Origin of the sequence: Streptomyces sp. NPDC058457, assembly GCF_042720695.1 — a bacterium.
In the GTDB taxonomy this organism is placed as follows: domain Bacteria; phylum Actinomycetota; class Actinomycetes; order Streptomycetales; family Streptomycetaceae; genus Streptomyces.
In genome coordinates this window covers 1-57,671 of record NZ_JBHXLU010000025.1, presented here as the reverse complement: position 1 = coordinate 57,671, position 57,671 = coordinate 1, and the positions used below count along the sequence as shown (strand labels likewise).

The 57,671-nt window shown below is 68.3% G+C and carries 46 protein-coding genes and 2 pseudogenes (1 of these 48 running past the window's edge); 28 read left to right on the top strand and 20 right to left on the bottom strand.

Features of this window, described 5'->3' with window-relative positions; genetic code table 11:
- Positions 1-231, top strand: partial view of a L,D-transpeptidase family protein gene (locus ACFWPS_RS21160; RefSeq protein WP_383707283.1) — the final stretch only. It extends 573 nt beyond the left edge of the window; 231 of the gene's 804 nt are visible here — the last part of the coding sequence; its start codon lies beyond the left edge, outside the window; its stop codon occupies positions 229-231.
- A gap of 23 nt (positions 232-254) precedes the next feature.
- Here ACFWPS_RS21160 and ACFWPS_RS21155 read toward each other — a convergent pair whose 3' ends face one another.
- Entirely contained in the window at positions 255-2,246 is a 1,992-nt protein-coding gene (locus ACFWPS_RS21155; protein ID WP_383707281.1) for an N-acetylmuramoyl-L-alanine amidase, read from the bottom strand.
- Between the two features lie 214 nt (positions 2,247-2,460).
- On the bottom strand, positions 2,461-3,978 hold the full coding sequence (locus ACFWPS_RS21150; protein ID WP_383707279.1) for a M1 family metallopeptidase: 1,518 nt from the start codon (positions 3,976-3,978) through the stop codon (positions 2,461-2,463).
- A gap of 141 nt (positions 3,979-4,119) precedes the next feature.
- On the opposite strand from ACFWPS_RS21150, the gene ACFWPS_RS21145 reads away from it, so the two are divergent.
- Positions 4,120-5,730: a peptide-N4-asparagine amidase gene (locus ACFWPS_RS21145; protein WP_383707277.1), complete on the top strand. Its 1,611-nt coding sequence runs from the start codon at positions 4,120-4,122 to the stop codon at positions 5,728-5,730.
- Positions 5,731-5,911: 181 nt separating this feature from the next.
- Positions 5,912-7,276, top strand: a complete 1,365-nt coding sequence (locus ACFWPS_RS21140; RefSeq protein WP_383707275.1) for a cation:dicarboxylate symporter family transporter — start codon at positions 5,912-5,914, stop codon at positions 7,274-7,276.
- Positions 7,277-7,337: 61 nt separating this feature from the next.
- Here ACFWPS_RS21140 and ACFWPS_RS21135 read toward each other — a convergent pair whose 3' ends face one another.
- Positions 7,338-7,790, bottom strand: coding sequence for a MarR family winged helix-turn-helix transcriptional regulator (locus ACFWPS_RS21135; RefSeq protein WP_383707273.1), 453 nt, complete (start codon positions 7,788-7,790; stop codon positions 7,338-7,340).
- Positions 7,791-7,885: 95 nt separating this feature from the next.
- Between ACFWPS_RS21135 and ACFWPS_RS21130 the strand changes: the two genes are divergently transcribed.
- Both ACFWPS_RS21130 and mltG read left to right on the top strand, forming a co-directional pair.
- A complete protein-coding gene (locus ACFWPS_RS21130) occupies positions 7,886-9,802 on the top strand; it encodes an ABC transporter ATP-binding protein (protein WP_383707271.1) in 1,917 nt (638 codons plus the stop codon).
- Between the two features lie 304 nt (positions 9,803-10,106).
- Entirely contained in the window at positions 10,107-11,030 is a 924-nt protein-coding gene (gene mltG / locus ACFWPS_RS21125; RefSeq protein ID WP_383707269.1) for an endolytic transglycosylase MltG, read from the top strand.
- Between the two features lie 12 nt (positions 11,031-11,042).
- Here mltG and ACFWPS_RS21120 read toward each other — a convergent pair whose 3' ends face one another.
- Positions 11,043-12,119 (bottom strand): NAD(P)-binding domain-containing protein, encoded by a 1,077-nt coding sequence (locus tag ACFWPS_RS21120; protein ID WP_383707267.1) that lies wholly within the window; start codon positions 12,117-12,119, stop codon positions 11,043-11,045.
- 85 nt (positions 12,120-12,204) lie between these two features.
- Here ACFWPS_RS21120 and ACFWPS_RS21115 point away from each other — a divergent pair, with 85 nt between their 5' ends.
- Positions 12,205-12,627 (top strand): secondary thiamine-phosphate synthase enzyme YjbQ, encoded by a 423-nt coding sequence (locus ACFWPS_RS21115; RefSeq protein ID WP_383707265.1) that lies wholly within the window; start codon positions 12,205-12,207, stop codon positions 12,625-12,627.
- Between the two features lie 147 nt (positions 12,628-12,774).
- Positions 12,775-13,005, top strand: coding sequence for a hypothetical protein (locus ACFWPS_RS21110; protein ID WP_383707263.1), 231 nt, complete (start codon positions 12,775-12,777; stop codon positions 13,003-13,005).
- 69 nt (positions 13,006-13,074) lie between these two features.
- On the opposite strand, the gene ACFWPS_RS21105 is transcribed toward ACFWPS_RS21110, so the two are convergent.
- Both ACFWPS_RS21105 and ACFWPS_RS21100 read right to left on the bottom strand, forming a co-directional pair.
- Positions 13,075-13,533 carry a DDE-type integrase/transposase/recombinase gene (locus ACFWPS_RS21105; RefSeq protein WP_383707261.1) on the bottom strand — a complete coding sequence of 153 codons (459 nt, stop codon included), beginning with the start codon at positions 13,531-13,533 and terminating at the stop codon, positions 13,075-13,077.
- 374 nt (positions 13,534-13,907) lie between these two features.
- Positions 13,908-14,621 carry a TetR/AcrR family transcriptional regulator gene (locus tag ACFWPS_RS21100; RefSeq protein ID WP_383707259.1) on the bottom strand — a complete coding sequence of 238 codons (714 nt, stop codon included), beginning with the start codon at positions 14,619-14,621 and terminating at the stop codon, positions 13,908-13,910.
- A 170-nt stretch (positions 14,622-14,791) separates the two neighbouring features.
- Between ACFWPS_RS21100 and ACFWPS_RS21095 the strand changes: the two genes are divergently transcribed.
- Entirely contained in the window at positions 14,792-16,279 is a 1,488-nt protein-coding gene (locus ACFWPS_RS21095) for an MFS transporter (protein ID WP_383707400.1), read from the top strand.
- Between the two features lie 298 nt (positions 16,280-16,577).
- Here the strand turns inward: ACFWPS_RS21095 and ACFWPS_RS21090 are convergent, their stop codons facing one another.
- Both ACFWPS_RS21090 and ACFWPS_RS21085 read right to left on the bottom strand, forming a co-directional pair.
- Positions 16,578-16,838 carry a hypothetical protein gene (locus tag ACFWPS_RS21090; RefSeq protein WP_383707398.1) on the bottom strand — a complete coding sequence of 87 codons (261 nt, stop codon included), beginning with the start codon at positions 16,836-16,838 and terminating at the stop codon, positions 16,578-16,580.
- A 6-nt stretch (positions 16,839-16,844) separates the two neighbouring features.
- Positions 16,845-17,237: pseudogene (locus tag ACFWPS_RS21085) on the bottom strand (transposase); the annotation flags it as partial.
- A gap of 292 nt (positions 17,238-17,529) precedes the next feature.
- Between ACFWPS_RS21085 and ACFWPS_RS21080 the strand changes: the two are divergent.
- Entirely contained in the window at positions 17,530-17,979 is a 450-nt protein-coding gene (locus ACFWPS_RS21080) for a MarR family transcriptional regulator (protein ID WP_383707257.1), read from the top strand.
- A gap of 59 nt (positions 17,980-18,038) precedes the next feature.
- On the opposite strand, the gene ACFWPS_RS21075 is transcribed toward ACFWPS_RS21080, so the two are convergent.
- From ACFWPS_RS21075 to ACFWPS_RS21055, 5 genes are all read right to left on the bottom strand, one after another.
- Complete coding sequence (locus ACFWPS_RS21075) at positions 18,039-18,686, bottom strand: TetR/AcrR family transcriptional regulator (protein ID WP_383707396.1); 648 nt, start codon at positions 18,684-18,686, stop codon at positions 18,039-18,041.
- A 224-nt stretch (positions 18,687-18,910) separates the two neighbouring features.
- Complete coding sequence (locus tag ACFWPS_RS21070) at positions 18,911-19,825, bottom strand: SDR family oxidoreductase (protein WP_383707255.1); 915 nt, start codon at positions 19,823-19,825, stop codon at positions 18,911-18,913.
- Between the two features lie 28 nt (positions 19,826-19,853).
- Positions 19,854-20,171, bottom strand: coding sequence for a cytochrome P450 (locus tag ACFWPS_RS21065; protein WP_383707394.1), 318 nt, complete (start codon positions 20,169-20,171; stop codon positions 19,854-19,856).
- Between the two features lie 275 nt (positions 20,172-20,446).
- Complete coding sequence (locus ACFWPS_RS21060; protein ID WP_383707253.1) at positions 20,447-21,910, bottom strand: MFS transporter; 1,464 nt, start codon at positions 21,908-21,910, stop codon at positions 20,447-20,449.
- Between the two features lie 1,103 nt (positions 21,911-23,013).
- A complete protein-coding gene (locus tag ACFWPS_RS21055) occupies positions 23,014-23,988 on the bottom strand; it encodes a LacI family DNA-binding transcriptional regulator (RefSeq protein ID WP_383707251.1) in 975 nt (324 codons plus the stop codon).
- A gap of 316 nt (positions 23,989-24,304) precedes the next feature.
- On the opposite strand from ACFWPS_RS21055, the gene ACFWPS_RS21050 reads away from it, so the two are divergent.
- Entirely contained in the window at positions 24,305-25,495 is a 1,191-nt protein-coding gene (locus ACFWPS_RS21050; protein WP_383707249.1) for a family 1 glycosylhydrolase, read from the top strand.
- Positions 25,496-25,579: 84 nt separating this feature from the next.
- The gene (locus ACFWPS_RS21045; RefSeq protein WP_383707247.1) at positions 25,580-27,850 is read left to right on the top strand and encodes a glycoside hydrolase family 3 C-terminal domain-containing protein; all 2,271 of its coding nucleotides are present in this window, start codon (positions 25,580-25,582) and stop codon (positions 27,848-27,850) included.
- A 137-nt stretch (positions 27,851-27,987) separates the two neighbouring features.
- On the opposite strand, the gene ACFWPS_RS21040 is transcribed toward ACFWPS_RS21045, so the two are convergent.
- Positions 27,988-28,629, bottom strand: a complete 642-nt coding sequence (locus tag ACFWPS_RS21040) for a TetR/AcrR family transcriptional regulator (RefSeq protein ID WP_383707246.1) — start codon at positions 28,627-28,629, stop codon at positions 27,988-27,990.
- 196 nt (positions 28,630-28,825) lie between these two features.
- On the opposite strand from ACFWPS_RS21040, the gene ACFWPS_RS21035 reads away from it, so the two are divergent.
- The 8 genes and pseudogenes from ACFWPS_RS21035 to ACFWPS_RS21000 all read left to right on the top strand — a co-directional run bounded on the left by ACFWPS_RS21035 (position 28,826) and on the right by ACFWPS_RS21000 (position 39,348).
- Entirely contained in the window at positions 28,826-30,319 is a 1,494-nt protein-coding gene (locus ACFWPS_RS21035) for an MFS transporter (RefSeq protein WP_383707244.1), read from the top strand.
- 125 nt (positions 30,320-30,444) lie between these two features.
- Positions 30,445-30,645: a ferredoxin gene (locus ACFWPS_RS21030; protein ID WP_383707242.1), complete on the top strand. Its 201-nt coding sequence runs from the start codon at positions 30,445-30,447 to the stop codon at positions 30,643-30,645.
- Positions 30,642-31,832 (top strand): NAD(P)/FAD-dependent oxidoreductase, encoded by a 1,191-nt coding sequence (locus ACFWPS_RS21025; protein ID WP_383707240.1) that lies wholly within the window; start codon positions 30,642-30,644, stop codon positions 31,830-31,832. The genes ACFWPS_RS21030 and ACFWPS_RS21025 overlap by 4 nt, the downstream gene beginning before the upstream one ends.
- A gap of 19 nt (positions 31,833-31,851) precedes the next feature.
- Positions 31,852-33,078: a cytochrome P450 gene (locus tag ACFWPS_RS21020; RefSeq protein WP_383707238.1), complete on the top strand. Its 1,227-nt coding sequence runs from the start codon at positions 31,852-31,854 to the stop codon at positions 33,076-33,078.
- Positions 33,079-33,192: 114 nt separating this feature from the next.
- Positions 33,193-33,963 (top strand): SDR family NAD(P)-dependent oxidoreductase, encoded by a 771-nt coding sequence (locus ACFWPS_RS21015; RefSeq protein ID WP_383707236.1) that lies wholly within the window; start codon positions 33,193-33,195, stop codon positions 33,961-33,963.
- A gap of 216 nt (positions 33,964-34,179) precedes the next feature.
- Entirely contained in the window at positions 34,180-36,621 is a 2,442-nt protein-coding gene (locus ACFWPS_RS21010) for a glycoside hydrolase family 2 TIM barrel-domain containing protein (RefSeq protein WP_383707234.1), read from the top strand.
- 672 nt (positions 36,622-37,293) lie between these two features.
- Positions 37,294-38,763: a group II intron reverse transcriptase/maturase gene (gene ltrA, locus ACFWPS_RS21005; protein WP_383707232.1), complete on the top strand. Its 1,470-nt coding sequence runs from the start codon at positions 37,294-37,296 to the stop codon at positions 38,761-38,763.
- 121 nt (positions 38,764-38,884) lie between these two features.
- A pseudogene (locus ACFWPS_RS21000) lies at positions 38,885-39,348 on the top strand (transposase).
- Positions 39,349-39,386: 38 nt separating this feature from the next.
- Here the strand turns inward: ACFWPS_RS21000 and ACFWPS_RS20995 are convergent.
- On the bottom strand, positions 39,387-39,980 hold the full coding sequence (locus ACFWPS_RS20995) for a TetR/AcrR family transcriptional regulator (protein WP_383707230.1): 594 nt from the start codon (positions 39,978-39,980) through the stop codon (positions 39,387-39,389).
- Between the two features lie 110 nt (positions 39,981-40,090).
- Between ACFWPS_RS20995 and ACFWPS_RS20990 the strand changes: the two genes are divergently transcribed.
- Positions 40,091-40,840: an NADPH-dependent F420 reductase gene (locus ACFWPS_RS20990; protein ID WP_383707229.1), complete on the top strand. Its 750-nt coding sequence runs from the start codon at positions 40,091-40,093 to the stop codon at positions 40,838-40,840.
- A 505-nt stretch (positions 40,841-41,345) separates the two neighbouring features.
- On the opposite strand, the gene ACFWPS_RS20985 is transcribed toward ACFWPS_RS20990, so the two are convergent.
- A complete protein-coding gene (locus ACFWPS_RS20985; RefSeq protein ID WP_383707227.1) occupies positions 41,346-41,714 on the bottom strand; it encodes a hypothetical protein in 369 nt (122 codons plus the stop codon).
- Between the two features lie 609 nt (positions 41,715-42,323).
- On the opposite strand from ACFWPS_RS20985, the gene ACFWPS_RS20980 reads away from it, so the two are divergent.
- Positions 42,324-42,740: a hypothetical protein gene (locus tag ACFWPS_RS20980; protein WP_383707225.1), complete on the top strand. Its 417-nt coding sequence runs from the start codon at positions 42,324-42,326 to the stop codon at positions 42,738-42,740.
- A 79-nt stretch (positions 42,741-42,819) separates the two neighbouring features.
- Here ACFWPS_RS20980 and ACFWPS_RS20975 read toward each other — a convergent pair whose 3' ends face one another.
- The 3 genes from ACFWPS_RS20975 to ACFWPS_RS20965 are packed head-to-tail and all read right to left on the bottom strand — an operon-like array spanning position 42,820 to position 48,088.
- On the bottom strand, positions 42,820-43,497 hold the full coding sequence (locus tag ACFWPS_RS20975) for an SDR family NAD(P)-dependent oxidoreductase (RefSeq protein WP_383707223.1): 678 nt from the start codon (positions 43,495-43,497) through the stop codon (positions 42,820-42,822).
- A 42-nt stretch (positions 43,498-43,539) separates the two neighbouring features.
- Positions 43,540-46,389 carry an FAD-binding and (Fe-S)-binding domain-containing protein gene (locus ACFWPS_RS20970; protein WP_383707221.1) on the bottom strand — a complete coding sequence of 950 codons (2,850 nt, stop codon included), beginning with the start codon at positions 46,387-46,389 and terminating at the stop codon, positions 43,540-43,542.
- On the bottom strand, positions 46,376-48,088 hold the full coding sequence (locus tag ACFWPS_RS20965) for an IlvD/Edd family dehydratase (RefSeq protein WP_383707219.1): 1,713 nt from the start codon (positions 48,086-48,088) through the stop codon (positions 46,376-46,378). Before ACFWPS_RS20965 ends, ACFWPS_RS20970 begins: the two co-directional genes overlap by 14 nt.
- A 49-nt stretch (positions 48,089-48,137) precedes the next feature.
- Here ACFWPS_RS20965 and ACFWPS_RS20960 point away from each other — a divergent pair, with 49 nt between their 5' ends.
- The 5 genes from ACFWPS_RS20960 to ACFWPS_RS20940 all read left to right on the top strand — a co-directional run bounded on the left by ACFWPS_RS20960 (position 48,138) and on the right by ACFWPS_RS20940 (position 52,622).
- Positions 48,138-48,962, top strand: coding sequence for an IclR family transcriptional regulator (locus ACFWPS_RS20960; RefSeq protein WP_383707217.1), 825 nt, complete (start codon positions 48,138-48,140; stop codon positions 48,960-48,962).
- The gene (locus ACFWPS_RS20955) at positions 48,959-49,840 is read left to right on the top strand and encodes an SMP-30/gluconolactonase/LRE family protein (protein ID WP_383707215.1); all 882 of its coding nucleotides are present in this window, start codon (positions 48,959-48,961) and stop codon (positions 49,838-49,840) included. The genes ACFWPS_RS20960 and ACFWPS_RS20955 overlap by 4 nt, the downstream gene beginning before the upstream one ends.
- Positions 49,841-49,871: 31 nt before the next feature.
- Positions 49,872-50,732: a fumarylacetoacetate hydrolase family protein gene (locus tag ACFWPS_RS20950; RefSeq protein ID WP_383707214.1), complete on the top strand. Its 861-nt coding sequence runs from the start codon at positions 49,872-49,874 to the stop codon at positions 50,730-50,732.
- Between the two features lie 11 nt (positions 50,733-50,743).
- On the top strand, positions 50,744-51,760 hold the full coding sequence (locus tag ACFWPS_RS20945) for a zinc-binding dehydrogenase (RefSeq protein WP_383707212.1): 1,017 nt from the start codon (positions 50,744-50,746) through the stop codon (positions 51,758-51,760).
- 121 nt (positions 51,761-51,881) lie between these two features.
- Complete coding sequence (locus ACFWPS_RS20940) at positions 51,882-52,622, top strand: SDR family NAD(P)-dependent oxidoreductase (RefSeq protein ID WP_383707210.1); 741 nt, start codon at positions 51,882-51,884, stop codon at positions 52,620-52,622.
- Between the two features lie 61 nt (positions 52,623-52,683).
- Here the strand turns inward: ACFWPS_RS20940 and ACFWPS_RS20935 are convergent, their stop codons facing one another.
- Positions 52,684-53,301, bottom strand: a complete 618-nt coding sequence (locus ACFWPS_RS20935) for a TetR/AcrR family transcriptional regulator (RefSeq protein WP_383707208.1) — start codon at positions 53,299-53,301, stop codon at positions 52,684-52,686.
- A gap of 155 nt (positions 53,302-53,456) precedes the next feature.
- Here ACFWPS_RS20935 and ACFWPS_RS20930 point away from each other — a divergent pair, with 155 nt between their 5' ends.
- The gene (locus ACFWPS_RS20930; RefSeq protein WP_383707206.1) at positions 53,457-54,443 is read left to right on the top strand and encodes a Gfo/Idh/MocA family protein; all 987 of its coding nucleotides are present in this window, start codon (positions 53,457-53,459) and stop codon (positions 54,441-54,443) included.
- A 972-nt stretch (positions 54,444-55,415) separates the two neighbouring features.
- On the top strand, positions 55,416-57,629 hold the full coding sequence (locus ACFWPS_RS20925; protein ID WP_383707204.1) for an MMPL family transporter: 2,214 nt from the start codon (positions 55,416-55,418) through the stop codon (positions 57,627-57,629).
- Positions 57,630-57,671: the final 42 nt, after the last annotated feature.

The following is a 57,671-nucleotide window of genomic DNA, read 5'->3' as shown; positions in this document are numbered from 1 at the left end:
TACGTCATCGCCATCGACTACAACCGCCTGCGGGGCACACCGCCGCACGACACGACCCACCCCTGGGGCGACGGCAGGGGTGGCGGCATCTGGTTGCACCTCGACCACGGCAGCGGCACCTCGGCGTGTATCGGCCTTCCCCGGGAGGCCATGGAGTACCTGCTCCGCACACTCGACCCGGCCCGCGAGCCCGTCGTGGTGATGGGGGACAGGCCGAGCCTGCGGTCCTAGCCGGCCCCGGTCGCGGTGCGGTGTCACTGTCCGCCCGGGCCCGCCTCCCCGCCGGACGGGCCCGCCGTGGCGCCGTCCGCGTCCACCAGGTCCACGTCGTCCGCCCGTACGTAGGCGAGCCGGTGGCCGAACTGGATCTCGTAGTACCGCTGCCGGCCCAGCACCACGGGCTGGGGCGTGTCGGAGAAGGTGGACCGGTCGACGTAGGAGCCGCCGACACCGGACTGCGTCACGTACCGCTGGCCGGCCCGCAGGCTGTACGGCAGCGGGGACTCCTCTTCCTCCTCCACTCCCTCCGGGTAGGCCTCCTCCTCCGGGAGGGCCCGCCCGAACACCGGGATCTCGTCCAGGCCTTCCTTGGGCGTCACCATGCGGCCGTGCGCACCGACGGCCGTCGGGTGCACCGTGGGGTTCTTGAACCACGCTTTGTTGCCCTGGTACCAGATCGCCGTCCACTCGCCGCTGCGGTCTGCCACGGCGAAGGTCTGGCCGGTGGAGACACGCGAACCCAGGTCGCTGACGTCCTCCGTGGAGTCCTCGCCGTCCGGCCTGCGGCCCGGGTCCTGGATCAGCGGAGCGCTCTCGTCCGGCCGGGTGTACAGGCGGACCGCGCTGGAGCCGTGCGGCCGGCACGGTACGCCGGCGCCGTCGCAGCCCGTGTACCGCGGCTTGTGGGTGGCGTAGTCCGGCAGGATCATCACCACGGGGCTGTCCGGTCCGGCCGTGGCCTTCAGCGGTGCGCCGAGCAGGTCGAAGTAGTGCCGCCAGTCCCAGAACGGACCGGGGTCCTCGTGCATCTCGGGGATGCTGTCGCCGGTCGGGGACGGCACGTTGTCATGGCCGAAGATGTGCTGCCGGTCCATCGGGACGCCGTACTTCTTCGCCAGGTAGCGCACCAGCCGGGCCGAGGACCGGTACATCTGCTCCGTGTACCAGGTTCCGGGGTGGGTGAGGAAACCCTCGTGCTCGATGCCGATCGAGCGGGCGTTCACGAACTTGCTGCCGGAGTGCCAGGCCTCGTCCTTCGTCCTGACGTGCTGGGTGATGTGTCCGTCGCTGGAGCGGACCGAGTAGTGCCAGGACGCCTCGGTCGGGTCCTGCACGGTCTTGAACATGTTCGGCAGTGTCGACTCGGTGTCGTGGATGACGATGTACTCGATCCGCTGGTCCCGGGGCCGGTCGGCGAGGTCGTGGTTGCCGTAGTCGCCGTCGTCGTCGATCTCCTCGTAGGGCGCGGCGAGCCAGTCGCAGGCCAGTTCGGGCGGGCACTCGACGTTCTTCGGCCGTTTGGGGGTCTGCGGGCCGGGGTGCGGCCTGACGCCGGGGGTGGCGGGGAGGGTGACCTCCTGTCCCTCCGCGGTGGTCCGGTGCGCGCCCCGGCGGATCAGGCCGAAGACGTCGTCGGCGTACGTCGCCGCCGAGGTGACGTCACGGGTGCCGGGGAAACGTTCCACCGCCTGCCACCAGGCCTCCGGGTCGGCGCTGAGCGGCTTGCCGAGATGCCGTTGGGTGGCGGCCAGCAGCGCCGCGCCGCCGCGTACGTTGGCGACGGCGTCCGTGCGCAGCTGTCCGGCGGGGACCTGGATCAGCCGTGCGGCGCGTTCCAGGTCCGCCGGCTGCACGGCATGACCGCCCGCCGCGAACGCCGTTCCCGTGAGCGGGTCGGCCTTGCCGCCGTCCGGCGCGGCCGGGCCGGGTGCGGGCGTCGGGGCGTGGGCACCCTTGGTGTCCACCAGGTGCATGGGACCGTAGCCCCCCGCGACGCTCGGGGTGCCCGGGTGGGTGTCCCAGCGCGACTGCATGTAGGACACGCTCATGAGCACGCTGCGCGGCACGTGGAACTCGCGCGCGGCGTCCGTGAAGGCGTTCTGCAGACGCTGGTCCTCGGCCTCGTCGGCGCCGGACGCCGGGAGGATCAGCAGCGGTGGCAGCAGCGCGGCCGTCGCGATCAGGCAGGCCGTCAGACGGCACGTCCGGAGGGCACTGGGCACACGTGGAGCGACAGTTCTTCTCATACCAGAGGGTCTCCAACCGCTTGCTGAGGGTCTCCAAGCACGCTCGTCGCAACCAGGGCAAGGAGGTTGTCCTTCACGTCACCCCTCGTACGTTTCCGTGCCCGGCGCGGCACGGCGCGCCGAGCGTCGACCGGGTGGCCCAGCGCTCCGGCAGAGGCCACCCGGTCGGCGGGCACCGGCTCGGCATCCGGCGGCGGCCGCACACCGTGCGGGCTCAGTCCTCGACCGGGTCCACGTGCCAGTCGGGACGGCCCGGCATCGGCGGCGTGTCGGGCCCGTACAGCCAAGGCGTCAGAAAGGGTGTCAGGTCCTCGCCCGCGACCTCGGAGGCGAGCGCGACGAAGTCCCGGGTACCGGCCGCGCGCCCCCGGTACCGGGTCACCCAGGCGCGTTCGATCCGGTCGAACGTGTCGTCACCGACCTTCTCCCGCAGGGCGTAGAGGACCAGCGCCGAGCCGTCGTACCGCATCACCTTGAACAGCGTCGGCTCCGTGGGCTCGGCCGGGGCCCCGTCGTCGTGGCGCCACTGGTCGTGCTGCTCGTACGCCGCCCGCATGGCGTCCTCCATGCTCACGCCGCCGTGCTCGGCGGAGTACAGCCGTTCGTAGTAACGGGCATGACCCTCGCTCAGCCACAGGTCGGACCAGCGTCTGATGGCGACGCTGTCGCCCGTCCAATGGTGGGTCAGCTCGTGCACGAGGTTGCGTTCGGCGTCGACCCGGTCGCCCAGCAGATCGTCCTTCGGTACGACGGACAGCGACTGCGTCTCCAGGGCCACCGGCAGGTCGGTGTCGCCGACGAGTACGCCGTAGCGTCGGAACGGGTACGGGCCGAGGCGCTGTTCCAGCCAGGCCAGGTGCTGCGGGGTGAGCGAGCGGCCGGTCTCGGTGTCCGTGACCAGGCCGTCGGGGACCACGTCGCGCAGGGGCAGGCCGTGCGGCCCCTTGCCGTCGACGAAGGCGAACTTCCCGATCGCCATCTGGACCAGTTGTGCCGCGATGGGCTCCTCGGAGTCGTACGTCCACCGGACCCGTCCGTCGGGCCGCCGGACGCGGTCGACGAGCCGGCCGTTGGCCACCGCGCGCAGACCCGGCGGGGTGGTGATGCGGAAGGCGACGGGGGCCCGCAGGCTGGGGTGGTCGTCCACCGGGAAGACCATCTTGGCGCCGTCGGGCTGAGCACAGATCAGCGTGCCGTCGGGGGTGGGCACCCAGCCGTACTCACGGATCGCGTCGCTGCGCTGCCGTCGCTGGGTGGGGTCGGCGGTGTAGGCGACGCGGACGGTGAACGCGCTGCCTCGCGGGATCGGCCGGGCGGGCGTGACGACGAGTTCGTCGCCGTCGCGTACGGCGGCGGCCGGCGCGCCGTCGACGGTGACCCGGTGCAGCGTGTTGCCGGCGAAGTCCAGGTCGAAGCGGGACAGGGCCTGGGTGGCGGTGGCGCTGATGGTGGTACCGGCCGGGAAGGGGGTCCCGGGGGCCCGCCAGTCGAGGTCGAGGGTGTAACGGCGGACCGTGTAGCCGCCGTTGCCGTCCAGCGGCATGAGCGGGTCGCCGATGCCGGGTGCGCCGGGGGACGGGGCGGGGCCGGACGCGGCCGCCGAGGCGCCGGGGGCGGCGGAGCCGTGGCCCCGGTGGGGAACACCGGCGGAACAGCCGGTGCCGGTGAGCGCGACGGCGCCCGTGAGCGCGACGGCGGCGCGGAGGGCGTGACGAGCGGTCATGATCTCCATGACAGCACTGTGACGGTTTGATCCGCTTATAGCACTATGTGTAGCTATGGTGTGCGGTCGCCTGGTCGGGTGGCCGACCGGGTGGCCGTCGACCGGTCCGGTCATTGCGGTCGGTGGTCAACTCCCCGTAGAACACCGGCCATGAGAAAACGGATCGTCATGTCCATGCTCGCCGGAGCGACCCTCCTGGCGAGCGCGCTCCTCGGTACGGGTGCCCCCGCAGCCCGTGCCGCCGACGTCCCGGCCGAGTTCGGCACCGACTGGCACGACCCGGTGACCGCGGCCCCGCCGGTATCCGTGCCCAAGGGCGCCAGGTCCTGCCAAGTCACCCTGGCCGAGGCCCAGTTCCGCGACTTCACCCCGTACCGGGGAACGTACACGCCCCCGCAGGGCTGCGGCGACCGCTGGAGCAAGGTCGTCCTCAGGCTGGACGGCAAGGTGAAGGGCCGTCAGTACGACCGACTGGGCTATCTGCACGTCGGCGGCGTCGAGGTGCTGCGCACCTCCACCCCCGAGCCCTCGCCGGACGGCATCGAGTGGCACGTGGAGAAGGACGTCACCCGCTACAGCGACACCTTCCGCTCCACGCAGGACGTCGAGATGCTCATCGGCAACGTTGTCGACGACACCTACACCGGCGTCATCGACGTCAAGGCCACCCTCACCTTCTTCGCGGGACGCCCCGAGGCCTCGGTCCCCGACAAGGTGCTCACCCTGGCCGGCGACGGCACCACCCTCACCACCCCGCGCAACAGCGAACGCATCGTCGCCGAGGTGTACGCCACCGGATCCGGCGGCGGCTGCGAGGAGTTCTGGTACCTGACCGTGGCCGACCCGGCGTCGTACTCCTGCAAGGCGGACAAGGGGCCCTACCGGGAGGTGCAGATCAAGGTCGACGGCCAACTGGCCGGAATCGCCGCACCGTTCCCGAACGTGTGGACCGGCGGCTGGTCCAACCCGTTCCTCTGGTACGTCGTTCCGGGCCCGCACGCCTTCGACGTCAAGCCGATCGAATACGACCTGACGCCGTTCGCCGGGCTCCTGAACGACGGCCGCCCGCACACCGTCGAGGTCTCGGTCGCCGGCGTGCCCGAGGGGCAGTCCGGCTGGAGCGCTCCCGTGAACGTCCTGGTGTGGCAGGACGCCCACCGGGCCCACGTGACCGGGAAGGTCACCGAGGTCAAGGCGTCCGAACCGGCCAACTCCTCCGTCTACACACCCGGTTCCGGCGAGTACCGGGTCGACACCGACGCCGGGCACCGGCTCACCGTCGCCGGATACGTCGATACCTCGCACGGCCGGGTGGCCACCACGGTCAGCCGGACGCTGGCCAACACCTCCGCCCACCGCTGGAACGACGGTGAGACGACCGACGCGCTCGACGCCACCTGGACTGACGACCAGACCGTTACGGTGCAGGCGGGCCGAGCACCCCGGACGACCCGCACCGACCGGACGTACACCATGAACGGCGCCATCACGGTCGGCACGGACGACCGGCTGCGCACCGTCCTCACGCTCGGGGACCGGGCGGCGGTGACCGAGGAGCGCGGCGGCCGGCACACCGGCTGGTCACGGCTCGACGACACCTACAGCGGCGACGCGACCTACACCCTGAACGTGCCGCGCGACCAGCGGCACGCGGTCGGCACGTCGAGCGAGCGCTACCGGCTGTACGGCTCGGACGGCTGCTACGACCGCTCGCTGGCCACCGAACAGGGGGTGCTGACGGTGGATCGCAGCGGCTGCTGAGCGGCGGCCGCGGAGCCGAGTCGTGTGCGATGTGTCACTGGGCCCGTGATTTACACGGCCGTGACACGGCGGTCTCAGACGGGATCAAGAACGCCTCCAGAGTGATCGGCACGGAAGACGCTTTCCGTATCGCAGAAGTCTCGCTCGGCTTCTGCGAGTCGAACCCCCACTAGGAGTGCCCGTGCCGCCGTCCGTCCCGTCCCTGCCGCGACGCGTCGCACGCATACTGCGTACCTCTCTCTTCGCGCAGGTCGCCTGCGCGCTCGTGCTCGGAATCGTCGTCGGGCGGCTGTGGCCCGGCTTCGCCTCGGACCTCCAGCCGCTCGGCGACGGTTTCACCCGGCTCATCAAGACGATCATCTCCCCGCTCGTCTTCTGCGTGGTCGTCGTCGGCATCGCCAAGGCCGGTGACCTGAAGGCCTTCGGGCGGATCGGGCTCAAGGCGCTGATCTGGTTCGAGGTGGCGAGCACGCTCGCGCTGGTCATCGGACTCGTCGCCGCCAACGTGGTCCAGCCCGGTTCCGGGATGCACGTCGATCCGGCCACGCTGAGCGCCAAGGCGGTCGACGCGAAGACGGGCGGCGGCTCGCTGCCCTCGACGACCGAGTTCGTGCTCAACGCCCTGCCCACCAGTTTCATAGGCGCCTTCGCCGAGAACTCCCTGCTCCAGGTGCTTGTCCTGGCCTGCCTGGTGGGGGCGGCGCTGCTCCAACTCGGGCACACCAGGGTGCCGCAGGTGCTGCCGGCCATCGAGCAGGCCCAGGAGATCATCTTCGCGATCGTCGGCTTCGTCATGCGCCTCGCCCCGATCGCCGTCTTCGGCGCGATGGCCGTCCTGATCGGCCAGTACGGGCTCGGCGTCATCGAGACCTACGCCAAGCTGATCGTCCTGTGCTACGCGGCCGCCGCGCTCTTCGTCGCCCTGCTGGCGGTCGCCCTCAGGGTGGTCACAGGCCTCAGCCTCTGGAAGTTCGTCCGCTACATCCGCGAGGAGCTGCTGCTCGCGCTGGGCACCGCCTCCACGGAGTCCGTGCTGCCGCGCGTGATGCAGAAGCTGCGCAAGGCGGGCGCGCGTGACGACGCCGTCGGCCTGGTGCTGCCCACCGGCTACTCCTTCAACCTGGACGGCGCCTCGCTGTACCTCTCCATCGGCACCCTGTTCATCGCCCAGGCCGTGGGTGTCGACCTGAGCCTCGGCCAGCAGATCACCGTCGTCCTGGTGCTGATGCTCACCAGCAAGGGCATGGCCGGCATCCCCGGTTCGGCGTTCCTCGCCCTGTCCGCGACCGCCTCCTCGCTCGGGGCCATTCCGGCCGGTGCCGTCGCCCTGCTGCTCGGCGTCGACCGCATCATGGACTCGATGCGCGTCGTCACCAACCTGCTCGGCAACTGCGTCGCCGTCTTCGCGGTCTCCCGCTGGGAGGGCGCGCTGGACGTGGAGCGGGCCAAGCAGGTGCTGGGCGGTGCGGCCGAGGCGGTGCAGGAGGAGGCGGTGCAGGAGGAGGCCGCCGAGGCGCCGGCCAAGGAGCCGGTGCCCGAAAGCTGAAGCCGGCCGTGAGGCGAGAGGCGGCTCCCCTGTTCGGCCGGGGGAGCCGCTTCGGCATGTCTCAGCAGTGCTTCGTCGGCACCGGCCCGTCGACCAGCGTGTCCAGCAGCCCGCCCAGCACCTCCCGCTGCTCCTCCGAGAGCGGGGCCAGGATCTCCTCGGCCGCCGACCTCCGTGCCGCCCGCAGCCCGCGCAGGGTCTCGCGCCCCTCGTCCGTGATCTCGATCCGGGTCACCCGGCGGTTCGTCGGATCCGGCACCCGGCACACCTTGCCGCTCGCCTCCAGGCCGTCGACCAGCGTCGTCACCGCGCGCGGCACCACTTCCAGCCGCTCGGCGAGGTCGGCCATGCGCGGGGGAGCGTCGTAGTGCGCGAGGGTGCGCAGCAGCCGAGACTGGGCCGGGGTGACGCCCAGATCGCGCGCTTCCAGATGGCGCTTCTGGATACGCCAGACCCGGCGCGTGAGGCGTAGCAACTGCTCGGCGAGCGGGCCGTCGGGGTCGGGGGAGCTCATACGGGAACAATATCAGGACTATGTTCATTGTGAGTATAGGTAACAGTGAGCTATCCTCCGTGAGTCCGTACACACCACACCCATCCGCAGGAGCCATGCCCCGAGACGAGATCAACTGGACCCCCGACGGCACCTCGGCAGACCAGCCCCGCCAGGTACGCCGCATCCTCAAGCTCTTCCGCCCCTACCGCGGCCGGCTCGCGATCGTCGGCCTGCTGGTCGGCGCCGCCTCGCTGGTCTCGGTCGCCACCCCGTTCCTTCTCAAGGCGACCCTCGACACCGCGATCCCACAGGGCCGCACCGGACTGCTCAGCCTGCTCGCGCTGGGCATGATCCTCAGTGCCGTCCTCACCAGCGTCTTCGGCGTCCTGCAGACGCTGATATCCACCACCGTCGGCCAGCGCGTCATGCACGACCTGCGCACCGCCGTCTACGGCCGGCTGCAGCGCATGTCGCTCGCCTTCTTCACCCGCACCCGCACCGGCGAGGTGCAGTCCCGCATCGCCAACGACATCGGCGGCATGCAGGCCACCGTCACCTCGACGGCCACCTCCCTGGTCTCCAACCTGACCAGCGTCGTCGCCACCATCGTCGCGATGATCGCCCTCGACTGGCGGCTCACCATCGTCTCCATGGTCCTGCTCCCGCTCTTCGTGTGGATCAGCCGCCGGGTCGGCAACGAGCGCAAGAAGATCACCACCCAGCGTCAGAAGCAGATGGCCGCGATGGCCGCCACGGTCACCGAGTCGCTCTCCGTCAGCGGCATCCTGCTCGGCCGCACCATGGGCCGCGCCGACTCGCTGACCGCCTCCTTCGCGGAGGAGTCCGAGCAACTGGTCGACCTGGAAGTGAAGTCGAACATGGCCGGCCGCTGGCGGATGGCCGTGATCACGATCGTGATGGCCGCGATGCCCGCCGTCATCTACTGGACCGCCGGCGTGGCCCTCCAGATGGGCGGCCCGCAGATCTCGCTGGGCACCATCGTCGCCTTCGTCTCCCTCCAGCAGGGCCTGTTCCGCCCCGCCGTGAGCCTGCTGGCGACCGGGGTCCAGATCCAGACCTCCCTCGCCCTCTTCCAGCGCATCTTCGAGTACCTCGACCTGCCCATCGACATCACCGAGCGCGACGAGCCGGTCCATCTCGACCGGGTGAAGGGCGAAGTCCGCTTCGAGAACGTCGAGTTCCGTTACGACGACAAGGGCGGGCCCGTCCTCGACGGCATCGACATCACCGTCCCGGCCGGCACCGGCCTGGCGGTCGTCGGCCCGACCGGCGCCGGCAAGTCCACGCTCGGCTACCTGGTCCCGCGGCTCTACGACGTCACCGGCGGCCGGGTCACCCTGGACGGCGTAGACGTCCGTGACCTCGACTTCGACACCCTCGCCCGCGCGGTCGGCGTCGTCTCCCAGGAGACGTACCTCTTCCACGCCTCGGTCGCCGACAACCTGCGCTTCGCCAAGCCGGACGCCACCGACGAGGAACTGCACGCGGCCGCCCGCGCGGCCCAGATCCACGACCACATCGCCTCGCTGCCCGACGGCTACGACACCGTCGTCGGCGAACGCGGTCACCGCTTCTCGGGCGGTGAGAAGCAGCGGCTCGCCATCGCGCGCACCATCCTGCGCGACCCGCCGGTCCTCATCCTCGACGAGGCGACCAGTGCTCTGGACACCCGCACCGAACATGCGGTCCAGGACGCGATCGACGCACTGTCGGCCAACCGGACGACCGTCACCATCGCCCACCGGTTGTCCACGATCCAGGGTGCCGACCAGATCGTCGTCCTCGACTCCGGACACGTGGCCGAACGGGGCACGCACGAGGAACTGCTGGGGCTCGACGGCCGGTACGCGGCGCTGGTGCGCCGGGACGCCCGGCTGGAGACGGCAGCGGAGCCGGCGGTCGAGCCGGCCGGATCCGGCGGCGAGGCAGCCCAGTGGGAGACGGCCCTGCGGCCGGTGCACAGGCGGGGCGACCGGGGGCGCAGGCACGCGACGCCGCCCACGAGCTGAGGCCGGCGGCTGCAGCCGACCGGCGGCGGCCGGCCAGCCCGGGCCGGCCCGACCGAGGCCGGACAGTGCAGTCGGCCAACCGGAGCCGCTCCGCCTCAGCTGACCGATCGGAGCCGCTCCACCCCGGCCAACCGGAGCCGCTCCGCCCCGGCTGCTTCACCTCGGCCGCTTCACCTCAACCGATCCCGACTCGGCCACTCGACTCGGCCGCTTCACCTAGTCCAACCCACCGAAGCTGACAAATTGACGTCGACAAGCTGAAGATATGTCGGGTTTGTGGCGTTATGCGGGCTAACGTGCCCGCATGCAGATGAACACTCCGCCGCGGGACCCGGGCCGACGGACGGCCGCGAGCCGAGGCGCCTCGAGCCGCGGAACGACGACGCGAGGGAAGGCGATCCGGCTGACCCGCCGCGGCAGGATCGTCCTCGGCGTGACCGGCGCCGTCGTGGCCGGCGCCGCGGTGGCGGTGCCCCTGCTGTCCCTGGCCGGCGGCACGGCCGTATCCGCCTCCCTGGTCGTCCCGGAGGGCTGGCGCGCGTCCCAGATCTACGACGCCGTCGACAAGGCCCTCGCCGTTCCCGCCGGCAGTACCAAGAGCTCCGTCGGCACCGCGGGCCTGAAACTCCCCGGCGACGCCGGGGGCAACCCGGAGGGCTATCTCTTCCCGGCCACCTATCCCCTGGAGAAGGACGCGACCCCGCAGTCGGTGCTGCGGTTCATGGTCGACACCGCCAACCAGCGGTTCGGCGGGGCGCCCGTCGCGGCCGGCGCGCAGCGCGACGCGATGAACGGCTACCAGGCGGTGACCATCGCCAGCATCGTCCAGGCCGAGGCCGTCGGCAAGGCCGACATGGGAAAGGTGGCGCGGGTCGTCTTCAACCGGCTGCAGCGCGGCATGCCGCTCCAGATGGACTCCACCCTCAACTACGCCCTCAACCGCAGCACCCTCAACACCACGGTGAGCGACACCCGTATCGAGAACCCGTACAACTCCTACCAGCGCATGGGACTGCCGCCCACGCCGATCGACAACCCGGGCGTGGACGCGATGCGTGCCGCGCTCAACCCGGCACCGGGCAACTGGCTGTACTTCGTCACGGTCAAGCCCGGGGACACGCGGTTCACCGCCGACTACGCCGAGCACCAGCGCAATGTCGCCGACTTCAACGCCGTACAGAACAGCAAGGCCCAGCGGTCGCCACAGGTCTCGCAGTCGCCACGCTGAGCCGCCGGTGCGTCATGCGGCGGCCGGTTCCCCGGCCAGCAGCCGCCTGATGTCCCGCACGGCCTCGCGCCCCGCGCGGTTGGCGCCGATGGTGCTGGCCGACGGACCGTAGCCGACGAGGTGGACGCGCGGATCGGCGACCGCGCGGGTCCCCTCGACCCTGATCCCGCCGCCCGGCTCGCGCAGCCGCAGCGGCGCCAGATGGTCCAGGGCCGCACGGAACCCGGTGGCCCAGAGGATGACATCGGCGTCGACGCGCCGCCCGTCGCTCCACTCCACCCCGTCGGGGGTGATCCGGTCGAACATCGGCCGCCGGTCCAGGACCCCGTCCTCCAGGCCCTGCCGGATCGCGTCGTTGAGGGGCAGCCCGGTGACCGAGACCACGCTCCGCGGCGGCAGCCCCTGCCGTACCCGCTCCTCCACCAGCGCCACCGCGGCCCGGCCCACGCCCTCGTCGAAGGGGCCCTCGCGGAAGACCGGTGGCCGCCGGGTGACCCAGGTGGTGGCGGCCGCGTACGGGGCGAGCTCCAGCAGATGCTGGGTGCCGGAGGCCCCGCCGCCGACGACCACGACCCGCTGGCCGGCGAACTCCTCGGGCCCGGCGTACTGCGCGGTGTGCAACTGCCGCCCGCGGAAGGTCTCCTGCCCCGGGTAGCGCGGCCAGAACGGCCGGTCCCAGGTGCCGGTGGCGTTGATCAGTGCCCGCGTCGACCAGTCGCCCCGGCCGGTCTCCACAAGCAGCCGCCCGCCCTCGCCCTCGCGCACCGCGCGGACGTCGACGGGCCGGTGCACCCGCAGGCCGAAGGTGCGCTCGTAGTCCGCGAAGTACTCGCCGATGACCTCGGCGGACGGCCGCGCCGGGTCGGCCCCGGTCAGCTCCATGCCCGGGAGCGCGTGCATCCCGTGCACCTTGCCGTACGTCAGGGTCGGCCACCGGAACTGCCAGGCGCCGCCCGGTGCGGGGGAGTGGTCGAGCACCACGAAGTCGCGGTCCGGCTCGAAGCCGGTGCGCCGCAGATGATAGGCGCTGGACAGACCCGCCTGACCAGCGCCGATGACGACTACCTCGACCTCACGCGCATTGTTCACGCTTCTACCAACAGCGGGGAGGGCCGTGGATCTTCCCGGCCCGGCCGCTCGCACGCCTGCCCGGCACATGGTCCACGATGGGGGCATGTCGGATGCCTTCACCACACGAGAACTCGATGTCGCCACCGGTAGCCGGGAACGGGTCGTCGACCTGACCGGCGACTGCGAGGCCTTCCTCCGCGAGGCCGCGGCCGGCCGCGACGGCCTGCTGAACATCTTCACCCCGCACGCGACGGCCGGCATCGCGGTCATCGAGACCGGCGCCGGCAGTGACGACGACCTGCTGGCCGCCCTGCACACCCTGCTCCCCGCCGACGACCGCTGGCAGCACCGGCACGGCAGCCCCGGCCACGGCCGTGACCACGTCCTCCCGGCGATCGTCCCCCCGCACGCCACCCTCCCGGTGATCGACGGCCGCCTGGCGCTCGGCACCTGGCAGTCGGTGTGCCTGGTCGACACCAATAAGGACAATGCCAACCGGCAGGTTCGACTGAGCTTCCTGGGCTGAGCAAGATCATCCTGGGTGCGGCCGCCAAATCTCCGTACCTTGCGTGTTCGGAACGGAGAAGTCTTGCGCGGTACGGACCTGAACATGATCGAACGTTCCTACGACGGATGAGGTGAGTGCCTGCTCGGCGTGCGGCGGCTGTCGCGGATGAAGCTCGCCACGTCGTCTCCGGAGCGGCAGCGCGAGTACGTGCTGACCGCCGCCGCGTCTGTCGGGGGCCACATCATCGGCTGGGCCGACGACTGGGAGGTGTCGGGCGCCACCGACCCGATGACCCGGCCGAAGTTGGGCCCTTGGCTTCGCGATGAGGGGGCCCGTACGACGGGTTGGTCGCTGCGGCCGTGGACCGGCTCGGCCGCAACGTCGTGGACTGCCTGAACACCGGCTACAAGATGCGGGACGAGGGGAAGCTGCTCGTGTCAATCCCCTCCGAACGTGGTGGCCTTCCTATGCAGCCAGCTCCTCGGTGAGGCCGGCTCGGTGGTCGTGTTCGTAGTCGATCGGGTTCTTGAACCCGCACACACTGTGTAGCCGCCGCGCGTTGTAGAAGTCGGTGATCCAGGTGGCCATCCTGATCTGGGCCTCGGCGAGGGTGGCGAAGGCGTACAGGCGAACGTATTCGACCTTGAGCACGCTGTTGAACGCCTCGCTGATGGCATTGTCGAAACACGATCCGGCTCTGCCCATGGACGGGAAGACGCCCAGCCTGCGGGAAACCCGCTGGAACCTGCGGGAGCCGTACTCGCTTCCGCGGTCACTGTGAAAAATGACGCCGCGCACGTCACCGCCGCGGGTGGTCGCGGCCATGTGGAGGGCGGCGACGACCAGGCCGGTGTCGTGACGCTCTCCCATCGCATAGCCGAGCAGGCGGCGGGAGAACAGGTCGATGACCGTGGCCAGATACACCGAGCTGCTGCACTGGACAGCGGCACCTGGTTGGCTCTGACGTGCTCGTCGTGGACGGGGCGCCAAAGGACGGCCTCACAGATGCCTCGGAGCGTCGTCAGGGAGACGCCCACTTCCTCACACGCTGGGTCTGATGTCCGCCCTCGTGGCATGAGTGAAGCAGGCACTGCGCCAGCGGGTCGGTGATCTCGCCGAAGCGGGCCACGCGGCGGGCATTGGCCGCGGTGCTGCGGCGCCCGCGCTCGTATCACGGGCTCTCGCGGTCGTGCCAGTGCAACATGCCATTGATGCTCCCGTTCGCCTTGCTCACCTGGCGTCTCTCCCCTGATGAACAGATCCGCCGTTGATCAAGTAATCCCTTACATAGGACAGGTCTACTCGCCGTCCTTATGCATTGCCGGAGCAAGGATGTGGCAGAGGGAGTCGGCCAGCAGTCGGAGTGGGTCGGCAGTCTTGAGAGGCCAGCCCACGGCGATCCATGCTGAGAAGAACGACTCTGTCTGGAGAACAGCCATGAGGGCTCGCTGGTTGGCCTCTGCTGGGTCTGCACCATGCCAGCGATCGGATGGCGAGACGAGAAGGCCGACGTAGCGCTCATGGGCCTTGACGTACTGGGCCCGGCCGGCGTCAACGCTGCGCAGTGCGGTGGGGGCTGCCGCGTTGGTGACCCGGCGGATGGGCGCCATGTCTCGCCAGCGCGTCTCCGCGTCGTCGAGCCAGGCACGCACGCCGTCCCAAGTCCACCGGGGCAACGCGGCGAGCTCGGCGTACGCCTCCTCCATCAAGGAGTACACGCGCTCGACGAGAGCATCGATGATTTCGGCCTTGCCGGGGAAGTGCGCATAGACGGTGACTCGGGTCACCCCGGCAGCCTGGGCGATGTCCTCCACCCGCGCGTCGACGAACGACTTCTCGGTGAACACCTCGACGGCGGCGTCGAGGAGCCGAAGGTGCGTCAGCCTCTTCTGCTGCAGGCGCAAGTTTACGCGGGGCCCGTGCTCTGGCGGGCCGTCGCTCCGGAGCACCGACGCGTCAGGGGTGGCAGCGGTGCCCCCGAGGTCGGTTTGCCGTGCGGTTGAACGATTCATGAGTTCACCTTACGCCGTGTATGGTGAAATCCATCTCGCTATACGCCGCGTATAGTCACTTGTTGAAATGGGCGGGAGTGCCTGTGACGAGCACCACACTGAACGAGCCGAGCCCTCAAGGCGCTTCGCTCACATCTCGCCGAACCGTGCTGAAAGCACTCAGCGGGCTGATGCTCGCGCTGTTCGTGTCGACGTTCAGCAGCACCATCGTCTCCAGTGCACTCCCGAAGATCATCGGAGCTGTGCACGGGTCGCAGACCCAGTACACATGGGTGGTCACGGCATCCTTGCTCACCACGACTGCGACGACTCCCATCTGGGGCAAGCTGGCCGACCTCTTCAGCAAGAAAGTCCTGGTGCAGGCGGCGATCGCCATCTTCATCCTCAGCGCCCTGGCCGCCGGCATCAGTCAGACAGCCACTCAGCTCATAGCCGCCCGCGCTGTGCAGGGCATCGCCGTAGGCGGGGTGCAGGCACTCGTTCAGATCTCCCTCGCCGCGATGATTCCGCCAAAGGAACGTGGGCGTTACAGCGGCTACATCAGCAGCGTCACTGCCACGTCCACCATCGGCGGCCCGCTGCTCGGTGGAGTCATCGTCGACACCTCGTGGCTGGGATGGAGGTGGTGCTTCTTCATCGGGATCCCGATCGCGATAGCGGCGCTCTTGCTGCTCCAGCGGACGCTGAATCTGGCTGTCATCCGCCGGGAGAACGTGAAGATCGATTATCTGGGCGCCACTCTGATCTCCGCAGGTGTAAGCGTGCTGCTCATCTGGGTGTCATTCGTGGACAACTCTTTCGCCTGGGCCTCTTGGCAGACCGCCGCCATGGTGAGCGGTGGATTGGCGTTGCTCCTCGCGGCCGTATGGGTCGAGTGGCGTGCAGCCGAGCCCGTGGTCCCACTGGCCATCGTCCGGCAACGCACCACGGCGCTGGCGATCGTCGGCAGTCTGGCTGTGGGGACAGCTATGTTCGGTGCGTCGGTCTTTCTGAGCCAGTACTTCCAGCTCAGCCGTGGTCACAGTCCGACAGAGGCAGGTCTGCTGACGATCCCGATGATGGTCGGCATTCTGATCGCTTCGACGGTCGCCGGCAGGCTTATCAGCCGCACCGGGAAGATCAAGCCGTTCGTCATTACAGGCGCTGTCCTGCTTACAGCCGGGTGCGCGGGCCTCGGGACCATCGACTATCAAACGCCCATGCTGTTCCTGAGCGTGTCGATGCTCTGTATCGGGATGGGCGTCGGCATGACCCTGCAAAACCTCGTCCTCATGGTGCAGAACACTGTCCCGCTGAAGGACGTCGGCGCAGCCAGCTCCACAGTGACCTTCTTCCGTTCTCTCGGCGGCACGATAGGCGTCTCGGTCCTCGGTGCGGTACTGGCTCGCCACGTCCAAGATCAGATCGCCAAGGGACTGGCCTCCGCCGGGCTGTCCGGTGCCTCGGAAAGCACCACGCAGTCGCCCGCGATGCGGCAGATCGTCCGGGTCGCGTACGGGGACGCGACAGCCCAGGTCTTCCTGCTCGCAGCCGTTGCGGCCGCATTCGCCGTCATCGCGGCGATCCTGCTGCAGCCGGTCCGCCTACGAAGCAGCCTCGACCTGGCGGAGAAGACTCCGGTGGGCACCGATCAGTCCTCCGTCTCGCTCTCGGACTGAGGTCAACCGGGCGTGGTTCCGTCCTGCTGGATCGGCTCGGCGCTGAAGAGCGGCCAAGGGGCACGTCGTCAGTCGCCCCGTCCCTCTCGACAGCCCGTAAGAGCTGTGGACAGGCGGCGGCCGGCGGTGACTGGGGCGATTCTGCGGGCGTGTCGACCGCCGGGTTGGTGCTGCTTCCCCGTGAGTCAGTTCATCCACCGGCTGCCAGCCACGGTGATGGGTTGCTCAATGTAGCTGCCTGACATACAGACCACGAACAACGAACCGCCGCTGGTAGGAGCCGTCTCCGGACCAGGGATCAGTGTGCGTCGTGAGCGGGATGAGGCGCGCTCTGGTCGATCTGGTCCATGTCGAGGATCGCCAGTTTGTCCTGATCAGGTGTGCCCGGCTCGGCGTAGTAGACGACGAGCCGCTGCGCGAGCGTGCCCTCGATCTGCATCTTTTGGTAGCCGGGCGTGAGGTCGCCGACGTCCGGGTGATGGAAGGTCTTGCTGCCATGGGTGTGCAGCCGCACGTCGTAGCGTTCCCACAGATCGCTGAATTCAGGGCTCGCGCCCAGGTCCTAGTCGGTGATGGTGGAGACGGTCTGCTTGGACACCTCGGCGAGATGGGCCGATATCCCCCGTGGGTGAGGCCCTTCGCGGACAGCGGCAGCACCATCTCGTCGACGCCGGTCAGGCGCCGCTGCCGATTCTTGACGATCTGTGGCTCGAACGTGCCCGAGGTGTCACGCGGCCTTGACCTCGACCGGCCCGACGTCGGTCAGCACGGTCTTGGCCCGGCTCCCGTTGCGGGAGTTACCGCCGCCACGGCCGGCCGCATCATGCTTCTCGTCGCGGAGGTGATCGGTGATCTCGCCTTCCAGGGCCGATACCAGGACACGCTTGGTCAGCTGCTGCAGCAGCCCGCCCTGCCCGCTCAGCTGCAGCCCCTCCGACCGGGCCCGTTCCACCAGCATCGCGACCAGTTGCTCGTCGGACACGGGCGCAGGCTGCCCGCACTGGTCACTCTCGACAGGCTCCACGGTCTCCAACTTCACGGCGATGTCAGTCACTTGACGTCTCTCCCGTGATCGTCGGATCCACCGTTGGATTTGCACTCCCGGTGAGGCGTCGGTGGTCCGCTGCGCTGAACACGAACAGCGAGTTGTCGGAGCGCCGAAGGACGCCCCACACCTCACTCGCACACGCAAATATTGCATAGACAATATCATTGTGTCTATGCAATCAAATGACCCTGGGGGACGGCTGGTGGACGAGCTGCTGCGCCTTGTCACCGCGGCCGTGCGCAACACTCAACGCGACGAGATTCAGATGATCGACGCGTTCAAGCTCACCCTGACCCAGTACAAGATCATGACGATCGTGGACTCCACCCAGAGATCCTTGAGCCCCTCGGAGTTGTCGGACCGGCTGGGACTGTCCCCGGCTGCCACAAGCCGCGCCGTCGACGGGTTGGTCCGGGCCGGCCTGGTGGGGCGCGTGGAAGACCCCGAGGACCGGCGGGTCAAACGGCTCAGTCTCACGGAGAAGGGAGCGGAGGCTGTCCGTCCTCTGTGGTCGGCACGCCGGACGGGACTCGCCGGCATGGTCGCCGGGCTGACCGAGCGACAGCGGGCCGACCTGGTGGATGCGCTGCATCCGCTGCTCGCGGTCACACCCGCCCTCACTGATGCGTCGGCGGGGGCGGCGGACCGCTGAGTGGCACCGAGGAGCTGGCCCAGGTCATCGAGACGGACGACCCGGAGACGCCGGAGAGGTCACGGTGTCGTGACTGGGGCGGTCCACAGGCCGATGATCGCGTCGATGAGACCAGTGGCGGTGTCATGCCAGGTCGGCCACGAGACAGGAGTGCCGTTGGAGAGCGCGCGCTCGCGGTCGACACACATCTGCAAGATCAGGTGGCGGGCCATGATGCCACGGTTGGCGTGTACGTCGGCCGGAAGAGCGGGCAGGCAGTTGTTGAGCCCGTCCAGCAACCGTCCCAGTGAAGGGGAGGACCGGGACTCCTCGACGCTGACCTTGTGGAGGGCGGGATCGGCGATCAACTGCGCGTTGAAGCGGGCGTACCAGGTGGGGTTGCCCAGTGCTTCCAGGTGCTCTGTGAGAGGGAGGACCATACAGGCCACCCAATCCCGTAGATCCGTGGAATCCGCCGTTTCGCTGACCATATGGGCGCGGATCTGTTCGATCTGCTCCGCATGCCTGCGGGCGATGGCGCGGACTACGTTGATTTTGTTGCCGAAGTGGTAGTTCACCGCGCCGGTATTACCCTGCCCCGCGGCTTCGCTGATCTGGGCGTTGGAGACGGCGTACACGCCATGCTCGGCGAACAGCCGCTCCGCCGCGCCCAGAATCGCTTCCCGGGTCGCCTCGACCTTCTCCTCCCGCACGCTTCTGCCAGCCATGATCGTCACCGCTCCGAGACTTCCACTGCCCTGCGACGGCCAGTCCCTGCTGCCGCCGAAGGTCCGCCCCCAAGACGGTGGGCGACGGAAGGAAAGCCTACTGATCAGCGGGGCTCGCCCGGCGTCGAGGGCGGCACCGGGCGAGCCATCGGTCTTCGCAAGCCACACCGGCACCACGATGGTCCGCGTGGCAGGCAGTGCGCCCACGAGTCGCGCCGCCGGTACTACTTGGGCGGGAAGCGCGGCGCGCCGTCCAGCCGCATCACTTCTCCGTTCAAGTAGTCGTTCTCACACAGGTGCTGTGCCAGCGCCGCGTACTCCGCCGCACGGCCCATGCGCTTCGGGAACTGCGCCTGAGGAGCCCAGCAGGCCTCAAGCTGTTCGCCGGCCTTTCCATACGCGGGAGTGTTCACGGTGCCCGGGGCGACCGTGACGACACGAATGCCCAGCGGTGACAGATCGCGCGCTGCGACCAGCGTCATGCTGGCCACGCCGCCCTTCGCGGCGGCGTAGGGGAGCTGCCCGATCTGCCCCTCGGATGCCGCGATGGACGCGGTCGTGACGACAACTCCCCGTCCACCGCTGTCGTCCAACGGCTCCTGCCGCGCGATCGCCGCGGCACCGAGACGCATCACGTTGAATACCGAGGTCAAGTAGTACTCGATCGTCGTGCGGAAACCGTTCAGATCCAGGGGGCTGCCGTCTCTTCCGACCAATCGGCCGCCGCTCGCCGGACCGCCGTGCACGTCCACCACGATCCGCAGCGGTCCCGCGGCCTCGGCCGCCGCGACCGCTGTTGTCACGCTCTTCTCGTCGGTCGCGTCGGTGTGCACGTAGCGGATGCCGAGTTCGGCTTCCAGATTCCTGCCCTTCTTGTCGTTGACGTCCGCGGTCACGACCTGGGCACCCGCGGCGTGCAACCGGCGCACGGTGGCTTCCCCGAGGCCGCCAGTTCCCCCTACGACCAGGGCGGGGCACACCATGGCCGCGCGCCGGATGCTCTCCGCTTGGTCGGCCGGCGGGCTGTCGTCGAGCAGGACGACGATGCCGTCCTCGTCTCGCTGATCGACCACCGAGGAGGCGGCGATCACGCACTGTCCGGTGCCGATACACCTGTCCTGTTCGATGGTCACCGTCACGAGATCCTCCTTGGGGCGTGCGGTGGCGTCACCAGGTGACGGGCAGTTCGTAGACCCCGTAGATGAACGCATCGTGCTTGAACGGAATCCGGTCCAGGCCGACCGCGCGCCTGAGGGTGGGGATCCTCTTGTAGAGGGTGCTGTATACGACCTGCAGCTCCATGCGCGCCAGCGACTGGCCCAGACACTGGTGCACACCGAAGCCGAATGCGATGTGATGGTGGGCGTCCCGCGTGATGCCGAGGGTGTCCGGTGCCTCCGGGAAGGCTTTCGGGTCTCGGTTGCCCACCCCGTTGAGCATCAGCAGCCCTTCGTCCGCGTGGATGGTCAGGCCGGCGATTTCGATGTCACGGTCGGTTCGCCCTCGAGCGCCCAGGCGGGTAATTCATCGCCGACCGCTATGGAGTCGGATGGGAATGGCTCGGCCATGGGGCAGGCGGGCTGTGACGCGACCAGGTAGTAGTTCTGCTGCTGACCACCGTGTGGAACCGACGGCACCCCGATGGGCTCGGCGAGCACGGCGATCTTGCGGGCCTGCTGTAGGCCGCCAGGGTGAACCGCGGTACGGCCGAACGGCTCTGCCGGTTCGGCCGTACGCGGACTACGGGGGGCGGGAACTGATCAGGCGGCCTGGCCGGCCTCGACCGTGTCGATCCGGCGAGCCTTGGGGATGGCGGCCACCAGCAGCGTGCCGCCGAGGCAGGTCCCGGCCACCAGCCAGAAGGCGCTGCTGTAGCTGGCGTTGGAGTAGAACTGCGTACCTTGGGCGACGGTGCCGTGCTGGGTCATGACCGAGAAGACGAGCTGGGTGATCACGACCTGCATCACACCCTGCACCAGCCACTGCGAGCCGTTGGCCAGGGCCTGCTCCTCCGGGGTCACGAACTGGATGATCATGATCGGCATGGCGGCCACGATCAGGCCCATGCCCGGCCCGCTGAGCAGACCGAGAACCAGGAAGGCCCCTACAGAGTCGTGCACTTGGGAGGCGAAGACGTAGGCGGACACGGCGAGCACGCCGCCGATGGCCAGCAGGATCCTGGTGTCGAACTTCTTGGCGAGCTTGCCGGTGAGGATCGCGAAGATGATGACCGACGCGCTCAGAGGCGCACCGACCACGGCGTTCTTCGTGACCGACCACCCGAGTCCGTCAGAGACATGCGGGATGGTGGGCATCAGGGCCAGGAGCTGGATCGCCGTGCCCACCGCGTAGACCGAACCCGCCGTGATCGAGGTCGCGAGGACGACACTCCACAAGCGATCCCGCTTGATCATGGCCAGGGGAATCAGCGGCTGGGCGACCCGTGCCTCGTAGAAGAAGAAGATGATGAGCGCCACAAGACCGATGGCGAATCCACCGAGAGCCTTGCCGCTCGTCCACCCCCACTGCGAGCCCTCGCCGATCGTGTACACGGCGACCGTCAGACCGCCTCCGAGCAGCAGGCCGCCGACGTAGTCGATGCGGTGGCCGGGCTCGCGCACGGGGCTCTCCGGGACGCACAGCAGCAGCAGCGCCAGGCACCCGGCGGTGGAGGCGGCGATGAACCACAGTGCTGCGCGGAAGCCGTGGTCGTCGATCAGCCAGGCGGACAGGAACGGGCCGCCCAGGCCGACCAGGCCCGCGCTGGCGGCGAGCACACCGCTCGCGGTGCCGACCACGCGTGGCGGGAAGACGTCACGGACCATCGAGAAACAGAGGGCGGCGGTCGGGACGTAGGCGCCGGCCAGCACGCGCCCCACCAGCAGCATGTCGTAGTTCGTCGCGGAGGCTGCGATCACATCGCCGATCAGCCCGGCGATCGTGATGATGACGATCATCCGCTTCTTGCCGTGGACAGTGGCGAACTTCATGATGAACGGCGTCAGGAAGACGCTGATCAGCTGGGGACCCTGGGTGAACCAGGCGATCTGTGTGGTGTGGAAGTGGATCGCGATGTCCGCCTGGGCGTTGCCGGCGAGCAACCCGGTGATGGCGGTGAGCGCGGTGGTCCACAACAGGGCGACGAGCGTGAGTGCCTGGCGCGGGGTGAATCGGCTGACGTCGGCTTTCACCGGCGTGACCGTGGACTCTTCGGTGGCGGACATGGACTGCCCTTTCGGAGGGTGGTCAGGGACGTGGTGGACGGGCTGACGTCGTGATGGGCAGTGCTCGGCGGGTTGCCCCCAGCCGGCCGTAACAGTTCTTCGGCGAGAGGGGGGCCGAGCCGTCGGCCCGTCGGTGAGGGTTTCAAGTGGCGCGAAACGATGGGTGGTTGCGGCTGCGTCGTAGTCCGCGCCGGTACCTCGTCCGCTGGAGCGGTCGGCTTCGCCTCCCGAATCCCTGCTGGGTTCTCAACGGAGGCTGGCTTCGGGACTTCTCATGTCGTGCGGCGTGTGCCGACATCGGTGGTGACGTTGAGTTGCTGATGCGCGTCACTGACGCGCATCAGCAGGAAACAGGACACGGTCTGCGCCAGCAAGACACCTGGATGTAACAAGTCGATAACCGGCCCGCCGGAGGGTGGAGTACGGCGCTGTGCCAACCCGGTCGGCTGCCTGAGCGTCAGGGGCGATGCCGACTGCTGGTTGCCGGGCGGCGTCGAGGCGCGCGAGTGCTGTCGGGGGTGTCCTGGCCGGGAGGTTCAGCTCATCGCCTTCACGAGCGTTGTCCGTCTTGGCCAAGGTCGTGTCCGCGTGTCCGGCGGGAAGACGGGTACGTGGGAAGGGCGGGCGCGGGGCGTCTCCGGACGCCGGTGGCGGAGCCCTTCAGGGTAGTCGACTCATGGCCGTGGCGGGGTCGCTCGTGCCGCGGCGGATTCATGCGGTCACAGTGGTCGCACTGCTGCAGGCGTGGCAGCGGACCACGTCGTGACCGATGCCTGTGCCGTGAGTGGCGCACTGCGACGGGCTCACCGGGACCGATCGGGCCCGCGGTGCGGGCCATGAGGGGCCTGGCGCTCAAGGGCCAATGCGGCTGCCGGTGTGTCTGCTGTGCAGAGGCGTCTCCAGTGCTCGCGGATCAGTGCAATCCGGCGAGCGCGGGCCACGGCCCGGCCGGGGCGACCGCGGCGTGCTTCTGCCGCCGGGCTGGGCCGGAGTGTCAGCGTCCACCGTTCCGGCTCGTACAGAACCTCGTCGCACCGAGGTGTTTTGACCCCTTAGCCCGAATCGGACAGCGTGGTGGGTTCGGGTGGGCCGTTGCGGTCGGCTCAACTGGAGTCCCTGACCACCAGACGTACGCTGCTGACAGGCAGCATCTCGTCGAACTTCCGGTGATGCAGGCCGGCTACCACGGCCTCCGCGCGCTGCCTGCCCGCCTCGTGCAGGTCGACGTAGACCGTGGACAGTGCGGGCTGCGCGAAGCGGGCCACGGGGATGTCGTCGGCTCCCACGACCGCGAGGTCGCCGGGTGCGTTCAGGCCGATCCGCTGCATGGCCGCGAGCAGGGCGATGGCGTACTCGTCGTTGTACGAGCAGACCGCCGTGATGCCCTGCTCGACCCATCTCGCGGCCAGTCGGGAGAGCGGATCGATCTCCATGGCGGCGACACGGCTGTCGGGAGGGGTGAGGCCCGCCCGGGCGCAGGCGTCGGCTGCCCCGTGCAGGCGGTCCTCAGCCATGCTCGCGAAGGTGTGTTCCACGGGCAACAGGTAGCCGATGCGGCGGTGTCCTCGATCGATGAGGTGCGCTGCTTGGGCGTGTCCCAACATCGTCATCGTGGAGGACCGTCCGGTTGTCGGAAGTACGACGACTGCCCCCACGCGGTGCAGAGCCTGGACGGTCTCCTCGTCGAACGAGCGGAAACCGAGCACTGCGGAAGCTCCCACCGCCGCGCACACGTCGGTAAGGGCCCTGCCGTGTGTACTCATCAGGTGGGTGACGAGGGTGAGGCCGTGCTCGGCCAGTGCGCCGGCCAGTTCCTCGACGTATCGGCCGAGGCTGGGGCCCATGGGCAGATCGGCGAGGGACAGGAGAACCACGTCGGTGTGGCCGGCCGCCAGTGCGCGTGCGCCGGCGTGGGGGCGGTAGTGCAGGCGTTCCGCGGCATCCATGACGCGCCGCCGTGTCTCTTCCGGGATGACCTGCCCCGGTCTGTTGTTGAGAACGTAGCTCACGGTCGTACGTGAGACGCCGGCCTCGCGCGCGACGTCGGCACTGGTGGTCCGCTTCAGAGAGCGTGTCATGATCCCCGCACCGTCCGGGCCGCGAGTGTTCTCCGATGGAGACCGCGGCGAGAGCTCAACCGTCTGTCCGCCGTACCTCAGGGCAGCTCACAAGATGATACGTGCGGTGCCACACCGTCACGGACACGCGTCATTCTGCGCGGTCGCGGCTGATGCAGACCTCCAGGCAGCGTTACCCAGCCGTGACACTCGGGCGACTTGTAGGTCTCAAGAGAGCGGAGCTTAACTACTGATGCGCGTCAGTGACGCGCATCAGTAACATAGTGTTGTCGTCATCGCCGCAGCCCGCCCACCTTCGAGACGAGGCACAGAGCCAATGAGCCACAACCCGGACGCGTTCCTCTGGGGAGCCTCCACCTCGCCGCACCAGGTGGAGGGAAACAACGTCAACAGTGACTGGTGGGTGCGGGAGCAGAACGTGGCCCGCGTGGAGCGCAGCGGCGACGCCCTCGACAGTTACCACCGCTACGAGGAGGACATGCGACTGCTCGCCGGGGCTGGGCTGAACGCCTACCGCTTCGGAGTCGAGTGGGCGCGGATCGAACCTGCCCCCGGGCATTTCTCGGCGGCGGAACTGGCGCACTACCGGGGGATGATCGACACGGCCCTCGAGTACGGTCTGACGCCTGTGGTGACCCTGCACCACTTCACCCACCCGCGGTGGTTTGCGGAGGAGGGCGGTTGGCTGGGATCCCAGGGAGTCTCGCGCTACCTCGCATACGTGCGCAGGGTGACGGCGATCCTCCGAGACGTTCCCTGGGTCTGCACCGTCAACGAGCCGAACATGCTGGCTCATATGGTGCACATGAGCCGTGCCGTCCAGTCGGGGGAGTGGCCCACTCCCACGGTCGAAGGCGAGCACGGTGTCCCGGCCCTGTCCGACCCCGACCCGGAGGTCGGCCGCTTGCTGGGCGAGGCCCACCAGGCCGCCAGAGCGATCCTCAAGGAAAACACCGATTCCGCCGTAGGCTGGACGGTCTCCTGTCAGGCCCTGACCGCGACGCCCGGTAACGAGGCCAAGCTGCGCGAGGTGCGCTACGTCCGTGAGGACCTCTATCTGGAGTATGCGCGCGAGGACGACTTCATCGGTGTCCAGGCCTACTCCAGTCAGGCCGTCGACGCCAACGGCGTGGTGCCGCACCCGCAGGGGCCGGACACCACGCTGACGGGGAACGCCTATCGGCCCGACGCGCTGGGCATAGCCGTACGGCACGCCTGGGAGACGACGGGCGGGGTCCCCGTCCTCGTGACCGAGAACGGCATCGCCACCGCGGACGACAACAGGCGCATCGCCTACACCGACACAGCTCTCCGGCATCTGTTCGCTGCGATCGACGACGGGATCGACGTCCGCGGTTACCTGCACTGGAGCGCGCTGGACAACTTCGAGTGGGGCCACTGGCGCCCGACCTTCGGCCTCATAGCCGTCGACCGGGAAACCTTCGTCCGCCTGCCCAAGGCGAGCCTGTACTGGCTCGGTGAGACGGCGCGCCGGGGACGGCCCTGACCGCCGGTGCACTCCAGGCCCCGTTCCGGTGAGCCTGGAGTGTGCCTGGAACTATCGAAATGACCGATCGGAAGGAACCATCACGTGCAAGCGCACACCGACCTGTCCGCCACCATCGCCGCACTCACGTTGCAGGAGAAGGCTTCCCTGCTGTCCGGCCACGGAGGCTGGGAGACCGCGGGTATCGAGCGCGTGGGCGTGACCTCCGTGCTGCTGACCGACGGTCCCCATGGCGTGCGGCGGATCCGGCCCGAGGCCAGGGAATTCAGCTTCGAGGCGAGTCTCCCGGCCACCTGCTTTCCCACCGCGTCCGCGCTCGGCTCGTCCTGGGACGAGGAACTGCTCTTCCGAGTGGGCGAGGCGCTCGGCGACGAGAGCCGGGCCGCCGGTGTGGGCGTGCTTCTGGGTCCGGGCATGAACATCAAGCGCTCGCCGCTGTGCGGGCGCAACTTCGAATACCTCTCGGAGGACCCGGCGCTGACCGGGCGTCTGGGCGCGGCTTTGGCCCGGGGAATCCAGAGTCGTGGGGTCGGGGCGTCGCTCAAGCACTTCGCGGCCAATAATCAGGAGACGGACCGGATGAGGGTCAGCGCCGAAGTCGATGAGCGCACCCTCCGCGAGATCTATCTGGCCGGCTTCGAATACGCGGTCAAGAACGCGCAGCCGTGGACCGTGATGGCCGCCTACAACCGCATCAACGGAGTGCACGCCGCGGAGAACCCGTGGCTGCTGACCGAGGTGCTGCGCGGTGAATGGGGTTTCGACGGTCTCATGGTGTCCGACTGGGGAGCGGTCGTCGATCCGGTGGCCGCGGTGTCGGCCGGGCTCGACCTGCAGATGCCCGGCAGCAATGACGCGACCACGGCGCGGCTCGTGCACGCGGTGGAACAGGGAGAGCTGGACGAGGCCGTAGTCGACCGGGCGGTAGCCCGTGTGCTGCGCCTGGCCCAGCGAGCCGCAGTCGGCGAGGACCGACCGGGCGCGGATTTTGAGGCACACCACACGCTGGCCCGGACCGCTGCCGCCGAGTCGGCGGTGCTGCTGAAGAACGAAGGGGCGATCCTGCCCCTCACCCCGGGCGCGACCATGACGCTGGCGGTCATCGGCGAGTTCGCACGCACCCCGCGGTTCCAGGGCGCCGGCAGCTCCAAGGTGAACGCGGCCCGTGTGGACAACGCCCTCGACGCACTCGACGAGGCGGCGGGTGACGGCGTGAAGATGACGTTCTCGCCGGGATTCTCGCTGACCGGGCAGGAAGACGAGGACGCGGCCCTGCTGTCCGCGGCGGTCTCCGACGCCCGGGCCGCGGATGTGGCGGTGCTGTTCCTCGGCCTGCCCGAGGAAGAAGAGTCGGAGGGATTCGACCGTGACAACATCGACCTGCCCCAGTCCCAGGTCCGTGTGCTCGAAGCGGTCGCCGAGGTCAATCCCGACGTGGTGGTCGTGCTCTCCAACGGCGGTGTGCTCCGTACCTCCTCCTGGGACCGGCACGCCCGGGCGGTCCTCGAGGTGTGGTTGAGCGGCCAAGCGGGCGGTGGCGCCGTGGCGGACCTGCTCTTCGGCGAAGCGAACCCCAGCGGACGGCTGGCCGAGACCATTCCGGTACGGATCCAGGACACCCCTGCCTACCTCGACTTCCCCGGCTCCGACAGCTCCGTTTCCTACGGTGAGCGCCTCTACGTCGGCTACCGCCACTACGACGCGCGGGAGACGGAGGTCGGATACCCCTTCGGGCACGGTCTGTCCTACACCAGCTTCGCCTACTCCGACCTGCGGGCGTCGGTGGCGGGTGAGGGCGCCGATACGACGGTGCTCGTAGAAGCCACCGTGACCAACACCGGCTCACGCGCCGGCAAGGAAGTGGTGCAGGTCTACGTCGGTGATCAAGAGGCATCGGTCGATCGGCCGGTTCGGGAACTCAAGGCGTTCACCAAGGTGCTGCTGCAGCCCGGCGAGTCCGTGCCTGTCCGATTCACGCTGCACGCGCGGGACTTTTCCTTCTACAGCCCTCACCTGAGCCAGTGGGTGCTGGAAAGTGGTGACTTCGTCCTGGCCGTCGGCGCGTCCTCGCGTGACCTGCGGCTGACGACCGTCGTGTCCATCGAGGCTGCGGTGCTGTCGGCCCCGCTCACCGGGGACTCCACGGTGGGGGAGTGGGTCGGCCACCCCGTCGGGGGCCCGCTCTTCCGGAAGGCGCTGAGTGAGACCAGGACCTCAATGGCCAGCGATCCGACGATCCTGCGCATGATCGAGTCCCTGCCCCTGAACCGACTGGTCCTGATGACGGGGGGCGTGCTTCCCTCGGACCTGGTCGACCGACTGCTCGGCGAGGTGGCCGACGGCACCTCGTCCTAGCCGTCCCGGAGGGCACGCAGCCGTACTTCACGAAGCGGTAGCCAGGGCTGCGTACCTGCTGATGGGACCCCGGGGCGCGTACTTCGCATCAGAGCGAGGTGCGCCCCTTTTCCGATCCGACAGCTGTCCTTTCGCCCTCATGTGGCAGGCGCGGCCCACAGGCCGACGATGGCATCGGTCAGACCAACGGTCATGTCGTGCCAGGTGGGCCAGGACAGAGGAGTCCCGTCGGCGAGGGCACGTTCACGCTCGACGCACATCTGGATGATCAGGTGCCGTGCCATGATGCCTCGGTTGGTGATGACGGCGGGCGGCAGGCCCGGCAGGCAGCTCTTGAGGCCGGTCACCAACCGCTGCAGTGACGGGGACACGAACGCTTCGTCGGCCGCGATCTGGTAGAGCGCGGGGTCCGCGAGCAACTGCGCATTGAAGCGGGCGTACCAGGTCGGGCTGCCCAAGGTCTCCAGATGCTCGGTGACGGGACGGACCAGACAGCTCACCAAGTCCCGGAGCTCGATGGAGCCTTGGGACTGCCCGATCAGCCGACTGCGGATCTCTTCGATCTGTTCGGCGTGTCTGCGGGCGATGGCACGTACCAGTTCGGTCTTGGTGCCGAAGTGGTAGTTCACTGCCGCTGTATTGCCCTGCCCCGCCGCGATGCCGATCTGACGGTTGGAGACGGCGTGCACGCCATGCTCGGCGAACAGCCGCTCCGCGGCGGTCAGGATCGCCTCGCGGGTCGCCTCCACCTTCTCCGCCCGTACCGTTCTGCCGGCCATGTTCCTCACGCTCCGGGGCTCCATGCTCTTCCTGCGGCGATCAGCCCCTTCTCGTCGTCACAGGGCTCGACAGCATCCTGCGGGTGGGCGCCGGTACCGCTTGACCGCAGGATGCCTCTCTGGCTAAATTAAATCACCGAGGTTAATTAAAAGTCGAGAACCTCAGTCCGCGCCTGCTCAGACGGAGGCCTGCTCCATGTCCGACACCCCTGCTCAGTCCGCCGACGTCGGGAGTACTGCCGCGTCGCGGTCGAACGCCGTTGTGGCGGTGCTGGCCTTCGCCGGGATCGTGGTCTCGCTCATGCAGACCCTGGTCATCCCGCTGGTTCCGGAGCTTCCCAAGCTGCTGAAGGCATCGCCGTCCGACACGGCCTGGGCCGTCACCGCCACCTTGCTCGCCTCCGCCGTCGCGACGCCCGTGGTCGGGCGTCTCGGCGACATGTACGGCAAGCGACGCCTATTGCTGGTGAGCCTGGCACTGCTGACAGCCGGTTCCGTGACCTGCGCGCTGGCCGGCTCCCTGGAGCTGATGATCACCGGCCGTGTCCTGCAGGGACTCTCCGCCGGCGTGATCCCGCTGGGCATCAGCATCATGCGTGACGAGCTCCCGGCCGAGAAGCTCTCCTCCGCCACAGCGGTGATGAGTGCCTCCCTGGGCGTGGGCGGCGCCCTCGGTCTGCCGGCCTCCGCCCTCATCGCCGACAACCTGGACTGGCACGCCCTGTTCTGGGTCTCCACAGTCTTCGGTGCCGCCGCCACCATTCTCGTACTGACCATGGTCCCGGAGTCCCTCGCGCGCACGGGAGGCCGTTTCGACCTCGTCGGCGCACTCGGGCTGTCGGCCGCCCTGGTGTGCCTGCTACTCGCGGTGTCGAAAGGCGCCGATTGGGGCTGGGGCAGCGGTACGACGCTCGGTTTGTTCGCCGTCGGAGTGGTCCTCCTGCTCGTGTGGGGCGTCTACCAGCTCCGCACGAGCCACGCCCTCGTAGACCTCCGTGTAGCGGCGCGCCGACAGGTGCTGCTCACCAACCTCGCGTCCCTGTCGTTCGGTTTCTCGATGTTCGCGATGTCCCTGGTCATCCCGCAGCTGCTGCAGCTGCCCGCGGCCACCGGCTACGGTCTGGGCAAGTCCCTGCTCGTCTCCGGCCTGGTGCTCGCTCCCCAGGGGCTGGTGATGATGGCCGTGGCGCCGGTGTCCGCCAGGATCTCCCGTGCCCGGGGACCGAAGGTGACGCTGATGCTCGGCGCCCTGACCGTGGCGGTCGGCTACGCCCTCAACACCGTGATGATGTCCCAGATCTGGCAGCTCGTGTTCATCTCGTGTGTCATCGGCGCCGGTGTCGGCCTGGCCTACGGCGCCATGCCCGCCCTTGTCATGGGCGCGGTGCCCGTGACCGAGACCGCGGCGGCCAACAGCCTCAACACACTGATGCGTGCGATCGGAACGTCGACTTCGAGCGCCGTCACCGGCGTGGTGCTGGCACACATGACCATCACCCTGGGGCCGGTTTCGTTGCCCTCGGAGAACGGCTTCCGCACCGTCATGGTCGTCGGTTGCGCAGCCGCGATGCTCGCGCTGTCCGTCGCCTCCTTCATCCCACGGCAGGATCCTCTCGCCTCCGGCCACCACACGGCCCACGAATCCGGCGAGCCTGCCACGGCACCGAGTGCGACGGACGCCAAGGCGTAACGCCGAAGCGGGCGTCAAGCCCGGTGGACCCGTCGGCCCCCCGCGAGGGTCACCCCCTCAGTGACCTATTCGTTCACTGTCCTTCCTTCTGCCTCCTTCCCCCACTCCGTACAGAGGAGCAAGAGATGAAAATCACCGTCGACGAAGACAAGTGCTGTGGCGCCGGTCAGTGCGTGCTGCTGGCCCCCGAGGTCTTCGACCAGCGGGACGACGACGGGATCGTGGTGCTGCTGGATGCCGCACCTGCGGCGGAACACCACGCTGCCGTGCGCGAGTCCGCGGCAGTCTGCCCGGCGGCCGCCATCGTGCTGAGCGAGGACGCGTGACCCAGGTCGAGAGTGTCCTCGTCGTAGGCGCCTCCGCCGCCGGGTTGGCAACGGCCGAGGCACTGCGTCGCAAGGGCTATCAGGGAGCGCTCACGGTGATCGGCGGTGAATACCACCCGCCCTACGACCGACCGCCCCTGTCCAAGCAGGTTCTGGCCGGCGAGTGGGTTCCGGAACGCGCTCAACTGCGTACTCCGGACCAACTGGCCGCACTGGACGCGGAGATCGTTCTGCAGGATCCTGCCTGCTCACTGGAGACCGCCACGCGGACCGTCCGGACCGCCTCAGGGCGTACGGTCCGCGCCGATGCGGTCGTCATCGCCACGGGGCTGCATTCCCGCGCGTTCCCGGGACAGCAGTCGCTCGACGGCGTCCACGCGCTGCGTTCCCTGGACAATGCCCTGGCCCTGCGATCGGCGTTGCAGTCCACCGATCGAACCGTGGTCATCGGCGACGGGGTACTAGGCGCGGAGATCGCCGCGACCGCGCGGGGCATGGGCGTCGACGTGACGCTCGTAGGCATGCTGGCTGCCCCGATGGTCGGCCTGCTGGGGCCCCGGATGGCTGCCCGGCTCGCGCGGCTCCATACCGACAGGGGCGTTCACATGGAGTTCGGCGTGGCCGTCGACCTCCTACAGGGGGAGCGGGGCAGGGCCACCGCGGTCGGGCTCGCCGACGGAAGGGTGTTGCCCGCCCGGACGGTCGTCGTCGCGATCGGCTCCGTCCCCGCCACCGACTGGCTGACGGACAGCGGTCTGACGGTTGCCGACGGCGTGGTGTGCGACGCGTTCTGCCAGGCCGCCGACGGTGTCTACGCGGTCGGTGACGTCGCTCGCTGGCATCACCGGGGTCTCGGGAAGCTCGTGCGGTGGGAGAACCGCACCAACGCCAACGAGCAGGCCGCCGCCGTCGCGGCCAACATCCTGGGGGAGAACCGGCCCTACACCCCCGTGCCCTACATGTGGACCGACCAGTTCGACGCCAAGATCCAGGCCCACGGACTGCTGGGCGAGGACGCCGACGTCCAGGTCGTTGAGGGCAGCGAGGACGACGGGCGTTTCGTGGCGCTGTACCGCCGGGACGGACACATGACCGGTGTCCTGGGCTGGAACATGCCCAAGCAGGCTCGCCTGCACCGCGCCGCCATCGTCGACCACTACACCGCCCAGGCCGCCCTGCACGCCTGACCCGAGGGGAAGTATCGAGATGACCGACACCACGCATACTCACGCACCGACGGCGGAGCACGCCCCCGACTTCCCGATGAAGCGCGCCCAGGGCTGCCCTTTCGATCCGCCCCCCGCCCTGCGGGCCCTTCGTGAGCAGGGCCCGCTCGTCAAGGTCCGGCTCTTCGACGGCAGTACTCCCTGGCTGCTCACCCGGCACGCCGACCAGAAGTCGGTGCTGGCCGACTCCCGGTTCAGCGCCGACATCAACCAGCCCGGCTATCCCAAGCAGGCACCCGTGAAGGGCCGCGTCCGGCTCAGCCTGCCCGGCATGGACGACCCCGAGCACGCGCAACTGCGCCGCATGATCAGCGGTGCGTTCTCCCTCAAGCGGGTGGAGGCGATGAGGCCCGCGGTCCAGCAACTCGTGGACGGCTTCATCGACGACATGCTGGCCGGCCCCAACCCGGTGGACCTGGTCGAGGCGCTCGCTCTGCCGGTGCCCTCACTGGTGATCTGTGAGTTGCTCGGCGTCCCCTACGAGGACCATGACTTCTTCCAGGTCAACAGCAAGACCATGATCCTGAAGTCGTCGACCCTCGATGAACGGCAGGCCGCCCACCAGAGCCTGATCGAATACCTGAACGGACTGCTCGGCAAGAAGCTCGACACACCTGAGGACGACCTCCTCTCCGCCTTGGCCGAGCGGGTCGGGAACGGCGAGCTGCCTCGCCAGGAGGCCGCCGAACTCGGTGTCCTGCTGCTGCTCGGCGGCCACGAGACGACGTCCAACATGATCGCCCTGGGCACGCTGCTCCTCCTGCAGCACCCTGACCAACTGGAACGGCTCCGCACCACCGAGGACCCGAAGCTGATCGTCTCCGCGGTGGAGGAACTGCTGCGTTACCTGACGATCACCCACACCGGGCGGCGCAGGGTGGCCCTGGAGGACGTCGAGATCGCGGGCGGGATCATCCGGGCCGGCGAGGGCGTGATCGCGCCCAGCGATGCCGCCAACCGCGACCCCGAAGCCTTCCCCGACCCCGATCGACTGGACATCGAGCGCTCCGCACGCCACCACCAGGCGTTCGGCGCAGGCACGCACCACTGTCTGGGCCAGCCCCTGGCCCGCCTGGAGCTGCAGGTCGTCTACGGCACCCTCTACCGACGCATTCCCACCCTGCGGCTGGCGACGGATCTGGAAAAGGTCCCGTTCAAGCACGACGGCTTCATCTACGGCGTGCACGAACTGCCCGTCACCTGGTGACCATGCCGGCACGGCACAACGAAACACCGCTCCCGTCCCGCGCGGTGGCCTGACGAGCAGTCGCAAGCCAGTCGCTTCGCCGTACCACGAGAACCAAGGAACAAGGAGTACCCGATGCCCAGTACGACAGGACTGGCAGGACTCAGCGTCATCGTCACCGGAGCAGGCGGCGGTATCGGACGTGCCACTGCACTGAAGTTCGCTCAGGAGGGCGCGCGCGTCGTCGTCGTGGACCTCAACGAAGAGGGGGCGACGGCAACCGGAAAGGAGATCGAGAACCAGGGCGGCACCGGCCTCGTCGTCGTCGGTGACCTGAGCGACCAGCGTGTGGTCGATGATCTTGTCGGCCGCACCGTCCTGGCCTTCGGCGGGGTGGACGTGCTGGTGAACAACGCCGGCATCATGGACCGCATGTCAGCGCTCGGTGAGACCGATGACGCCGAGTGGGAGCGGGTCATCCGTATCAACCTGACAGCGCCGTTCCTGCTGACCCGAGCGGTTCTGCCGTACATGCTTGAGGCGGGCCGCGGCTCCATAGTGTTCACCGCCTCGGAGGCTGCTCTGCGAGGGAGCGCTGCCGGAGCCGCCTACACCGCCTCCAAGCACGGGATCGTCGGACTGGTGAAGAACCTGGCCGTCATGTACCGCAAGCAGGGCATTCGCGCCAACGCCAGCGCACCGGGACCCACGACGACCAGCATCCACGTCGATGCCCGGAAGGACGCGCACGGTCCCAGCGTCATCAGAGAGTTCATGCCGGCCAACCTCGGCCGGAAGGGCAGCGCGGAGGAGCAGGCCGAGGCCATCGTCTTCCTGGCCTCCGATGCCGCCAGCTTCGTGAACGGAGCCGTTCTGCCCGTCGACGATGGCTGGGCCGCTGTCTGACTTTGAAGCCCTGCCCGCTGTCTTCTCACAACTCGATGACAGCGGGCAGGGCTGCGCTGTGTCCCGTCATCCACGCCTGACCACGTTTGAAACTGTTCATTACTTGATTTCGTTGGGGTGTGGCGCCGGTCATGTGACCGGGCCGCCGTGGTAACCGCGTTGTGCCGACTGTGTGCACTGCCCCTATGAAGTGAGCCGACATTCCATGGAGCCCGCATGATCCGTACATCCTTCAACGACGGCTGGCAGGTACGGCCCAAGGTCAATCCCTTCGCCGAACTCTCCGGCCGCGTCGTTCCGTTCCGGCCGGTGCGGCTGCCGCACGACGCGATGATCGAACAGGACCGCACGGCCCCCGGCGGCGAAGTGACCATGGAGTCGGCCGGTGGCGCCTACTTCCCCGGCGGTGTCTTCGAGTACCGCAAGACGTTCTCAGTCCCGGAGGAGTACCGGGGCAAGCGGATCTTCGTGGAGTTCGAGGGTGTGTACCGCGACGCGACGGTGTACATCAACGGTGACTACGCCGGCCAACGGCCCTACGGCTACTCGCACTTCCGGATCGACGCCGACCGCTTCCTGCGCTTCGGCGAGGAGAACGTGATCCGTGTCGAGGCCCGGGCCCACCGGGACTCCCGCTGGTACACGGGAGCGGGGATCTACCGCGACACCTGGCTGCTCGTCGGAGAGGTCGTCCGGATCGTCCCCGACAGCCTCCGCGTCACCACTCCCGACATCGACGACTCACGAGCCGTCGTCGAGGTCGCGATGGACGTGGCCAACGATTCGATCGAGGTGCGCACGCTCCCCGTCGCCACGGAGATCCTGGATGCCGCCGGTACTGTCGTCGCCAAAGACGTCTCGAAGGTCACGGTAATGCCGGGCGAATCGGCGACGGTCAGGCAGCGACTGTACGTTTCTTCGCCTGCGCTGTGGAGCACCGAGTCGCCCACCCTTTACGACTGCCGCGTGACCTTGGGGGACGTGGACGAAGAAGCAGTGGCCTTCGGTATTCGGACGCTGCAGCTAGACCCCCGGCACGGACTGCGCGTGAACGGGGAAACGGTGAACCTGCGTGGCGCCTGCGTTCACCACGACAACGGCGTTCTGGGCGCGGCCACTTACGCCCGGGCCGAGGAACGCCGGGTCGAGATTCTCAAGGAGGCGGGATTCAACGCGATCCGCATCTCCCACCAGCCGATGAGCAAGGCCATGCTCGACGCCTGCGACCGTGTCGGCATGCTCGTCGTGGACGAGGCGTTCGACGTATGGATCTCCGGCAAGACCGAGTTCGACTACAGCCTCAACTTCCCCGAGTGGTGGGAGCGCGACATCGAGGCGATGGTCGCCAAGGACATCAACCACCCCAGCGTCATCATGTACTCGATCGGCAACGAGATCCCGGAGACGGGCTCGCCCTTCGGCGCCGCCTGGGGGCGCAGGCTCGCCGAGAAGGTCCGTGCCCTCGACCCGACGCGCTATGTCACCAACGCCGTCAACGGGCTGCTCGCCGTCATGTCCGAACTCGGGAGTCTGCGGCAGCAGAGGCTGGAGCAGGCAGCGAAGCAAGGCGCCGGCATCAACACCCTGATGGCCGACGCCGGCGATGCGATGGGCGCGATCAACTCCTCGCAGCTGGTCACCGAGCGCACCGAGGAGTCCTTCGCCCTTCTCGACGTGGCCGGAATGAACTACGCCGAGGCCCGCTACGCCCTGGACCGCGAACTCTTCCCGAACCGGATCATTCTCGGTACCGAGACCTACCCGACCCGCATCGACGGTATCTGGGAGATGGTCGAGCAGTACGGCCACGTGATCGGTGACTTCACCTGGACCGGCTGGGACTACCTCGGCGAGGTCGGGATCGGGCGGCCCCAGTACGCCACCGAGGACGCGCGACGGCACGCCCATAACGCGCCGTACCCCTACCTGGTGGCGGGCTGCGGTGACATCGACATCACAGGTCATCGCAGGCCCGCCTCGTACTACCGCGAGATCGTCTACGGCCTGAGAGCCGAGCCGTACGTCGCGGTCCGACGGCCTGAGCACCACGGCAGGACCTGGGCAGGGTCGCCGTGGGCATGGAGCGACACCGTCTCCAGTTGGACGTGGCCAGGCTTCGAAGGCGCCCCGGTCACCGTCGACGTCTACAGCGACGCCGACGAGGTCGAGCTCATCAGCAACGGGACCTCGCTCGGACGACGTCCCGTCGGAGCGCAACACCGTTTCCGCACCGACTTCGAGACCGTCTACACCTCCGGCGACCTCGTCGCCGTGTCCTACCGGGACGGTGTGGAGACCGGCCGTACGAGCCTGCGGTCCGCCGAGGGGCCTGTGCGGCTGACCGTCGAGGCCGATCGGGAGGTCGTGGCCACGAAGGGGGGCGACCTGGTCTACGTCGACCTGACCCTCACAGACGCCCACGGCACCTGCCACACCGGTGCCGACCGAGTGGTGAGCCTGGAAGTCTCCGGACCGGGAGAACTCCTCGGCTTCGGCAGCGCCGCCCCGTCCACCGAAGAGCAGTTCGACGGCACGGAGCACACCACATACGAGGGACGTGCGCTCGCGGTGCTGTGCGCCACCGGCCCGGGGAAGATCCACCTCACTGCCTCCGCGTCCGGATGCGAACCGGTGGAGATCGTCGTCACCACTGACTGAGGCGTGTCCGGCGGATCATCTGACTGGCGGGTCGCCGCCTCGTTGTGCCCGATGTAGGGCGGGGTGATCCGACGGACGCGGAGTTTGCGCCGTGAGGCGCTGTTGGTTCGAGTGGAGGTGGGAGACCTTCGCCACCGACCCTGTCGCAGCAGGGCGGTGAGGCTGGGGGCAGCCTGATCCGGGTGGTGCCGGGGAGGGCGGGAGCGGCCCTGACGACATCGGGACGTGCCAGTACTGCCAGATGGTGCGGGTCCGGTAAGCGTGGCGGAGAGGAGTACGAGAGGAACCGGCGTTGTTACGTCCTAACTTCGTCACCGGCTCAAATCTGGTGGATATGGGTCGGGTGCGGTGCGCACGGCCGTCGTTGGGCGGCCGGAACTCCTGGGGTGTCTTATTCCGGTCGCCCGGGAGGTCATGAGGAAGGTCTGCGGCGTACTCATGGCGATGCCGCTGGGACACAGCCGGGCTCCTACTTCGCCGAGCGAACCACAGTGGACACGGGAACCACCCGGGGTCAGTTCCCGGTCGGCGGGCCTCCAGTCCGCAGACCGGGATAGGCGCATCGACCGCTGAACGGGTCGGGTGGGGCGGAGCCGCCGTAGTACTCCGAGCCGGGGAGAGCCCGGCACATGGGGAAGGGCGGCAGTGGTTTTGAGGAGGGAGGAGGCTGCAATGCCGAAAGACGCGCTGGTGAACACCAGCGCTCCGATGGGGCAGGTCCCGAGGGGACCGCGTCAGCGGGTATCGGAGATGCAGGCCAAGCTTCACCGTTGGGCGGTGGCCGATCCCGGCCGCCGGTTCGACGACTTGTTCAACCTCGTGCACGACCCGGCGACGCTGATGGTGGCGTTCGATCGGGTCGCCGGCAACCGGGGAGCGCGAGCTGCCGGCGTGGACGACCTGACGGTCGCCGGCGTGGAGGAGCGGATCGGGATCCCTGGTTTCCTGAATGACCTGCGCGCTCAGCTCAAGGCGGGCGTGTTCCGGGTGCTTCCGGTGCGGGAGAAGAAGATTCCCAGGCCGGGCGGATCGGGAAAGATGCGGCGACTGGGGATACCCGTGGTCGCCGACCGGGTGGTTCAGGCTGCGCTGAAGCTGGTGCTGGAACCGATCTTCGAGGCCGACTTCAAGGCGGTCTCCTATGGTTTCCGGCCCAACCGGCGGGCCCAGGATGCGATTGCTGAGATCCACTTCTTCGGGAGCCGTGGCTACCGGTGGGTCCTGGACGCGGACATTCAGGCGTGCTTCGACGAGATCGACCACGCCGCACTGATGGACCGTGTCCGGGTGCGGATCAAGGACAAGAAGGTCCTGGCCCTGGTGAAGGCGTTCCTGAAGGCCGGGATCCTCACGGAACTCGGGGACCTTCAGGACACCCACACCGGGACTCCGCAAGGGGGCGTCATCTCTCCGCTCTTGGCCAACATCGCCCTGTCGGTGCTCGATGAGCGCTTGCACAGGGAGTGGGAGCCCGGCGGGTTGATGTCCACCGAGAAGCTACGTGCAAGACGGCGTGCCAAGGGCCTGCCGAATTGGCGGGTCGTCCGCTACGCGGACGACTTCGTCGTCCTGGTCCATGGGACCGAGCAGGACACCAAGGCACTGCGCGAGGAGATCACTCACACGCTACGGCCGGTGGGGCTTCGGCTGTCACCGGCCAAGACCCAAGTGGTCAGTATGAGCGAGGGATTCGACTTCCTGGGGTTCCACGTCCAGTGGCGCCGCAAGCGAGGAACGAACAAGTGGTACGTCTACACCTTCGTCGCCCAGCGCCCGCTGCGGTCGGTGAAGGCGAAGATCCGTGCCTTGACCCACAAGACGTCGCAGCAGGACCTGGGCTACGTACTGACCAGTTTGAACATGGTCATGCACGGATGGGCCAACTACTTCCGGCATGCCGTCGCGAAGAACACGTTCAGCATGGTGGACAACTTCACCTGGTGGAGAATCATCCGCATGCTGCGTGAGCGGCACCACTGGAGGTGGAAGGACGTCCGCCGCCGGTTCACCACCCCCTCCGGGCACTGGTCGCCGATCACGGCGGGCGAGATCGAGTTGCGCAAGATCAGCGAGATTCCGGTGACCCGGTATCGCTACCGAGGCAACAAGATCCCCAACCCCTGGCTCCTGAAGCCAACCTGACGATAGAGACCGTGGAGAGCCCGTTGCGTTGAGAGGCGCACGGCGGGTTCGGCGAGAGGTCCGGGGAAACGGACCGGGAGCAATCCCGGCACCGCGCCCCGGGCCTACTCAGCGGGTTCGTATGGAACCGCACCTGCCGTCGTCAGCGGGACGTGGCGACTGGTGCAAAGACCATCGCATGGTCATCAACGGGATCTTCTTTCGAGTCCGCACCGGCATACCGTGGCGCGATCTGCCCGAGCGGTTCGGGAGCCGGAAGGCCGTCCATGAAACCGTAGCTCCAACGAGGGAGTTGGACGGTTCCGGGGCTGCCTGTCCTGCAAGATCCACCTCGCAGGTGCAGGCCGGATCGAGCACACCATCCCGGAGCCGAGGAACCGGCGGGCCCATCGCAAACGCCGTGGCAGCAAAGGCGGTAGGCCCGTCGGCTTCGGCGCCGACATTTACAAACGCCGCAACGAGATCGAACGGACGATCAACCGGCTCAAGAACTCCCGGGCCGTCGCCGCCCGTTACGACAAGACGGCCCATGCCTTTCGCGGCTTCGTCGTCACAGCAACCGTCAGGCTACGGCTCCGATCATGACCCGCCGGACGGGGAATCCAAGGTCTGTCCAGGCGGGATCAGCGAGACGCGAGTGCGGCGAAGGCGTCGTCGATGAGGGCGACGAGGTCGAGCCGGCCGTCGGAGTCGGCCCAGTGGTCGACGGCGGCGTTGAGGCAGTCCAGCGCTGCTGCTGCGCGGACCCAGTGGGCGAGCGTCGCGGGCTCGGTCCGGCCGGTGCGGTCGGCGAGGGCGCGGGCAAGGGCCGGGCGCCAGCCGTGCTGCTTCTCCAACTGCCGCGCACACAACGCCGGGGTGTCCCGGATCAGGCGGGTCAGGGCCAAGGCCTCATCCGGGTCCTGGTGATAGAGCTCGATGACCGTGTCGAGCGCGCGTCGCAGCGCGGTCCAGTCGTCCTCGTCGGCCGTGCGGGCGCGCAGGGCGTCGGCGACCCGCTCGCCCTGCGCGTCGAAAGCGCTGAGGACGGTGTCCTCCTTGGTGCCGAAGTAGCGCAGGAAGGTGCTGCGGGACACCCCGGCGGCCTTGGCGAGGTCGTCGACGGTCACGTTCTCGAAGCCCTCGCGACGGAACAACTCGAAGGCCACCTGTCCCAGTTCGCTTCGTACCGCGGCCCGTGCGATGTCCCTGGTGCTCGTGCGCCCTGCTGTGTTCACCACGTGAGTGTACCTCCGGCCAGAACCTCACTTGCTGTTATGCAACTCAATGCCTACTCTGACACTCAGTTTCAACATTAGGCCTTGGATTGCAATGGGAGGCGGGAGCTGTGGTCACTCGGACTCTTGGACTCATCGGCAGCGGCATGATCGGCGGCGCACTCGCCGGTCTCGCGGTGGCTGCTGGGATGGACGTTGTCATCAGCAACTCCCGCGGCCCCGAGTCACTCGCCGACCTCGTCGCCCGGCTCGGCGACCGTGCCCGCGCCGCCACACCGGAGGAGGCCGCGGGGGCCGGCGACCTGGTGGTGGCGACCATTCCGCTCAAGAGCTACGCGCAACTGCCGGTCTCGGCTCTGGCCGGCAAGACCGTGATCGACACCATGAACTACTACCCCGAGAGGGATGGCCGCCTGGCCGCCTTGGACGCGGCCGAGGTGACCTCAACGGAGCTGGTGCAGCGGCACCTGGCCGACTCGCGAGTGGTCAAGGCCGTCAACAACATCGACTTCCGCCGACTGGCCACGAGCGCCCGGCTTGCGGGTGCCCCCGACCGCAGTGCCCTGCCGATCGCAGGCGACGACCCGGCGGCGAAGGCGGACGTGGCCCGGCTGCTGGACCTGCTCGGTTACGACGCCGTCGAGATCGGTACCCTGGCGGACAGTTGGCGCAGCGAACCCGGCACACCGGTCTACGTCCAGCCCTACCTCGCCGAGCGGCCCGACGGGCTGAGCCAGGAAGAGGCACAGCGCTGGTTCTTCGAGACGCCGGGTGTCCCGGTGCCTGCGGCCTGGGTCAAGGGGCTGGTAGACCAAGCCGTACGGCGCCCGGCAGGCAGCGCTGCAATGACCGCGCAATAGCCCGCTCCGGCGGCACCGCAGGCGACGGCCGACTGTGCGGAGACAGTGATCCGAGCCGTCTAACTGGTTCGGCTCACTGTCGATGTGACGGCCGGTACCCCACCGTCCGCATGCCGACGGGAGTGGGGCCTCGTCCGTCCCAGAGGTGCGCTTTATCGCTGACCAGCCCCCTGCCTGATCCTGCTGGACGACGCTGTACGGTTCGTCGCCCGCGCAGGAGCGCAGAGGATGTTGCCGTCTACCTTCAGGAGCGGCCCCGGGGTGTCACACGCCTTCCAGTTGTTCGCAGCCTTCCTCACCGACACAGATGAGGATCTCGACGCCACGGCTGCGTTCACTACCGCCCAGTAGGCCACGACGGCGGTCCCGCCCGACGCCACTCTCAGTCACACCGACATGAGGCAGGGCTGTGAGATCGACTCGATGAGCCGTCACCGTTGACCGGTCGGTGAACTGCTACACCGGAACGCCGCGAGACTGGCAATGCGGGCTCGGTCGGGAGCGTTCAGGCATGGGTCGGCTTCTTCTTGGAGCTCTTGAGGAGGCCGGCGCCTGCTCCGAGCGAGACGAGGCCCATCACTGTGGCGACCGCTATGCCTTTCGCGCCGTCGAGGGCGAAGGAACAGGTCGTGGCCACAGCCGCGTTGAACAGGAACAGGAACCACAGCACCGGCCTGGACGCGACGAAGTCCCTCATCCGCTGCTGCTTCATGAGGATGGTGCTCGCCACGAGCGCCACGACCACCCCGCCGGCGCTGACCAGATTCTTCTCCATGCCCTCGAATACCGCTCCGGCGGCGATGGAGACACCGATACCGGCCGTGAACACGAAGAACAGCAGGACGAGGGAGAAGACCGACATCTGCTTTTTCATGGGGGTGCCTTTCAAGTGCGGGATGCGGGTGGGGAAGAGATGACTGTGAGAGGCCACTGCGGGGTTCGGCCTTGCCATGTCACTGCCTCGCAGAGACAGGTAGGGCGGCTGTGCAGGGCGAACGTGTCACCCGCGGCCGCGAAGCGACCCGCCGCGTGGGTTCCAGGACCAAGAGAGCGGATCAGCGCCACCGGAAGGCGCCGCGGCCCGATCGGCAGAAGAGGGGAGCCACGAGGCAGGTCTCCATGTCGGAATCGGCTACCGCACCAGCCTCTTAGATCGTCGGACCTGTGTCGTCATGCACGTGCACGCGGTTGCGACCGGTGTCAGGGCACGACGAGGAACGCTGTTTCCTCCTCCTCAGGTACGAGAAGCCGTCTCCCGACCCTTGGGTGAGTTCACGCCTCGTCAACGACAGGTGTCGTGGCCATGGCCGATTCGGCCAGGTCGGCTGACGCGTAAGCCGGACCTAGCTCGTGGTGTAGCCGGCTACACCACGGGCACGGGAGTACACACCCTCGTGACGATGAACGGCTGCCGGGATCGTTGTTGGGAGTTCGAAAGGGGCCTTTGCCCTGGCCAACCTGATCCCGTCCGAAGGAAAATCCCGTGCACTCGTTCCTCGCCCGAGTGAAGTCGTTCTTCGCCGACCTCTTTTTGCGGGCGTTCTTCGTCGCCGGTCTCGTCATGAGTGGAGCCGCCAAACAGGTCCTAGACGGCAGCACTGAGCAGAACATTGCTACGTACGGTGGTGGAGCCGTTGCGCTGATCGCGGGCTCGCAGATTGCCCGCAAGCCGAAGATCAAGGCATTTCTGGGGCGGCCGGGCACGCTCTGGTTTCTGTTCCTGTTCAACGCTGCCGCGGCAGCTGGCATGTATACGGCCATGGACGGTGTGAACCGCTACGTCGGCTCGGGCATGATGGGCCTGGTCTCCCTGGGCGCGCTCGGTGGCCTCATCGCGAGCAGGCGGAAGCCGCAGGTCGCGGCGACGCAGCACACCGAGCACGACAGTCCGTGGAGCTGAATCCCACAGGCGAAGGACGCTTTTCGTCGAGTCGCCGCGTCGAATCCCTCGGCAGGCTCACACCACGTGGAGCGTGGTTCTAGTAGGTGGCCCTGCCGCCACTGATGTCGTACACCGCGCCAGTGGAGAAGCTGACCCGGTCGGAGGCGAGGAACGCCACCAACTCGGCAACCTCCTCGGGGCGGCCTATGCGCCTCATGGGTATGAGACCGGTGATGTGGGCCAGAACGTCGGGTGACGTGCTGTCGTTCATCGGTGTGGCGAAGACCGCCGGTGTGATGACGTTGACCAGGACGCCGCTGGTCGCGAGTTCCTTGCCGACCGACTTGGTGAGGGCGATGACGGCTCCCTTGGAGGCGGAGTAGGGGGCCAGGTTGGGATTGCCGTCCTTGCCCGCCATGCTCGCGAAGTTGACGACCCGTCCCCATCCCCGCTCGCACATGCCGGGAACGAATACGCGCATCGTGTTGACCGTGCCCAGGACGTTCACGTCCAGGACGCGGCGCCACTGTTCGACCGTGGTCTCCAACAGGGGCTGGTTGGGGCCGACGACACCGGCGGAGTTGACCAGGATGTCCACGTGGCCGATGTCTTCGGCCACGCGCCGCAGGGCATCCTCGTCGGTGACGTCGGCGCTGACGTCGGCGCCCTTGAGGTCGAGGGTGATCACCTTCAGCCCCTCGTCCCGCAGGAGCTGGGCGGTAGCCGCTCCCAGGCCGCTGGCGCCGCCGGTGACAAGAGCTGTCCTGACGTGCATCATCTGTCTCCTTGTGATGGTGAGGGTAGCGCTGTGGACCGGTCAGGTGCCCTGCGGCCGGGTGACGGCCTCGAGGACTTCCAGCACGTGCCGGTAGGGGTGTCCGGTGGCTCGGGTCATACCGAGTTCGCAGGTGCGGTTGACCGACGCGTAGGCAGCGGCCTGGTGGTGCGACACCGCACGGGCCTCGGAGCTGGTCGCGGATGCGGTGAGCTCCGGGTGGAGCAGGCCTCGGTCACCGGCGAAGGCACAGCAGCTCCAGTCCTCGGGCTGTACGACGGCTTCGGCGACTACTCCGGCGACCCGGAGGAGCGCCGGGTTGAGTCCGAGCTGGGTGGAGGAGCAGGTCGGGTGGACGACGACGGACGGGATACGCCGGGCGGCAGGCAGCCGCGGCAGTACGGTCCGGTCGACGAATGCGACCGCGTCCACGATGTCGAGGCCCTCCTCGGCCAGCATGCGGGCGAGTCCTTCGGTGCAGGACGCGGCATCCACGACGACCGGCAGTGCGCCTTGCTCGGTGGCCTGACGCAGTACCGGGACGACCTTGTCGCGCATCACGGTGTAGCCGTCGGTGAGGCCCTTGGACTTCCACGGCGTGCCGCAGCACAGAGAGGCGATGGAGTCAGGGACCCGGATGCTGATGCCCGCCCGGGCGCACAGCGCGAGGAAGGCAGCGTGGACACCCGGGCTCGCCTCAGGATCGGCGGGACCGAACAGGGTGGAGATACAGGCGGGAAAGTAGACGGCCTCGGGGGCCCGCGTGGGACGCGGACGGCGTGGCGATCCGCCGCGGGGGAGTTCCCTTGAGTAGGCGGGCACCGTGTCCGCGTCGAGCACGGCTCGCCCCGCAGCGGTGATCGCGCTGGGCAGCGCGGCCGGCATACGGCGGGCGGCGGTCAGGGCATGGGAAGCCGCGCGGGTGGTGCCGTCCCAGTGCCGGGCGGCCGACGCCCCCAGCTTCTGCTCGACGGGACGCCGCTGTTCGGCGCGCAGCCGGCGGGTCAGGTCCCCCGTGTCGATGAGGACGGGACAGGCCGTTCGGCACATGCCGTCGACCGCGCAGGTGTCCACGGCGTCGTACTGGTACTCCTCCTCCAGACGGGTGAGCAGCTCGCTGTCGCCGACCGCCCGGGCGCGGGCGATCTCGCGGCGCAAAACGATTCTGCGGCGGGGACTGGTGGTGAGGTCCTGGCTCGGGCAGACGGGTTCGCAGTAGCCGCACTCCACGCACCGGTCCACCTCCTCCTCGACGGTGGGCGTCGACTTGAGGTGCCGGATGTGCACGCTTTCGTCGTCCGTGATCAGGACACCGCGGTTGAGGAGACCTTCTGGATCGATGAGCTGCTTGATCTGGCGCATGACGTCGTGGAGTTCGGCGCCGTACTGGCGACGCAGATAGGGAGCCATGATGCGACCGGTACCGTGCTCGGCCTTCAGCGTGCCGTCCTGTCCCAGCACGAGGTCGACCATGTCCTCGGTGAACGCCAGGTAGCGGTCGAGGAGTTCGGGCTGGTCGAAGTCCTCGTTGAGCAGGAAGTGGATGTTGCCGTCCTTGGCGTGGCCGAAGATGACACTGCCGTCGTAGCCGTGCCGGCCGAAGAGCTCGGTGAGGTCGGTGCAGGTGGGCAGCAGCCGGTCGACGGGGACGGCGATGTCCTCCAGCAACGCGGTGGTGCCTGAGGGGCGGGCACCGGCGACCGCGGTGTACAGGCCCTTGCGGATGTGCCAGAGCGCTGCCCGTCTCTCCGCTTCGCTGCTCAGGGTCGCCGGGGAAACCAGAGGGAGGTCGCTCAGGATGCCTCGGCTCTGTGCGATGAGCTCGGCGAGCGCTTCGGGGGTCCGGTGCTGGTGCTCCACGAGCAGCGCGGTGTGCCCCCGGACTTCGATGTCACGGAGTTCCGCAGTTGCCTGTGGGTCACGCTGGGCCACCCGAAGGCTCGTGGCGTCGAGCAGTTCGATGGTGGCGAAGCCTGCCTCCACCAGCTGCGGGAGGGCGCCCGTGGCCGCGGTCAGATCGGGAAAGAGGAGCAGGCCGGTGGCCGCGTGGGCATGCGTCGGCACGGTGTGGAAGGTGGCCTCGGCGACGAACGCGAGCGTGCCTTCGCTGCCGATCACCAGGCGGGTGAGGATGTCCACGGGCCGGGTGTGGTCGACGAACGAGTTCAGTCCGTATCCCATCGTGTTCTTGATGGCGTACAGCCGTTTGATCGTCGCCAGTGAGTCCGGGTTGCTGCGGACGCGGTCGCGCAGCCGGGTCAGGCCGGCGTGGATGGCAGGTTCCAAGGATCGAAGCCGGTCGTCGGCGTCCGGGCTTCCGGTGTCGATGACCGTGCCGCTGGGCAGGACCAGCACCGCCGATTCCAGCGTGCGGTAGGTGTTGAGTTCGGTGCCGCAGGCCATACCGCTGGAGTTGTTGGCGACGACGCCGCCGATGGTGCAGGCGGTCTCGCTGGCGGGGTCGGGGCCGAGCTTGCGGCCGTACGCGGCGAGTCGTGTGTTGACCGCCCGGACGGTGGCACCCGGCTGGACCCTGACCCGGGCTCCGGCGTCGAGGACCTCGATGCCGCGGAAGTGACGGCGGGTGTCGACGAGTACCCCGTCGTTGCTGGCCTGCCCGGACAGGCTGGTACCACCCGAGCGGAACGTCAGGCCCACGCCTTGCACGGCACTCGCGCGCAGCAGCGCCGCGACCTGCTCCGGATCACGCGGAGTGACGACGGCCTGGGGGACGAGCAGATAGTGCGAGGCGTCGTGGGCGAAGGACAGCCGGTCGGTGGCGCGTGCGGCAACGGCCCCGGGTACCGCCTGTTCCAGCTTGTCGAGCAGAGCGCGGTCCGCCGGCGGAAGGCGGTCGTTCGCGGGCCGTCTGTGCGGATCAGTGAGACTCACGGCTTACCTCCGAACCGCTGGAGCCGACGAGGAAATCGAGGTCGGCTCCGGTGTCGGCCTGAAGGACGTGGTCGACGTACAGCCGTTCCCAGCCGCGCCGCGGATTGGCGTACGCGGTCACTGTCGCCTCGTTGGGGGTGCGGGCCGCCCATTCCTCGGCGGGTACCTCGGCATCGATACGGCGCGCGCCCACGTCCAGGCTGACGATGTCGCCGGTGCGCAGCAGGGCCAGGGGACCGCCGGCCGCGGCCTCGGGGGCCACGTGCAGAACAACGGTGCCGTACGCCGTGCCGCTCATCCGTCCGTCGCAGACTCGCACCATGTCGCGCACGCCCTGGGCAAGGAGCTTCTTGGGCAGGGGCATGTTCGACACCTCCGGCATGCCGGGGTAGCCCTTCGGTCCGCAGCCCCGCAGTACCAGGACGCTGTCCGCGTCGACGTCCAGATCCGGGTCGTCGATACGCGCGTGGAAGTCCTCGATGGAGTCGAACACGAGAGCGCGTCCGCGGTGCCTGAGGAGGTGCGGGGAGGCGGCGGCGGGTTTGATGACGGCCCCGTCGGGAGCGAGATTGCCGCGCAGGACGGCGATGCCGCCCTCGGGAACGAGCGGCGCGGACCGGAGGCGGATCACCTCCGGGTCCCAGATCGGGGCATCGTCGAGATAGTCCACGAGGGGTTTGCCGGTGACCGTCAGCGCGTTCTCGTCGAGGAGGTCACGGACCTCGCGCAGTACGGCGAGCAGGCCGCCGGCACGGTGGAAGTCGTCCATCAGGAATCGTCCGGCAGGCTGGAGGTCCACCAGGACAGGGACTCGGGAGCCGATGAGGTCGAAGTCGTCCAGCGACAGCTCGACCCCCAGGCGTCCGGCGATGGCCAGGAGGTGCACGACGGCGTTGGTCGAGCCACCGATCGCGGCCAGTGCCACGATCGCGTTGTGGAACGAAGCCTTGGTCAGGAACCCGCCGGGCCGTCGGTCGGCGGACACCATCTCCACGGCGAGGCGGCCGGTGTTGTGGGCGGCTTCCAGCAGCCTGCTGTCGGGTGCCGGGGTGCCGGCGACACCGGGCACCACGGTGCCGAGAGCCTCGGCCACCAGGGCCATCGTCGAAGCGGTGCCCATGGTGTTGCAGTGGCCGCGACTGCGGATCATCGAGGACTCCGACCGTGTGAAGTCCTCTTGGGTGAGGCTGCCCGCCCGCACCTCCTCCGACAGTTTCCACACGTCGGTGCCGCACCCCAGCGGGGCGCCTCGGAAGGTACCGGTCAGCATGGGACCACCCGGCACGACGACCGCCGGGAGATCCACGGACGCCGCCGCCATGAGCAGCGACGGAATGGTCTTGTCACAGCCTCCCAGCAGGACGACACCGTCGATCGGGTTGGCCCGGAGCATCTCCTCTGTGGCCATCGCGGCCATGTTGCGCCAGAGCATGGCGGTCGGTCGTACCTGGGTCTCTCCCAGGGAGACGACGGGCAGTTCCAACGGGATGCCGCCGGCCTCGTACACGCCGTTCCTGACCGAAGCAGCCACCTCGGTCAGGTGGGCGTTGCAGGGGGTCAGGTCGGACGCGGTGTTGGCGATGGCGATCTGCGGGCGGCCGCTGAAGGCGTCGCCGGGAACTCCTCGGCGCATCCACGCTCGATGGATGTACGCGTTGCGGTCCTGACCCGCGTACCACTGAGCACTGCGGAGGTTCATTCCAGCCGCCTTCCAATAATTGGTACGTTGGTCTAAAGTTTGGAACACGATGGAGCATACGCAGAAGTTCGACGGATCGACCACATCCGACGACAACGAATCCGCAGACAGTGACGCAGGACGTCTGGTCGGTTCGGACCGTGTCCTGGCTGTGCTGAAGGAACTCGCCCGCTACCCCGAGGGCGTGGGCCTCGAAGAGATGACCCGTGTGATCGGCAGCCCGAAACCGACCGTGCACCGGGCGCTCAGTTCGCTGCGTCGGGCCGGTCTGGCCGACCAGAACGCACGCGGCCACTACCTGCTGGGCGACGAGTTCCTCCGCATGGCCTTCGCCCACCACGAGGCGCGACCCGAGCATGTCCGCATCCGCCCAGTGCTCGATGAACTGGCGGCTCGGTTCGGTGAGACGGCGCACTACGCCGTCCTCGATGGACACGAGATCGTCTACCGTGCCAAAGTCGATCCGCCGACCGGCGCCGTCCGGCTGACCTCCACCGTCGGCGGCCGGAATCCTGTCCACACCACCGGCGTGGGCAAACTGCTGCTCTCCCTGCAACTGCCGACATCGGCCGCGGTCGAAGAGTGGATCGGCAACGAACCTCTTGTCGCGCGTACGCCGAACAGCCTGTGTACGGCCGAGGAGCTGTACCGCGAACTCGAAGTCACTCGGGAGCGCGGTTACGCCGTGGACGACCAGGAGAACGAAGTCGGCGTCAACTGCATCGCCCTGCCCGTCTACGCAGTCTCACCCACCGTGCCCTCCGGCGCACTGAGCCTCAGCGCGCTGACCTACCGCACTCCGCTGGACGTACTCGTCGACGCGGTGGACGAGATCCGTGGCGTGCTCGGCCCACTAGGAAGGCCACACGAGTGAAGAACGTCATAGCCGCGACGGACGGGAAGTACCAGCTCGCCGAAGGACCGGTCTGGGACGCCCCCCGGCAGCGGCTGCTGTGGGTCGACATCTCGGGCGGGCTCGTCCTGGAAGGAACACTCGACGGGGACCGGATCGCTGTCACCCGGGAACACCGTTTCGACGAAATGGTCAGTGCCGTTGCCGCGGCCGAGGACGGCACTCTCGTGGTGGCTGCCCTGCAGCACCTCGTCGTCGTGCATCCGGACGGGACTCGCACGGACGGTCCCCGCGTCATTCCCGCCGGGGCGGGGCGTCGGCTCAACGACGGCGGCACCGACCCGGCCGGCCGCTTCCTCGTCGGCTCTCTGCGGCTGGACGGTCGGTCCGAATCCGAAGTTCTCGTCCGCTGGGAGCAGGACGGTCGCCTCACCCCGTTGGACAAGGATCTGACCTTGTCCAACGGCCTCGCCTGGTCCGCGGACGGCACCCTCATGTACAGCGTCGACACCTTGCGGCGGACCGTGTTCGTCCGTGACTACGACGCCGAGACCGGTAGCGTCGGAGAGCGTCGCGTCCACGTTCAACTGGACGACGGCTACCCGGACGGCATCGTTCTCGACGCCGCAGGTCACCTGTGGGTGGCGGTGTACGGCGCGGGAGAAGTCCGTTGCTACGCGCCCGATGGCACCCTTTCGGACCGCCTCGTCGTTCCGGCGCCGCACACGACCAGTGTGGCCTTCGCAGGCCCTGACCTGCACACCCTCGTCATCACCACGGCGACCCCGGAAACCGATGACCCGCGCCGGCCCGCCACCCCCGATTCGGGCCGCTTGTTCACCGTCCGCACTGCAGTCCCGGGGCTGCCGGTCGCCGCCTGGGCGCCCCCCATCGTCTGACGATCCACCGCATACCTCTGGAGATCCGCCCGTGTACCTCATGCGTATCGGCGCCCCCGGCGCCGAGAAGCCCATCGCCCGCATCGACGACGACACCTACGTCGACCTCTCGGACACCGTCACCGACTTCGACGAAGCGTTCTTCGGTTCGGGTGGCATCGACCGGATCCGTCCGCTGGTCGCTGAGCGCGTCACCGCCGGACAGGTGTCCTCCTTCGCCGGCGATCGGATCGGCGCACCGATCGCCCGGCCCCACCAGATTCTGTGCATCGGGCTGAACTACAGCGACCACGCCGCCGAGACCGGCCAGGCCGTGCCGACGGAGCCGATCCTCTTCAACAAGTCCCCCAACACCCTCATCGGCCCGAACGACGACGTGCGCATCCCCCGCGGCGCCACCAAGCCGGACTGGGAGGTCGAACTCGGCATCGTCATCGGCCGACGCACCAGCTACCTCGACTCCGTCGACGACGCCCGCGACGCCATCGCCGGCTACCTGGTTGTCAACGACGTGAGCGAACGCGCCTTCCAGCTGGAACGCGGCGGACAGTGGGCCAAGGGCAAGTCCGCCGAGACCTTCAACCCGGCCGGGCCCTGGCTGGCCACGGCCGACGAGATCGGCGACGTCCTCGACCTCGACATGTGGCTCGACATCAACGGTACGCGCCGCCAGGACGGCAACACCAAGACGATGATCTTCGATCCGTACTTCATCGTCCACTACCTCAGCCAGTTCCTCGTCCTCGAACCCGGCGACCTCATCAACACCGGGACCCCGCCCGGTGTCGGCATGGGATTCAACCCGCCCGTGTGGCTCCAGCCCGGCGACGTCATGGAACTGGGTATCCAGCACCTCGGCCGCCAGCGCCAGAACGTGCTGGCCCCGCAGTGAACGGGAACTCGATGCGCGCCTTCGTCCTCACGGGCCCCTTCGAAGGATCGGTTCAGGAAGTCCCGGTCCCCGTCGCCGCTGCCGGCGAAGCCGTCATCGACGTCGAACGCGTCGGTGTGTGCGGCACCGACGTCGAGTTCTACACCGGCGAGATGGCCTATCTCACCGAGGGGCACTCCTGGTATCCGATGAGGCTGGGACACGAGTGGTCCGGCCGAGTGGCCGCCGTCGGCGAGGGCGTGGATCCCTCCTGGATCGGCTGCCGGGTCATGGGCGACACGATGCTCGGCGACGGCACCTGCCGGCGTTGCCTCCGCGGACACCAGCACGTGTGCGAGAAGAGACAGGAAGTGGGCGTGCGGGGTGATCGTCCCGGCGCCCTGGCCGAACAGCTCGCCGTCCCCGTGTCCTCGCTGCACCGTCTGCCCGACTCCGTGGACGCCGCCCTCGGAGCGCTCGTCGAACCGGGCGGCAACTCCCTGCGTGCCGTGCAGGCCGCCGAGCTCACACCCGAAGACCGTGTCCTCATCCTCGGTCCGGGCACCATCGGGCTGCTGGCGGCCATGTTCGCCCGTGCTACCGGCGCAGAGGTCCACCTCATGGGCCGTAGCGAGAGGTCCCGGTCCTTCGCCCGCAGCCTCGGCTTCGAGAACACCTGGTCCGAGGATTCCCTGCCGGACCTGCCCTTCGACGCGGTGATCGACGCGTCCAACTCCGTGCATCTGCCGGCCCGAGCCGTGGAGCTCGTTGAGCCCGCCGGGCGGGTTGTCTACGTCGGGCTGGCCGGAGAACCCAGCCTCATCGACACTCGGAACCTTGCCCTCAAGGACGTGGCAGCGGTGGGCGTGCTGTCTGCCTCGCCCGGCCTTGAGGACACCATCCGCGCGTATGCCGAGGGAGTGGTCGACCCCCGCCCGCTGGTCGCCGCGACGGTCGCCCTCGACCAGACGGCCGGGACGCTGGCCGGAGAACGCCCGGACGATGCCGGACCGGGCCCGAAGATCCATGTGGATCCGCGCCTCGTGTAGGTGCCGCATTTCGGTGCGAGGCACGGCGCCTCGGTCCGCAGTTCACCGACCGGTGCCGTGCCTACGCGCACAACAGGTCCCGCCCATGTTCGCAGAACCGTGATCAAGGAGTGAACCTTCGATGTCAGAGTTCCAGGGGCTGGCCGCGCTCGTCACCGGCGGCTGCAGTGGAATCGGCGCGGCAACCGCGGCCCTTCTCAGGGCGTCGGGTGCACAGGTGGCTGTCCTGGATATCGCCATCGACCATGCACCCGATGACGTCCTGGCCATCCAGTGCGACATCAGCGATCCGGGAGCCGTCGACGAGGCCGTCGCGACGGCCGTCGAGGAATTGGGCAGGCTCGATGTCCTCGTAAACAATGCCGGGATCGGCGCGGTCGGTGACATCGCCCAGAACGAGGACGCGGAATGGGCCCGGGTTCTCGACGTCAACGTCACGGGGATCGCCCGCGTCACCCGCGCGGCACTGGACGATCTCCGCCGTTCACCGCATGCCGCTGTCGTGAACCTGTGCTCGGCGGTCGCCTTCATCGGTGTGCGGCAGCGAGCGCTGTACAGCGCCAGCAAGGGCGCCGTGCACGCCCTGACTCTTGCGATGGCGGCTGACCACGCGGCCGACGGCATCCGTGTGAACGCCGTCGCCCCGGGCACGGTCGATACACCGTGGGTGGGTCGGCTCTTGGACGGAGCCGAAGACCGTGAGGCGACGGCTCAGGCCCTGCAGCAGCGACAGCCGCTGGGGCGCTTGGTCTCTGCCGAAGAGGTGGCCCGTGCCGTCGTCGGACTTGCTTCCCCCGGCGCTGGCTCGACCACCGGTGCGGTGCTCCATGTAGACGGTGGCATGGTCAGTCTGCGCCTGTGAGTTTCTCCGTGTCTGAGTGCACCGTGATGGTCAGGCCGGCCGGCAGGCGAGGCCGATCAGGCTAACGAGCGAGGTCCGGAACGAAAGAGCCGATGAAGGTACGAACGGTCGCCTCGATACGTACGGTGTCACGGTCGAAGAACCACTGTTCTTCGAGCCCTTTGATGAGAGCGACGGTCATGATGGCCAACGTCTGTGGGTCCATGTCCGACCGCAGGTCGCCCTGCTCCGCGAGAGCCGTGTACGCGGTGGCGTAGAAGTTGCGCAGGCCGCGGTAGCGCTCGGTGAAGTAGGCGTGGGCGGGATGTTCCGGGGTGGTGGCTTCACCGGACGTGACGCAGTACAACGCCATGACGCCCGGCTGTAGTTCGAGTTCGGCCAAGACAGTGAGCATGCCAACAAGTGCTTCGACGGGTCGCGTCCGCGGTTCCAGTGCCCAGGCCGCTTCCCGAAGCGGAGCGGTTTGTTCGTCACGCAGGTGCAGCACCGCTGCGAGCAGGTCTTCCTTGCGTGGGAAGTGGTGACGCAGACCGGTGTGGCTGATGCCGGCGCGCTGGGCGATGTCCTTCGTGGAGGCGCCGTAGAAGCCAACCTCCCCGAATACGTCCACACAGACTTCGAGAATCCGCTGTCGCACCTGCGCCGACTTCGCGTACGGGCCACGGGGCGGCGCCGACATGGAGTCTCCTTCTGTCTCGCGATCGAGGTCGAAGTTTATCGATTTCCAAAACAGCATCATAGTGCTGTTTTCATGTTAGTGTGCGGCGGTCTCCCGGCACGCGCCCAGGCGTGTCCGCGCGTAGATCGCCTGATCGCAACCGAAGGTGAGGAATCATGACCAAGTTCCGCTGGGGTGTCGTAGGACCGGGTGGGATCGCGATCCGGTTCGCGGAGGCGATGCGCCTGTCCGATCAAGGCGAGATCGTCGCCGTGGCCTCGAGATCGCAGGAACGGGCCGACGCGTTCGGTGATCGTTTCGGAATATCGGCCCGCTATGACTCCTACGCCGCGCTGGCGGCCGACCCGGAGGTCGATGTCGTCTACGTGGCGACGCCGAGCTCCGAGCACGAGGCAAACACTCTTGAATTTCTGAGGGCGGGCAAGCACGTGCTGTGCGAAAAGCCCTTCGCGATGGACGCGAACCAAGCCAGGGGCATGGTGGCAGAGGCTCGTGCCCGCGGGCTGTTCCTGATGGAGGCGATCTGGAGCCGATTCCTGCCCGCCTACCGCTCCATGGTGGAGATCATCGCCGAAGGCCGAATCGGTGAACCCCTCCAGGTCGAGGCCGACTTCGGCGTCCGCATGCCGAAGGATCCGAACGCCCGCCTCTTCAGGCCCGACCTGGGCGGGGGTGCGCTGCTCGACCTCGGCCTCTATCCGGTCCAGCTCTGCCAGATGGTGCTCGGTGCACCGGAGTGGGTTGTCGCGAACGGGGTCATCGGTGACACCGGCGTCGACGAGCAGATCGCGGCAGTGCTGCGGCATCCCGGCGGCCGGCTCAGCGTGGCCACCGCCGGCGTGCGGGTTCACACGTCGCGCACGGCCCGCATCTCCGGCAGCGACGGCTGGATCGATCTCCCGGCCTACATGCACTGCCCTCAATCGCTCACCGTCAACATCAAGACGGGGAGGGAGTACAACGCGGAGCACATCGACGCTTCGCACGAAGGCAACGGGATGCAGTTCGAAATCGACGAGGTGCACCGCTGCCTCACCGAAGGCCTCATCGAAAGCCCGACCATGCCGCTGGCGGACACCATCGCCATCGCCGAGACCCTGGACGCCATCCGTGTTCAGGTCTACTCGACCACCGGTCATTAGACGGAAGGAACCGCTCGCGTTCCGATCGGTGGAGATATGCCCGGGACCTGGGAAAGACGTTGCTGCGCTTTCCCGGTGCAGGGTGTGGACGGAGCAGCCGACGAACGGGAACGGCATGCACGCGCGGGTGTCGGGCGAGGGGACGAGCCGAGAAGCGCACCGCTTGGCGCAGAGGGCGGCCGGAAACGGCGGGGCGGTCTCGGCGTGCGCGACTGTGTCGGCATGCCGGCGCAGCGGTCGAGAGGCTGACCTGGCCGTGGCGTTTCCGGGGCTCGTGCTGTGCGACCGCCGAGCGGGCGGGCCGCTATCTGCAAGACCGGTCAGCTCGGGAGTGACGGGACGATCAGTCCGATAGGGCTCTCGCTGGATGCCCATGGCGGAGACGAACCCGAATTTTGCTGATGCGCCTGTACGAGCCGTACGACACCAGCCGCCGAGGCGGGCCCCGCCTCGGCGCCCGCAGCCCCGAGGAAACTGCTGACACGGGGCCGGAGCAACCACGATCGCCGATCGGACGGGTGAGCCCCGCCCGGTCACGCCAGTGGAACTTCGAGCGGCGCTTTCACTCGGCCCACCAGGGCAGCTCGCTGTCCTGACATGGCACTGGATGCGAGGACAGCACTATGGGCGACTGGAAGGCCAGTACTCCAGGCCGGCCCGTACCGCGCCGTCTACGAGGTCTGCGGAGCAACCGCCCACCACACACTCTTCCAAGGCCGAGTTGGTTACTGCCCCGCCGCGAGCAGGAGATCTCATACCTGCCGCAGCCAGGCGACCACGGGCGTCGACGGTCGCCCGATGGGCCTCCTGCTGAGAGGACCGGCGTGCCCGCCTCATACCTGAGGAGGAGGAAGCCGCGTCAGCTTTGGTGCTCTGCCAGGAAGTGAACTGCGTGGCAGTGCACGACGACATCGGGTCGCCGTTCGAAGAGGCTTGAGCGGTACCCGACCGTGATGTGGAGATTCCTGACTCGTGGCTACGTTCCTTTATCGCTTGGGCCGTACCGCCTTCCGGCGGCGTTGGTCCGTTCTCTTGGTCTGGGCGGCGGTTCTCGTCGCCGTCGGTGCAGGCGCCGCCTCAGCGCCCTCCGCCGACGAGAGCAACACGTCCTTCATGCCGGGGATCGAGGCGCAGAAGGCCTTCGACCTGATGCAGCAGCGCTTCCCCGGAACGAACGGCAACGCGGCCAACGCCCGGATCGTCTTCGTCGCTCCCCACGGAGAGAAGGTGACCGCAGCCGACAACCGCGCCGTCATCGACGAATTCGTGACCGAAGCGGGGAAGGGCCCGCAGGTGTCCGGCGCCGTGAACCCGTTCAAGGCCGCCGCCGTGAGCAAAGACGCCTCCATGGCCTACTCCACCGTCACCTACAAGGTCACGGCCGACGACCTCACCGACGCCGGAAAGACGGCGCTGACGCACGCCATCGACACGGCGCGCAAGAACGGCATGACGGTCGAGGTGGGCGGCACCGCGCTGGCCACTCAGCCGTCCGCAGGTGGTGCGTCCGAGATGATCGGCATCGTCATCGCCGCCGTGGTCCTGGTGATGACCTTCGGGTCGATGGCAGCCGCGGGTCTCCCGCTGCTCACGGCCATCGCCGGAGTCGGCATCAGCATGGCCTCCATCACGGCGCTCTCCAGCACCTTCAACCTCTCAGCGACCTCCGGGACGCTGGCGACCATGCTCGGCCTCGCGGTCGGAATCGACTACGCCCTCTTCGTCGTCTCGCGGTACCGCGAGGAACGGGCCAAGGGACACGACCCGCAGGAAGCGGCGGGCCTTGCGGCCGGCACCGCGGGGTCGGCCGTCGTCTTCGCCGGTCTCACGGTGGTCATCGCCCTGGCCGGCCTGTCGGTGATCGGCGTTCCGGTGCTGACGAAGATGGGACTGTGCGCCGCCGGCGCGGTGGTCGTCGGTGTTCTGATCGCGCTGACGCTCATCCCCGCTTTCCTGGGTTTCTGGCCCAATGCAGTCCTGTCACGCAAGACCAGGAAGAAGGGCATGCGGGCCGAGACCCGCAAGGTCGACAGGGGAAGCCGCTGGGCCCGGCTCGTGCTGCGTCGGCCTGTCATGATCCTTGTCGCCGGAGTGATCGGCCTGGTCACCGTTGCGATACCGATGATGCACATGCGCCTGGGCATGCCGGGCGACGAGTCCAAGCCCACATCCACCACGGAGCGGCGTGCGTACGACGACCTGTCCCGTGGTTTCGGCGCAGGGTTCAACGGGCCTCTGACGATCGTCGTGGACGCACAGAAGGCCGACAACCCCAAGAAGGCCGTCGCCGAGATCAGTGACAAGATCAAGGCCACCGACGGGGTCGTGACCGTCTCCGCCGCCCGGTTCGACGCGGCGGGCGACACGGCCATGATCTCCGCGACGCCGGCGACCGGGCCTACCGCCGAGCGGACCAAGGACCTGGTTCACACCATCCGGGGGGAGCGCGCAGGTCTGGAATCCGCCACCGGGGCAACCTACGAGGTCACCGGCAGTACGGCCATGAACATCGACGTGGCCCAGGCGCTCCAGGACGCGCTGATTCCCTACCTCGGCGTAATCCTCGGTCTTGCTTTCCTCCTGCTCATGGTGGTCTTCCGCTCGATCCTTGTCCCGATAAAGGCAGCTCTCGGCTTCCTGTTGTCGGTGCTGGCGGCCCTTGGCGCTGTCGTCGCGGTCTTCCAGTGGGGCTGGGGCGCCGATCTCCTCGGTATCGAGCAGCCCGGACCGATCATGAGCCTGATGCCCATCCTTCTGGTGGGTATCGTGTTCGGGCTCGCAATGGACTACCAGGTCTTCCTGGTCTCCCGTATGCGTGAGGCCTATGTCCACGGCGACCGTCCGGCTGAGGCGATCGTCAGCGGCAGCCGCAGCAGTGCCGGGGTCATCGCGGCGGCGGCGGTCATCATGATCGCGGTCTTCTCCGGGTTCATCGGAGCCAGCGAGTCCATGATCAAGGCAACCGGGTTCGGACTCGCGATCGCCGTGCTGTTCGACGCGTTCATCGTGCGCATGGCTCTGGTACCGGCGGTTCTGGCTCTCCTTGGTGAGCGCGCCTGGTGGCTGCCATCCTGGCTGGACAGGATCCTGCCCAGGGTGGACGTCGAGGGTGAGGGACTGGCTCGACGTCCGGCCTCCGGTGTCCTCGACAACGAGGCTGGGGTACAGGAGCCGGCCCGTATCTGAGCAGTCACAGTCGGCGGTTGGGCGCCCCGCTCACTGCGGGGC

Excerpts from the sequence above, each read along its gene's own strand:
- ACFWPS_RS21095 (WP_383707400.1), top strand. The coding sequence starts at position 14,792 with ATGCTCGCGCTGTTCGTGTCGACGTTCAGCAGCACCATCGTCTCCAGT.
- ACFWPS_RS21060 (WP_383707253.1), bottom strand. The coding sequence starts at position 21,910 with ATGTCCGCCACCGAAGAGTCCACGGTCACGCCGGTGAAAGCCGACGTC.
- ACFWPS_RS20940 (WP_383707210.1), top strand. The coding sequence starts at position 51,882 with ATGTCAGAGTTCCAGGGGCTGGCCGCGCTCGTCACCGGCGGCTGCAGT.
- ACFWPS_RS21010 (WP_383707234.1), top strand. The coding sequence starts at position 34,180 with ATGATCCGTACATCCTTCAACGACGGCTGGCAGGTACGGCCCAAGGTC.
- ACFWPS_RS21155 (WP_383707281.1), bottom strand. The coding sequence starts at position 2,246 with ATGAGAAGAACTGTCGCTCCACGTGTGCCCAGTGCCCTCCGGACGTGC.
- ACFWPS_RS20960 (WP_383707217.1), top strand. The coding sequence starts at position 48,138 with ATGGAGCATACGCAGAAGTTCGACGGATCGACCACATCCGACGACAAC.
- ACFWPS_RS20975 (WP_383707223.1), bottom strand. The coding sequence starts at position 43,497 with ATGCACGTCAGGACAGCTCTTGTCACCGGCGGCGCCAGCGGCCTGGGA.
- ltrA (WP_383707232.1), top strand. The coding sequence starts at position 37,294 with ATGCCGAAAGACGCGCTGGTGAACACCAGCGCTCCGATGGGGCAGGTC.
- ACFWPS_RS21135 (WP_383707273.1), bottom strand. The coding sequence starts at position 7,790 with ATGAGCTCCCCCGACCCCGACGGCCCGCTCGCCGAGCAGTTGCTACGC.
- ACFWPS_RS20930 (WP_383707206.1), top strand. The coding sequence starts at position 53,457 with ATGACCAAGTTCCGCTGGGGTGTCGTAGGACCGGGTGGGATCGCGATC.
- ACFWPS_RS21145 (WP_383707277.1), top strand. The coding sequence starts at position 4,120 with ATGAGAAAACGGATCGTCATGTCCATGCTCGCCGGAGCGACCCTCCTG.
- ACFWPS_RS20985 (WP_383707227.1), bottom strand. The coding sequence starts at position 41,714 with ATGAAAAAGCAGATGTCGGTCTTCTCCCTCGTCCTGCTGTTCTTCGTG.
- ACFWPS_RS21100 (WP_383707259.1), bottom strand. The coding sequence starts at position 14,621 with ATGAATCGTTCAACCGCACGGCAAACCGACCTCGGGGGCACCGCTGCC.
- ACFWPS_RS20965 (WP_383707219.1), bottom strand. The coding sequence starts at position 48,088 with ATGAACCTCCGCAGTGCTCAGTGGTACGCGGGTCAGGACCGCAACGCG.
- ACFWPS_RS21035 (WP_383707244.1), top strand. The coding sequence starts at position 28,826 with ATGTCCGACACCCCTGCTCAGTCCGCCGACGTCGGGAGTACTGCCGCG.
- ACFWPS_RS20945 (WP_383707212.1), top strand. The coding sequence starts at position 50,744 with ATGCGCGCCTTCGTCCTCACGGGCCCCTTCGAAGGATCGGTTCAGGAA.
- ACFWPS_RS21020 (WP_383707238.1), top strand. The coding sequence starts at position 31,852 with ATGACCGACACCACGCATACTCACGCACCGACGGCGGAGCACGCCCCC.
- ACFWPS_RS21030 (WP_383707242.1), top strand. The coding sequence starts at position 30,445 with ATGAAAATCACCGTCGACGAAGACAAGTGCTGTGGCGCCGGTCAGTGC.
- mltG (WP_383707269.1), top strand. The coding sequence starts at position 10,107 with ATGCAGATGAACACTCCGCCGCGGGACCCGGGCCGACGGACGGCCGCG.
- ACFWPS_RS21015 (WP_383707236.1), top strand. The coding sequence starts at position 33,193 with ATGCCCAGTACGACAGGACTGGCAGGACTCAGCGTCATCGTCACCGGA.
- ACFWPS_RS21075 (WP_383707396.1), bottom strand. The coding sequence starts at position 18,686 with ATGGCTGGCAGAAGCGTGCGGGAGGAGAAGGTCGAGGCGACCCGGGAA.
- ACFWPS_RS21115 (WP_383707265.1), top strand. The coding sequence starts at position 12,205 with ATGTCGGATGCCTTCACCACACGAGAACTCGATGTCGCCACCGGTAGC.
- ACFWPS_RS21130 (WP_383707271.1), top strand. The coding sequence starts at position 7,886 with ATGCCCCGAGACGAGATCAACTGGACCCCCGACGGCACCTCGGCAGAC.
- ACFWPS_RS21150 (WP_383707279.1), bottom strand. The coding sequence starts at position 3,978 with ATGGAGATCATGACCGCTCGTCACGCCCTCCGCGCCGCCGTCGCGCTC.
- ACFWPS_RS20935 (WP_383707208.1), bottom strand. The coding sequence starts at position 53,301 with ATGTCGGCGCCGCCCCGTGGCCCGTACGCGAAGTCGGCGCAGGTGCGA.
- ACFWPS_RS21055 (WP_383707251.1), bottom strand. The coding sequence starts at position 23,988 with ATGACACGCTCTCTGAAGCGGACCACCAGTGCCGACGTCGCGCGCGAG.
- ACFWPS_RS21040 (WP_383707246.1), bottom strand. The coding sequence starts at position 28,629 with ATGGCCGGCAGAACGGTACGGGCGGAGAAGGTGGAGGCGACCCGCGAG.
- ACFWPS_RS21110 (WP_383707263.1), top strand. The coding sequence starts at position 12,775 with ATGAAGCTCGCCACGTCGTCTCCGGAGCGGCAGCGCGAGTACGTGCTG.
- ACFWPS_RS21050 (WP_383707249.1), top strand. The coding sequence starts at position 24,305 with ATGAGCCACAACCCGGACGCGTTCCTCTGGGGAGCCTCCACCTCGCCG.